Consider the following 55,279-nt stretch of genomic DNA (forward strand, 5'->3'; position numbering starts at 1 on the left):
CGGAACCAGTGATTGGTTCCGGATTGTCCTACAGCAGAAGGATCGGTCAATGGATCCTTAACTGATCAGCATTGCGGCGCCGGGCCGGGGTTTACAAAGGTGTGTGACCTTACTGGGTGCCGCCCACGGTGAGCTGATCCAGCTTGAGGGTGGGCTGGCCGACGCCGACCGGTACGCTCTGCCCCTCCTTGCCGCAGACCCCGACCCCGCGATCCAGCGCGAGATCACGGCCCACCATGGAAACTTGGCTCATCGCCTCGGGGCCGTTGCCGATCAGGGTCGCCCCCTTGATGGGCGCGGTGATCTTGCCATCCTCGATGAGGTAGGCCTCGGAGGCGGAGAAGACGAACTTGCCGGAGGTGATGTCCACCTGGCCGCCACCGAAGTTGGGGGCATAAATGCCCTTCTTCACCGAGGCGATGATCTCCGCTGGATCGTACTGACCCGCCAGCATGTAGGTGTTGGTCATGCGCGGCATCGGCAGGGCGGCGTAGGATTCGCGGCGGCCGTTGCCGGTGAGCGGTACCCCCATCAGGCGAGCATTCTGCTTGTCCTGCAGGTAACCCTTGAGAATGCCGTTCTCGATCAGCACGTTGTAGCCCCCCGGCGTCCCCTCGTCATCGATGGAGACGGAGCCGCGCCGACCCGGCAGGGTGCCGTCATCGACGATGGTGCAGTGTTTGGAAGCCACCTGCTCGCCGATGCGCCCGGCAAAGGCGGAGGAGCCCTTGCGGTTGAAGTCCCCTTCCAGACCGTGACCCACCGCCTCGTGCAGCAGCACGCCGGGCCAGCCGGCACCGAGCACCACCGGCATGGTGCCGGCCGGGGCGTCGATGGCCTCCAGGTTGACCAGGGCCTGGCGCACCGCTTCACGCACATAGCCAAACGCCCGGCTCTCGAGCCCGTCCAGCTCGAGGAAATGGTCGTAACCGAAGCGACCACCGCCCCCCGCGCTGCCGCGCTCACGGCGATCCCCCTTCTCGGCGATGACGGTCACCGAGAGGCGCACCAGGGGGCGCACGTCGGCGGCCAGGGTGCCATCGGTGGCGGCCACCAGGATCTCTTCATAGACCCCGCTGATGGAGGCCATCACCTGATTGATGGCGGGATCCAGGCTTCTGGCGAACTTGTCCATCTGCTCCAGCAGGGCAATTTTCTGCTGCTTGTCGAGGGTCTGCAGGGGATCCAGCGCCGGGTAGAGCAGGTTTGCTTCGGTGCGAGCCCATGCTTTTACCTTGCCCTGCGCACCGGCGGCGGCGATGCCGCGAGCGGCAGTCACCGACTGTTGCAGCGCCAGCAGGCTCAGCTCGTCCGAATAGGCGAAACCGGTCTTCTCGCCGCTGACGGCGCGCACCCCCACCCCCTGATCGATGTTGTAGCTGCCATCCTTGACGATGCCGTCCTCCAGCATCCAGGACTCGTGCCAGCTGCGCTGGAAATAGAGGTCGCCGAACTCCACCTGATGGCTCATCAGGCTGCCGAGCAGCTGTTGCAGCCGCCCTTCGTCGAGATCGTTCGGGGCCAACAGGGAGGCACTAACCTGGCTCAATAGACTCAAATCTTTCTCTCCACTCTCATGCGAGATGTCGTAACGGTTAAATCCACGGCCGCGGGCTCACAGCAGGCGGGCGTGTTGCAGCACCGGCATGGTGCGTTTCAATTCATCGACCAGGGCCCCATCCAGCGGCGCCAGCACAATGCCCTGCCCCGACGCCCGACAGGCCAGCACCCGGCCCCAGGGGTCGATCACCATGCTGTGGCCCCAGGTCTGACGCCCTGTCTCGTGGGTGCCCCCCTGGTTGGCGGCCACCACGTAGCACTGGTTCTCGATGGCACGGGCCCGCAGCAGAGGCTCCCAGTGCGCCTCGCCGGTGACGGCGGTAAAGGCGGCAGGCACCAGCAGCACCCGGGCACCGGCCCGGGCCAACTGGCGGTACAGCTCGGGAAAGCGCAGATCATAACAGATAGAAAGGCCGAGGGGACCAAAGGGGGAGTCCACCAGCACAGGCTGATCACCCGGGCTGAAGGTCTCCGACTCCCGGTAGCGGCCGTGATTGTCCGCCACGTCCACGTCGAACAGGTGGATCTTGTGGTAGTGCCCCTTGAGCGCGCCGTCGGGATCGAACACCAGGGTACTGGTGTGGATGTGGTCGGCACCGGCGATGGCGGTGGGCATGGCCCCGGCCACCAGCCAGATGCCGTGGGATTTGGCCCAATCAGAGAGTTGCTGCTGGATTGGGCCATTTCCCAATGGCTCTGCCCCGTCCAGATACCCCTGCCGCTCGCCAAAGAGGGCGAAGTTTTCCGGCAGCAGCACCAGCAAGGGGCGCTCCCCGGGCAGACTCGCCAGCTCGGCGGCGATCCGCTCCCGGTTATCCTGCCAGGTACGACCCGATATCAACTGCATGGCCGCTAGCCACATGACGCGCTCCTTCTGTTGGGCGAGCCGGTGACACAAGGCCTTCTCGGCTCGCGGGGCAATATCTGCACTATGAGGGGTTTGGCGGCCGGGGGAAAGTCCCCCAGCCCGGTGCATGCCCTCAGCGCTGACCCGAGCCCTGATGCTTGGGATCGAGCAGGAAGGGGGTGACCTCCTTGGCGGGCAGGCCGGGCGCCACCGCATCCACCGCATCCTTCTGGTGCTGGTTGAGCTTGATGCGGGCGCGATCCCGCCCCGCCTCCACCAGCCTGGGGGCGTCCAGCGGGCCGGAGACCCGAAAATCGATGCGGGTCACCACGTCCACCACGGGCTCCAGCAGCTTGGAGAGGGCCAGCACATAGAGCCCGGTGATGGGGGTCAGCGAGAAGGCCGCCACCACCGGCAGGGTACCCCCCAGGTTCGGGGAGAAGCTCAGATCAAAGTCGAGCCGCCAGCGCACCAGATCCGCGATGCCCTTGCCCCGCAGGTTGCCCGCGGCCCCCTTCATGTAGAAGTCGTTGTTCTCCACCACCCCCTGATTGACCTTGGCGGAGGCGGACATGGACTCGAAATAGAAGCCTTTGTCGAATACATCGCGAAAATCGAGGCGCAGCTTGCGCATCAGGGAGTCGAGGCTCAGCAGGGAGAGCAGCCGGGCCCCCTTGTCGTTGACCTCCCGCAGGGTGCCTCCCTCCAGCTGGTAGTCGGCGCTGCCCGCCAGAGTCGGCAGGCTCAGGCGGTAGGGCACGTCACGCCAGTTCAGATCCAGCGCCAGCTTGCCCGGGGCATCCCCGATGGGCGAGGTGTAGCCGAGCCGCTTGAGCAGCAGCTCGCTGTTGCGGGTCTCGAGGTTCACCCTGGCACGGGTCTGCATCTGGCTGCCACGGGCCAGCCACTCAGCGCTGCCGCGCAGGGTGCTGCCCGCCAGGCGCATCTCCAGTCCCTTGAGATCCAGCCGGTTGGCCCCGGGCAGCAGCTCCCCCTTCACCTCCCCCAGGGGCAGCTCGCCGAAGCGGCAATCCACGCAGCTGAAGGTGAGCCAGGGAATGGCGTCCATGATGGCCCTGTCCTGGTGCTCATCGGGATCCGGGCTGAGATCGGTCCCCTTGCCGGACCAGTAGATGCGGGCAAACTTGGCATCGATGGGACGTCCGTCGGCCACCGGCACCCGCACCACCCCCATCACGTCGGGGCTGTCGATCATCACCTCGGTGGCCTGGTTCACCGGCCCCAGGGTGAAGTGCACCGCCTTGAGGCTGGCACTGCCGATGTCGGCACGGGCCAGCTGGCCATCCACCCACCACTCCTGGGGCAAGAAAGCGGGGCCCACCACCGCATTGCCCTGCATCGCCTGCGCCTTGGCCGGCAGCCACTGCTTGAGACGGGCCAGCCAGCCGGCCACGTCCACCTGCTGCTGATTGATGGCGAGCAGCATGGGCTTGTCCTGCATCACACGCGCCCCGGGCTGGCCGATGTTGACCCGCACCCGGCTGAGGTAGGGCACGCCGTCGCCGTACACCAGGCGGCTCTGCATGTCGATGTCCGCCCCCAGCACAGCGCGGATGTCGGCGCTGCCATCCCGCCCACGGGCCGTCACCTTGAGGGGCAGCCGGGTACCCGCCGCCTTGGTCAGGGGCACGGGCAGATCCAGCCCCATGCCCTGCAGGTTGGAGTCCAGCGCCAGCTGGAAGCTGAACGCCTTGTTCTCGGGCAGGGTCAGCCCCAGGGTACCCGACCAGTTGCTGCGCCCCTGGAGCATCTCGAGGGCCGGTATGTCCCGGCGCTGGCGGCGGCTGTCCCACTGCCCCTGGAACTTGAGGTCGGCCTGGTAGCCGTGGGGCAGTTGCCGCCCCTGATAATCCAGGGTCAGCGGCTGGTTCCACAGGCTCGCCTTGAGGTTGTGAATGCGGGTCTGCTCGTTGTCATACTCGAGCGTCCCTGCGACCCCGTCGAGGGGCAGATCCAGGGAGGCGATCCTCACCTTGTTGTCCTTGAAGCTGGCTTCCCCGCTGGCCTTGACCTCCCCCTCGCCATCCAGCGGTATGTCGAGCTTCACCGTGCCCTTCATGGGGCCGAGGATCTCCACCTCCCGCAGCGCCTGACCGACGGATCCCCCCAGCGGCGAGTCCTGCAAATAGTCGCTGATGGCCTTGCCCTCGCCCTCAACCTTGGCATCCACGTAGAGGTGAGCACCCGGATAGAGATCCGGGATCCAGGCGTGCACCGAGTCGGAGCTGGCCTTGCCGAGCTGGGTGGCGCGGCTGTTCATGTCGAGGCTGGCGTTCTGGAACAGCAGATCGATCTGCAGGTCGGTCAGCGGCTGCCAGCCCGGGAAAAACTCGTAGGTGGCCTGTTGCAGCGGCACCGCCACCTGGAAGACGCCCTTGCCGTTGTCGTAGGGGAAGTCACGGAATTCGCCGTACCAGAGCAAGTCTGCACCCTTGGCCTTGCCCCCCTTGATGGCGCCGCTCAGGTAGCTCACCAGCCCCTCATCCATCACCGCCAGGGGGTAGTAGCGATCCGCATGGGCCGCGTTCTTCACGTCGATGCGCCCGGTCAGGGCGAGGAAGGGGTGCTCGAACAGCTCGAGGCGAAACCGGCTGGCGAGGCGCAGATCCGGGTTGTCCAGGGCAATGTCCTGGCCATAGAGCACCCAGCCTTGGGGCGCCCGCCACCAGTCGAGGGCCGCACTCAGGCTGTCCACCGGGATGGGTTCCTTGAAGTGGCGGGCCGGATCCACCTTGCCCTTGCCCAGGGTCAGGCGGGCACGCCCCCCGTTCGGGGTCAGCCAGAAGTCACCGTCCAGCTTTTGCAGGCCGGGCACATCATGCCAGGCCCGGGTCCCGAAGCCGCGCAGCTGCCCCTGCAAAGAGAGCCCCTGCCAGTCCCCGTCGGCTTGCAGGACCAGCTCCTGCAACTGGCCCCTTGGCCGGGTGCGCTTGAGGGTCTCGGTCAGCTCGGGATAGAGGCCGGAGACCGGCTGGCTCAGGTTGGCAATCTGGTCGAGATCGATGGCGGGCACATAGCCCTGGATGCGTGAGCCGATGCGCTCGAGCTGCAGGCGGCTGTGCAGCCAGGTGGCGCCATCGAGCTTGAAGGTGACGTCGTGGCTGGCGAGCTGCCACGCCTCGCCGTCCCGGCGCAGCTGGATCTTGCCCCCCTGCAGGTCGAGGCGGTGCGGCTCCCCCTTGATCTCGTCTTTCCAGATCAGGTGGTTGTTGCCAAAGGCCAGCAGGGAGTTGCCGAGCCTGCCCTTCTCGAACTCGCTCCAGAGCTGGAAGTCGAGCTGGCCGCTCACCGGCGGCGCGCCGGCGTGGATCCTGGCCAGCATGGGGCTGATGTCCAGCTCCCGGGCCCCCAGATAGAGCTGGCCCTTGAGGCGGTCGAGCCGCACCTCTGGGGCATCCACATCGATGATGAGGTCCAGGGTGCTCTCCCCCACCCCGTTGATGAGATAGGCCTTGCCGACCCCCTGATGCCGCTTGCCGCGGTTCTGCCAGCGCAACTGGGCGATGTCGAGGGCGCGCACCTCCCCCAGTGCCGTGGTGAGGCTCAGGCGAGTGTCGTGAATGTCGAAGATGGATAGCTGGGTCAGCAGGAAGCGCAGCAGGGCCTCCTGCTGGTTCGCGCTCTTCCCGCTGACGGGGGTGGCGGGCTGGGTCATGTCCAGCGCGATGTTGCCGTCGCTCAGGATCAGCTGGCCAAACACCGGCCTGAGTTCGTTGAGGGAGCGCCAGAAGTCGAGGTGGGCCCACACCTTGCCAAGGCGCAGGGAGAAACGCCCCGAATCGGGGGCGATGGCCAGTCCTTCCAGCCCGATGGCCGGGCCGCGGGCAGTCCACTCCAGCCCGACGTGATCCACGCTCACCTCGAGCTGGCTCTCCCCGAGCAGGGTCCCTATCACGGCCGCCCGGTGCTGGTTGAGCAAGGGGCCGCCCAGTCGTACCACGCTGACCAGAACAGCCAGCAGCACGAAGAAGACTCCGAGGGCCAACCAGCCCCGACTCAGCCAGCGATAGACCAATTACATCATCACCACATCGAACTGTTCCTGCCCACAGAGCGGCTCGGAGACCACCCTGACCTGCTTGCCGATGAAGACTTCCAGCTCCGCCAGACTGTGGGACTCCTCCCCCCGCAGGTAATCGGCCACCGAGGGGGCCGCATAGACAGTGAACTGATCCGCGTCGTAGGCGCGGTTGACCCGGATGATCTCCCGCAGGATCTCGAAGCAGACCGACTCCACCGTCTTGACCCGGCCGCGCCCCTTGCACTCGGGGCACTCGGCGCAGAGCACGTGCTCAAGGCTCTCCCGGGTGCGCTTGCGGGTCATCTCCACCAGCCCGAGCTGGGAGAAACCGTTGACGTTGGTCTTGGCCCTGTCCTTGGCCAGCGCCAGCTCCAGGCTGTGCAGCACCCGGCGACGGTGATCCTCGGACTGCATGTCGATGAAGTCGATGATGATGATGCCGCCGAGGTTGCGCAGGCGCAGGTGACGGGCGATGGCGGCGGTGGCCTCGACGTTGGTGTTGAAGATGGTCTCTTCCAGATTGCGATGGCCGACGAAGGCCCCGGTGTTGATGTCCACCGTGGTCATGGCTTCGGTCTGGTCGATGATGAGGTAGCCGCCGGATTTCAGCTCCACCTTGCGCTCCAGGGCCCGCTGGATCTCGTTCTCCACGTCGTAGAGATCGAAGATCGGCGACTCGCCGGTGTAGTACTCCAGCTTGTTGGCAAGCTCGGGCACGTACTCCTCGGTGAAGCGCTTGAGCTGATCGAAGCTCTGGCGCGAGTCGACCCGGATCTTGTCGAGCTCGGCACCGACGAAGTCACGCACCACCCTAAACGCCAGGCTGGGATCCTCATAGAGGATCTTGCAGGGGGGGTACTTCTGCTTGCGCTCGAGGATCTTGCGCCACAGGCGCTTCAAGAAGGCGGCGTCCTGCTCCAGCTCCAGCTCCTGCTCCCCCACCCCTTCGGCGGCGGTGCGGATGATGTAGCCGCCCAGTTCGTCCACATAGCCGGCCACGGTGCGCTTGAGGCGCTCGCGCTCCGCCTCGGATTCGATGCGCTGGGAGACCCCCACGTGGGCACTGCCCGGCATGAAGACCAGATAACGGGATGGCAGGGTGATGTCAGTGGTGAGGCGGGCTCCCTTGGTACCGAGCGGGTCTTTGACCACCTGTACCATGATGTCCTGCCCCTGGCGCACCAGTTCGGCGATGTTGCCGGCCTGGAACTGCTCCTTCTCCTTGATCGCCACGCACTCGGTATGGGGGACGATGTCGGAGGCGTGCAGAAAGGCGGCCTTGTCCATGCCGATGTCGACGAAGGCGGCCTGCATGCCGGGCAGCACGCGGCTGATCTTGCCCTTGTAGATGTTGCCCACGATGCCGCGCTTGGCCTGACGCTCCACATGCACTTCCTGCAGCAGACCGTTCTCGACCAGGGCGACCCGGGTTTCGGAGGGGGTGACGTTTACCAGCAGTTCTACCGACATAAGTTACCTTGCCTTTCTAGTTTTGAATTCTGGCACGACGAACAACGGGTAACTCAGCAGCGCACTGCTGACGAGAGGATTACCGGGTCTGCTCGAGGTGCTGCTTGATCAACAGGTCCGTCTCCAGCAGGGGCAGGCCGACCACGGCACTGTAGCTCCCCTCGAGGCGACTGACGAATTTGCCGGCAATGCCCTGGATAGCATAGGCGCCCGCCTTGTCGCACGGCTCGCCGGTGCGCCAGTAGGCTTCGATCTCGGCCTCGTCCAGCTTGCGAAACGCCACGTTGGTGGTGACCAGCCGCACATCGCACCGCTCCGGGGTGGCCAGGGCCACCGCCGTCATCACCTGGTGTACCCGCCCGGAGAGGGCTTCCAGCATGTCCTTGGCGTCCAGCAGGTCGGAGGGTTTCTCCAGCACCCGCTCCCCCAGCACCACTATGGTGTCGGCCCCCAGCACAGGCAGCGCCGTCGGCGCCGCGGCCACACCTGCCATCGCCTTGTCGCGGGCCAGCCGGCAGACGTAATCCTGGGGCTTCTCACCGTCGTTGCGCAGCTCCGGCACATCCAGCTTGAGGACCTCGAAACGGTAGCCCAGGCGGGTCAGAAGCTCGTGCCGGCGGGGGGAGCCCGAGGCGAGATAGAGTTGCAGTTCGTTGTGCTTGTTCATACTTCACTCAATGAGACGATGCGCAGTTACAATGCGTTGTTTTTATTCACATTCACTTGATATTGAAGCGACGCCGCACCTTGCGCAAGACCATAAAAATCCAGGGCCATATTAACATCGTCGTCAACGTCGACCAAAAGTAGGCGAAGTTGAGGCTGGCCCGGCTGAACAGATGCTCCGCCCAGAACACGGTGATCTTCCCCACCAGGGAGAGCAGACCGATGATCAGCGCCTGCTGCCAGAGGGAGAAGTTGCGGATCTTCTGGAACTGGAAGGCCGCCAGGTAGGTGGTGATGGCCATGGCCATGGCCCGCACGCCGAGGGTGCTGCCGAGCAGCGCGTCCAGCAGCAGGCCCGCCACCCAGGCGGTGCCGACGTTGGTCCGGTGCGGCAGCGCCAGCGCCCAGTAGATGAGCACCATGGCGAGCCAGTCCGGACGGAAGGGTTCGAATTGAAAGGGAAGCGGCAGGATGGAGAGGCACAGGGCCAGCAGGATCGAACACCAGATCCAGATCCTGCCGCTGGCGGGTTGCAGCATCAGCGCGTCGCCCCCGCCGCCGAGGTTGCCGTGGCCACCGAGGCGCTCGCCGCAGGCTCAAGGGCATCCTTGTCGTGTACTTCCGGTTTCTTGTCGGTCCACAGCAGCAGCAGGTAGCGCAGACGGTCCAGCGCCACCAGCGGCTTGGCCTCGATCTGGGCGAAGGGCTTGCCCTCCACATAGTCGGAGCGGGTCACGGTCGCCACCGGATAACCTTCCGGGAAGCGGCCGCCCAGGCCCGAGGTGACCAGCAGATCGCCGACCTGGACGTCGGTGTTGCGGGGCAGGTTGCGCAGCTCCAGCTTGTCCAGCTCGCCGCTGCCGGAGGCGATGGCGCGCAAGTCGTTGCGCAGCACCCGTACCGGGATACCGTGGCTGGAGTCGGTGATGAGCAGGACGCGACTGGTGGTGGAGCCCACGTGGAGCACCTGGCCGACCACCCCCTGATCGTTGATCACCGGCTGGCCGTTGTAGACGCCATCCAGCGCCCCCTTGTTGATCAGCACCTGATGGCTGAAGGGGTCGGAATCCACCGACAGCAGCTCGGCCACCATCTTGCGGGACTCCTTGTGTACCGGCGACCCCAGCAGCTCGCGCAGACGCTGGTTCTCATGCTCCAGCTGATCCATCTTGAGCAGGCGCGAGCGCAGGGTGAACAGTTGCTGCTCCTGCTGCTTGGTCTGCTCGATGAGATCGGCGCGGGTCTGCACCTGGGTCGACATGGTGTCGAGCAGGGTGCCGGGGGCGTTGGCGATGTATTGCAGCGGGCTCACCAGGGAGCTCAGATAAACGCGGACATGGCTGAACACACCGAAGCGGGAATCCGCGACGATGGCAGCAACAGAGATGATGACGGCGAGAAACAACCGTAACTGAAGCGAAGGGCCTCTACCAAAGATGGGTTTCATGAGTCGTCAAAAAAGAGCCGGCGCTCGGCCGGCTTTGGGTCTTATTCGTAGTGGAACAGATCGCCACCGTGCATATCGATCAGCTCCAGCGCCTTGCCACCGCCACGGGCGACACAGGTGAGGGGATCTTCAGCCACGACGACCGGGATGCCGGTCTCTTCCATCAGCAGACGGTCGATGTCTTTGAGCAGGGCACCACCACCGGTCAGCACCATGCCGCGCTCGGAGATGTCGGACGCCAGCTCGGGCGGGGACTGTTCCAGCGCCACCATGACGGCGGAGACGATGCCGGACAGCGGCTCTTGCAGCGCTTCCAGGATCTCGTTGGAGTTCAGGGTGAAGCTGCGCGGCACACCTTCGGCCAGGTTGCGACCACGAACCTCGATCTCGCGCACCTCTTCGCCCGGGTAGGCGGAGCCGATCTCGTGCTTGATGCGCTCGGCGGTGGCTTCCCCGATCAGGCTGCCGTAGTTGCGACGGACGTAGCTGATGATGGCTTCGTCAAACTTGTCGCCACCGATGCGCACGGACTGGGAGTAGACCACACCGTTCAGGGAGATGATGGCCACTTCGGTGGTACCACCACCGATGTCCACCACCATGGAACCGGTCGCTTCGGAGACCGGCAGGCCGGCACCGATGGCGGCGGCCATGGGTTCATCGATCAGGTAGACCTCGCGGGCACCGGCGCCCAGCGCGGATTCCTTGATGGCACGGCGCTCGACCTGGGTGGAGCCGCACGGCACGCACACCAGCACGCGGGGGCTGGGGCGGAAATAGTTGTTGTCGTGAACCTGCTTGATGAAGTGCTGCAGCATCTTCTCGGTCACGTAGAAGTCGGCGATCACGCCGTCCTTCATCGGACGAATGGCGGAAATGTTACCAGGGGTACGACCCAGCATCTGCTTGGCGGCATGACCGACAGCAGCGACCGATTTGGCGTTCCCGCGCTCTTGGCGAATGGCGACAACTGAGGGTTCGTTAAGGACGATCCCTTGATCTTTTACATAGATCAGGGTGTTGGCAGTTCCCAAGTCGATCGACAGATCGTTGGAAAAGACGCCTCTGAGCTTTTTGAACATGGCTACGGGAAATCCTAAGAATTTGGAGGTGCAGAAAACCGGCTAACTTTACCAATGCCCACCCCAATGGGCAAGCGCTCAAACTGTCGCCAATCAATCAGGCGCGACAAAAATGCGAGTCATCACTCACCCGCTCAGGCCGACAAACACTACGAAACAAGGAGATAAGACGCCACTGTACAGCAATGCGTCTATCTCCCCGTGTCAGCCCGGGTGTCAGGGCATCACTTCGCGGCGATAAATAATTCTGTCATTACCCCGATCCCGGCCAAAAATGGCCATGCCCTCCAGACTGTCTGGGTCAGACAACCAGAGCGGACGCCGTCCAGGTTGCTGCTCTGACTCCGGTTGCTTGCTCAGATCGATCTTGAACGGAATGCGCACCGCCCTGTCCGGGGCAGCGAACTGTATGGAGATGACACCATCCTTCGCGCTCGCCACCATGGCGCCAGGGGCAACCGGGCCAAGACCGAGCCGGATCCGGGTGTTGTCATCCAATATCAGATCGCCACTTCCCTGATCGAAACGCTGGCTGCCATCGGTGAACTCGATGCCCCCATCTTGCAGGGAAAGGCGGGTACATTGATCAGCTCCCATGGCATGCCAGGCGCCCGCCTCGTGATATTGCAGTTGCAGCGGCACCGCCAGCCCGGCCGTTGCCACCCCTTGGCGGGTACCTGCCTGCACCCGGCCGAAGTACGCCTCCATGGGCACGTCATCGATCAGCCTGGCATTGCAGCCAGCGCCACTGCATGACCCCGGCTGCCCGTCGTTGAAGTCGGGATTGGCGATCAGGGTCTGCTCACCATCGTTGTCCTTCATATAAAGGCCAAACGACAGGGCCCGGTAGGGGCCATCTGGCTTGCCATCGGAGCGGCGAGCAAACTCGGTCGGCCCGTTGAAGTCGGCCTCCCCTGCCACCCAGGGCAGCGGTCCCAGGCTGCGTAACCGGGCGGAGAGCGACACCCCGTCCTTGTTGTTGGCCGCGCTCAGGTAGGCATCCCCCTTGGCAAACGCCTCCCTGTAGTTCAGGGTGGTCTCGCCAAACTGATTGCGGGCCTGGATCTGCAACTCCGCCAGGAAGGGTTGCCCCATATAGGAAAACGCCTCGCAGGCGGGGACTATGTTGCCACTCACCAGATTGAAGTCCACCGGGATGAAACGCCCCACAGGCACGCTGCTGGCGGCGGGTATGGTGTAGCCAAAGTAACCCAAGGTCGGTGGCGTCGCCGTCATCCGGAACACCCCGACTTCGTTGACCGACTGGCCGACGGAGTTGAGGTTGCTGTCCTTCTGGTTGGAGTGGTCGTAGCTGGACGTGCCGACCACCGCCCCTTCCCCTGGTTTGGGCGCCACCAGCTCGCTGCCGAGCGCAATATTGGCCAGTGCGAAGTTGGGGGTCGCCAGGTTGCCGCTGCACAGGTCCTTGTCATCATCCGCTTGCCAAGCCACCCCTTTGATATTCAGCTGGAACGCCTCACCGGTCTTCTTGAACACCGGACAACTGGCATCCCCTGCCGCGCAGGTCCCCTCGGTAGGCGTGATGCAGAGCCCGGCCGGGCGGCTGACGAACAGATCCGACCCCGTCATCACCAGCCCTGCGGTATCCCCGCTGCCATCGTGGCGGGCATTAAGCCGCATCTGGCCTGCATCCGGATAGCGAACACTCTTCAACGTCGCCTTGCCTTGACCATCGAAGGTCAAATTGAGGGTTGTCGCCGCTGGCGAGACTACATTGGCGGCATAAGTCGAAATCGTCTTGCCATCTATCGCCATCTGACTCCCGACAGAATTGTCATTCGGGGTGACATACGTTCCCCAGAAGCCGACCGAACGCTCACCGGTAAAACCGGGGACACACTGCTGGGTCGCATTGTCCTTTTTGACGGCACTGATCACTACATCTTGGGGCCTGTTGGCCAGGGTATCCGGCACATTGAACAGGAAGCCGCTGTCGGCAAAGCTCAAGGTACAGGCGGCGGCGCTCAGGGCGCCGCTGCCCGCCCGGCAAAGCGTCTCGCTAAGCGGCTTGGTGGAGGGAATAGAACCACTCACCCCCACCTTCATGACACTCGCCAGATTGTTGCGCAGCTGCAATTTGGCGGTGCCGTTGCTGAAGGTCACGGTAGCGGTGTTGCCGTTGTAGCTCACCTGGCTGTCGGCTATCCAGCCGTTGCTGCCATTCTTCAGGGGGGTCAGGATGGCGCTCACCGGGTCCGTGAACAGCTGGCTGCAACTGGCGTTGGCGCAGGCCCGGATGGTGAGGGTCTCGGGGTTGCAGGTCAGGGCCTGACCGGAGTGATCGAACTCGAAGTGATCGATCTGGGTCCCCACCGGATTGGATTTGAGGGCGCAGATCCGGACGTTGTCGAGCTCATGGTAGTTCGTCACAGAACCGGTGGAGCCGGTGAGCGACAGCAGGAAGTTGGCGGGCACCGCCGCCTGCCCCGTCTGGTTCACCATATTGATGGGCCCCACCAGCATGGTGTAACCCGAGCCCGTGTTCCGCTCAACCGACGCAAGTGAACTGCCGGCAGTGCGCGAGTCAATGGTGATGCGGTAACGATGGGGGCGGTTGCCATTGGTTCCGCTGTCCACTGCCGGGCTCAGGTTGCTCGCCGTTCCCGCCAGATACCGATAGCCCGAGGTCCCCGAGCTGGCACCGGAGCCACGAATGGAAACGGCCTGAGGACGAGACCCGGGATTATAGGAGCCCCCCTCGTTGGCATAGTTGCCGTATTCGTCGATACCGACCCCCATCCAGCCGCCGGCAAAACCGCTGATCCCGGTCTTGAAGCCATAACCCAGCGGGCCACCGAAGGCGCCGGGCTGGGGCGTGATCGTCGCATCGGAGAGCACCACCGCCATGCCGTCCGCCCCGCTCGAGCCGGAGGTCTTGTAGGCATACTGATCAAACTCGATAGTCACCAGATTGCTGGCCCCCGGGAAGAGGCGCTGGAAGGTCGCAGAGGTGGCCTGGTTGGTCGTATTCTGGGTCAGCCGCAGGCGACCGTTTTGCAAAGAGGGCAAGGTACTGCCATTGCGTTGAGCCACCACCCAGTCGCTGCCAAGGGTACTGGCGGAGAAGTCATCGCTGAAACAGGTCAGTGGGTCTTCACACATGCCCGGCCAGTCGCCGGTGAAGGGCTCGTGGATCACCTGGCTGTTGTTGGTCATGGAGACGTTCACCGCCGACACGGCGCCGGTCAGCACGGCCTGGCCACTCATGGCCAGATCCCCGGTGTTCACATAGAGAATGGCGTTGAGTTTGGTGTTGCCGCTCATGGTGACCTTGCCGAAGTGATACATCATCAGGTCGTTGGCCTTGCCCCCGGCATTGACCTCCATCTGGTCGCTCAGGGCCAGATCGCTCTTGATGTACAACCTCGCGGCACTGCCGCTGTCAAAGATCAGCTTGTCGTTCTGACCGAGCTCCATCTTGTCTATCCAGTGGTTGCCGCCACGAAAGTAGAAATTGATGTTGGAGGTGCTCTGGTGTTTGAACGTCTTGAGGTAGCGGGCCTGCAGATATCCGTTGAGGGTGCCGTTGCCACTCACCTCCAGGGTCTGGTGAAGCTGGAGCGTCAGGTCGCTGCGACTCCCTGCGGCGGAGATCCGGCTCTCGTTTTCCATCTTGAGCCCATAGACGGCGAGGGAGCTCTGCCCCTGGAAGGTCATGGCACTGTTGCTCTTCATCCCCAGGCTTTTGATGAACCAGTCCCCTGCCCCCATGAGCACGCTCTGGCCACTGGCAGAGACCTCCATGGTGACCTTGTCCAGGTAGTGCGGCTGGAAGACGGCAGTCCCGGTATTGCCATTGCCCGAGACCTCAAGGGTGCTGTAGACGGTGACCCTGGCGTCATTGAGCTTGCCCTGACCCGTCACCGTCAGATCGTTCACATGAAGATCTCCCGACCCGGTGACGCCACTGTTGTAACCATTCTTGATGGTCATCTTCTGGGCATAGACGGTCGCACCGTTGAGGTTGAGCATCGCCCCTTCGCTGATAGACAAGGTATCGAAGCGATAGGTCTGGCCCGATTTCAGGGTCGCCACGCAGCTGTTGCCCCCCCACGAGGCGCTCTTGTAGTCACCGGCAGCAGGAGAGATGGCCCCGTCGCAAGCGAGATCATTTTTCCCGCTGTAGGAGGGGAAGCCCCCCGGGTTGGCCGGAAACGCGTCGGGATCGCTGATGAAGGTCACATCCTTGAGCACACTGGCAAGGGTGCCGCTGACGTTGCAATTGGAGACCCAGGTGCCGTTGTTCCAGAAACCACCGTTGTTGCAGTTGGCGTTGGGCTGGATGTTTTTGGTCAGGAAGGGGTAACTGGCCCCCACAGTGGTGCTGATGATCTTGCTTTCATTGTTCATGCTCAGCACGCCGGGGGAGGCGTGGCTCTGCACCGGGAAAAGGAAGGCTTCGGTACACTGGCTGGCGGCCTGCACCGAGGTGGATCCCAGCAAGATCCACAACAGGGCGCCGCGAAGAGGCTGGCTGGACTTCATGGGGTCTGGCTCCTTGGCAGGGGGCTCATGGCGTCACTCCATCAAAAGCTTCCGCCACCAGGGTGCGGCTGACGGCAAAATCGGGGTTCGGGCCGCTGCCGGCATCGGGTTGGCCACAGCGCCCTTCACTGCTGAATCGGTATCCGGTTTGGGTCCCGCCGGCCGCACTCACCGGCACCTTGTTGCAGGTGACGATGGCCTGACAGCCCGTCAGTCCCGCATCGGTGAAACTGAGACTGGTGCTGGCGGCGCATTGCTGCCCTTGCCACTGGCCATTGGGATAGAGTCGATAGAGGGCAATTTCCAGCCCGCTCTGGGCCGCCATCAGGGCACGCACACCGCGCACCTCCACCGTGTGCTTCTCACTGCTGTCCACCAGGAAACGCCCCATGGCCGCCGCCAGCAGGGCCATGATGACGATGACGAAGAGGGCGATCAGGATGGCGCTGCCCCGCTGAGACCTCACCATGGAGGGAGTGTCAGGGCGCATTGAGGGTCTCCAGCTTGTGGTGGAAGACGACGCGCTCGTCGCGCTGCTCGAACTCCAGCCGCAGCCCCACCTCGCTCTGGTTGAAGGCGGCGGGTTCCCGATAGAAGTAATAGGCGGCGGGACGAATATGCTCCGCCATCAACCGGGTGGTCTCGCTGCTGCTCAGGGTGTCGTCGAGGGACTTGGCCATGCGCCAGAGGTTGCCCCCTCTCACGCAATAGAGCACCTGCTGGTTCGCAAAATAGATGCGCTGCCCCGGCGAGTCCTTGACGAAACCGTTACTGAGAGTCAAGGGCAGTGCGCCCGATACGTCGCTGCCCACATCGGTGACGCGGGCGGTACAGCTTCCCTGCAGGCAACCCTGATTCAGGAGGCCCATGCTCGCGAGGGGATACACGATGGCAAGATCCTCATTTTTCTTGGGGAGCACGGATGGCGTGACTATGCTGAGCCCGGTGCTGACCACAGAGCCCAGATAGCGACTGGCGGTGGCGATGGGCCAGAACCGCAGACAAGCCCCCTGCTCCTGGGCACCGCCCCCTTCGTCCTCGACCCGCACCGAACCGGGGACGGCGTCACGCACCTCGCGATTGAGCCGCTCCAGGGCGAAACGGGCATCGCTCATCAGTTGCTCGCGGCGGCTGGCATCTCCGTAGATCTGGGTACCGATGCCGATAAACTGGCTGGAGAAGGTCGCCATCACCCCGAGCAGCAGGATCACCATCACCAGCTCCACCAGGGTGAAGCCCCCCTCACGCCCGGGTCGGACGCGGTAACAGGCGAGTCTGGCACATGGGTGTTCCCACGCGGCATCACGGGAATGTGGCTCGCCCATCAGTAGTTCCCCCGATAGAGGCCGAAGACCAGCTCGCTCCCGTCCGGCAGGCGCACGGTCAGGGTGATGCGCTTGCCGATGGACTCGGCCCCCTCCCCCATGCTGCCAAAGAGGGTGTCCGGCACCACCGCGATCTTCACCTGATAGCGCCGATACTCCTCCTCGCTGCTCGCGGCCGAGGCCTGGGTAAAGTAGCTGGCGTCCACCCAGCGGCCTGCCGTGTCGAAATCGTCCACGTCGTTGAACTGGTAGGGGCGGGTCTCGCCACCATCGGGGCCATAATCGGCGCTCGCCGTGCAGGGGGGATAGGTAAAGGCGGGCACACCGGCCGTCTCGCCACAGCGAAAACGGCCGCCGTTGTGATCGGAATGCTCGTCGAAAGACTTCTCCAGCATCTCGCCGAGGATGCGCTGGGCGAGCTGGGCGGCGCGTACCTGCTGCACCGGATCCACCGCCTGGGGAGCCTGATTGACAAGCAGCCCCAGGATGCCGGTGAGCGCCACGGCCAGCAGCACGATGCCGACCACGAACTCGACCAGGGTGAAGCCGCGGCGCGCCTTAGGGGATCGCATGGATATAGCCTTCCGACTCGATGCGCAGCCGGGCACTCTCCTGGCCGCTGCTGACCGCCAGTTCGCAGCCGTTGATGCAGCCTGGCCACAGGGGCCTGCCGCTGCGCTTGTCGAAATGGAATGCCCCCAGGGGGGAGAATTGCAGGTTGCCGGACGCCTGCACCAGGCGCCCGCGACTCTGCTCATCCCCACGCCAGCCCGAAATGGGGGCAGGCGCACAGCTCGCCCCGGTCAGATGGCCAAAACGCCCCGCCTCCAGCACCAGCTGGGTGCAGCGCGCGTCCCCTTCCTGCATGTTCATGGTCTGCACCAGCCGCAGCCGGGCCACCAGCTCGTCACGCAGGGTATGGGTTTCAAAGCCGCCTTTGCCCAGCCACTTGGGCACGGCAAAGGCGGCCAGAATCCCGAGCAACAGGATCACGATCACCAGTTCAATCAGGGTGAAACCCTTGGCTGTCGACATTCATGCCCTCATCGGGAATAACGAAAAAGCGAGGCCGAAGCCTCGCCTTGTCACATTACTATTCAGTACATACCTTGCTGGCATTGATTTTGCCAAGAACGGCAGTTGCTGGATCGCTATCAGTGGCTTCTTTATACAACACACAATCAGCCTTTTCCTTGGCATCAACCGGAGCAAAGCTATAAGAATCCCTGGCACTGGATGCAGAGCTCCAAGAACCGTCGATTGTTACTGCCTTGGCAATGCCATCTTTAGAGGCTCTGGGATAACCATATACAACCGCAATAGTGGTGTTATCAGCGCTGGACACTGAAGCACTGGGTGAAGCTTCTACCCCTTCCAAGGCTGCTTTGCTATATACCAGTTGGGAAGAGCTCTGCACGGCAGCCAGTACACCGCTTGCCGCAGCAGTTTTGGCATCCTCCTGCAGATTCAGGAACTTGGGTGCGGCGGTGACCGCCAGAATGCCCAGAATGATGATCACGATGACCAGTTCGATCAGGGTAAAGCCCGATTGCTTTTTCATTACGTCTTTCCTCGGTTTATCAATTGATATGGGTGGTCACCTGGCCGGAGGCCGGGCGATAACTGAAACTCATGAACGCATCCGTGCTCCCTTGCGGGTCCTGATAACGTCCATCACTTCCCTTGCTCAGGCTGTTGACCAGATAGTAACGGCAGACCGAATCCAGTCCATTGTTGCTCACCGTGGCATAGAACTTCAGGTCATTGCCGCTACCGCGCACCTCGTCAAAGCGGGCAGTAGCCTTGGGAGGATTCTGCAACAACCCCTCCCAAATATTGAGGCAGCGGGCCGCCGTCAGGCTGGCCGGATCCACATCGGGCGTGCCACTTGCTGCCGTGTCCATGGGATACCCGGGAGAGAGCTCGCCATTGCTGACCTGGCTGTCGGTCGGCGTGGTCAGATAGAAACGCGAGCCGTCATAGAGCACGGTGTTGAGCCCATCCTGCCTGGCACGCCCTTCGGCCTCCCACTGGGCACGCACCAGGGACACTCCGGTGGCGAAACCGCCGGACACCCCTTCCACGCTCGCCTTCTTCGCCTCGTCGGTCACATCGAGAAAACGGGGCAAGGCGGTGACGGCCAGGATCCCCAGGATCACGATGACGATCACCAGCTCAATCAGGGAAAAACCGGCCATCCGGCCAAGCGCCCTAACGGGTCTCACTCTCTTTGCTGCCATGCTGCCTCCGTAAGGGCCCGCATTATTTCATGCGGATAGAAAAAAATCATGTCAATGAAATACTTGAAGCACCCAATCAGGGGCGAGCCACCACCCGGCCATCGGTGAAGCTGTAGTGCAGCCAGTGCCCTTCCTGGCCGAATTCACACCCGCCGCCCCCTTCGCTGGCAAGGGCCTGCCAGGATGAGAGCCCCTCATCGTGCCCCAGCAGGGCGAGCCAGAGCTGACGGCAATCGACCGATGGCGACTGGCGCGGCAACACCGCCAGAGGCCAGCCCCGCTCATCGAACTGCCAGGCTGTGCCCTCGGCATGGAGCACCGACGGACGCCGCTCGTCGAGCCAGCGTCCGTGCAGGCGCTGGGCCCGCTGTGCGAACTGCTCACCGAGCAGGCTGGCGCTGATGGCCAGCGCCTCTTCCCTGTGATTGCGATAGCTCATGACCAGGGTCGTGACGATGACTGCCAGCAGGATAAAGACGACGACCCGCCGATATCCCCCCAGCCAGTGCTCATCCTGCTCGGACTCTCTGCTCATGCTCTTTTATACCTTGTTCTCTGTGCCCGGCACGGGCGGCATCGAAGATACTGCCTACTGACCGCGAACAGCTCTCATCATGTCCCACATGGGAGTGAAGATACCCAGCGCCAGCACCAGTACCATGACCGCCACTATGCCGATGAGGATGGGTTCGATGCGGGCGGTGAGGCTCTTGAGGTCATAATCCACCTCACGCTCGTAATACTCGGCCGCTTCGTGCAGCAGCTCGTCCACCTGGCCGGTCTCCTCCCCCACCGCGATCATCTGCATCACCAGAGGGGTGAAGAGGCCGCTGGCCCCGGCGGTGCGCAGCAGGCTCTCCCCCCGCTCGATGCCGCCCCGCATGTCGCGGATCTGCCCCGCCATCCAGGCGTTGTCCACCGCATCGGCCACCAGGGTCAGCGCCGTGTTGAGCGGCACGCCGGCCTTGAGCATCATGGAGAAGCTGCGGGCAAAACGGGCAAGCAGGGAGCGCTCTATGATGGAGCCGACGATGGGCAGCCGCAGCTGCCATCTGTGCCAGGTCAGCCTGCCTTTGGTGGTGGCAACCCAGCGTCGCCAGCCGACGACTGCGCCCACCAGGATGGCGAGCAGCAGCCACCAGTAGTGAACGAAGAAGTGGGAGGTGGCCAGCAGGATACGGGTCGCCAGCGGCAGCTCCACCCCGAACTTGGCAAACATCCCGGCAAAGACGGGGATCACCATGATGTTGAGGATCACCATGGCGACGGCGATGGCAATCAGCACGAAGGTGGGGTAGCGCATGGCGGTCTTGATCCGCTTGCGGGTCTCCAGCTCCAGATCGAAATAGTTGGCGAGCTGCAGGAAGGCCTCCTCCAGCTGACCCGTGTTCTCCCCCACGTGGATGATGGCCACGAAGAGGCTGCTGAACACCTTCGGGTGCGACTGCATCGCGCTCGACAGCGGCCGGCCGTTGGCCAGATCCTCCCCCAGGGCGTGAAGCGCCCGCTTGAGGGGCTTGCTGTGGGCGCTCTCCTCCAGCCCCGCGATGGCGCGCAGGATAGGGATGCCTGCACGGGTCAGGGCATACATCTGGCGGCTGAAGACCACCAGCTCCTCCAGCTTGACGCTCCCTTCCAGCAGCAGCGACCAGTCGATGCTGGCAGACCTGGCCTTGCCGGCCTTCAGCTCGGTGGGCATCACCCCGCGGCGCATCAGCTGCTCGGCGGCGGCCAGTTCGCTCACCGCTTCCACCACACCGCTGACGGCCTGGCCCTGGCTGTCACGCCCCTTGTAGGCAAAACGGTTCATGGGCGACCCCGGCAGAGTGATTCAGTACGATCCAGATGCCTCATGCGTTACCCCAGGTCCTCGGCCAGCCGAAGCACCTCGTCCACCGAGGTGATCCCCTCGCGGGCATAGTCGAGCGCCGTCAGGGCCAGGGGGCGGTAGTGCTCGTGCGCCCGTGCCGCCCGGGCAAACCCCTCGGCATCGTTGCGGCGCAGGGCATCCATCATGGATTGATCCAGCTCCAGCAGCTCGTAGACCCCGATCCGGCCCGCATAGCCGGTGAAGTTGCAGCTCTGGCAGCCCCGCCCCTTGCGATAGCGATGCTGGCCCGGCGCTTCACCGGAGAGCACGGATAGCCAGGTGGCCTGCCCCTCGTCAGGCGCCGTCTCGCAGGCGCAGTGTTCACACACCCGCCGCACCAGGCGCTGGGCCACCACGGCCCGCAGGGCGCTCGCCACCAGATAGCCGGGCGCCCCCATGTCGATGAGACGCAGAGCACTGGTCACGGCGTCGTTGGTGTGCAAGGTGGTCAGCACCAGGTGACCCGTGATGGCGCCGCGCAGGCCGATCTCCACCGTCTCGTTGTCCCGCATCTCCCCCACCAGCAGGATGTCCGGATCCTGGCGTAGGGTGGAGCGCAGCACCTGGGAGAAGGTGAGCCCTATCTTGGGATTGACCTGCACCTGGCTGATGCGGGGCAGACGGTACTCCACCGGGTCTTCCACCGTGATGATCTTGTGGCTGGCCTGGTTGAGCTCGGAGAGGGCGCCGTAGAGCGTCGTGGTCTTGCCGCTGCCGGTCGGGCCCGTCACCAGGATCATGCCGTGAGGGCGTTTGAGCTGACGGCGGAAGCGGGTCAGGATGGCGGGTGGCATCCCGGTCTCGGCGAGCGACAAGATGCCGGAGGATTGATCCAGCAGCCGCATCACCACGGACTCGCCATACTGCACCGGCATGGTGGACATCCGCACATCCACATCGCGGCCGCGCACCTTCATGTTGAAGCGGCCATCCTGGGGCAGACGCTTCTCGGAGATGTCGAGCCCGGCCACCAGCTTGAGGCGCAGCACCAGCGCCTGGGCGATGCGCACCTCGTTGAGGATGTTCTCGTGCAGCACGCCGTCGATACGCTGGCGAATGCGCAGCACCTTCTCGTCCGGTTCGATATGGATGTCGGAGGCCCCCACCTGTACCGCGTCCTCGAACAGGGAGCGCAGCAGCTTGGCCACCGTCGCCTCCCCCTCGTCGGCTGCGGCATTGAGGCTGCCGGCCCCCAGCTCGAAGCCGGTCTCCTGGTGCTCTTCGTGCAGTTGCACCGCGAAGTTCTCTATCTCCCGGGTGCGGCGATAGAGGCGGTCGAAATACTCCAGCAGCTGGCCTTCACGGGCCACGGCCAGCACCAGCTCCCGCGGGCTGAGCAGGGCAGCGATGGCGTCGAGGGCGCTCAGATCCGCCGGATCCGACATCACCACGGTGACCTTGTCGTCGCTCAGGTTGACGGCCAGCGCCCGGTAGCGGCGCGCCTGTACCTCGGGCAACAGCGCCACGGCCGAGACGTCGATGGTGAGGTTGTTGAGATCGAAGAAGGGCACATCCAGCTGACGGGCGAGGAAGGTCAGCAGTTGCACCTCGCTGATGAAGCCGAGATCGATGAGGGTGGTCCCCAGCTTGCGGCCGGTCTGGCGCTGCTGCTGCAGGGCGAGCTGCAGCTGATCATCCGAGATGATCTGTTCCTGTACCAGCAGGTCGCCTAGGCGCATTTTCAGTCTGGGTTGTGCCATTGTTGCTCCGATCTCTGTTGCTTCACGCCCGCTGCCTGGTCCGATGGCATGGGCTCATCGAACTGCCGCTTTAATCAATGGGTCAGTTGGCCAATTCGTTGTTCGAGCCATTGGGTGGAGGCCTCCCCCAGATTGCCGTGCAACTGGGCATTGCGATAGGCATCCAGTGCCCGCTGACGGTGTCCCTGACCATCCTCCGCCACCCCCAGTCCCAGCCACCAGCGCCCCTGATCTGGCTGCTGGCGCAACAGCCTGACGTACATCTCGGACGCCTGGACAGGCTGCCCCAGCTCCTGGGCAAGGCCGGCCCAGGTGGCGTAATAATCCAGATTGCTGGCAATATCGGGCTGATAGCCGGTGAGCCAATCCAGCGCCTTCTGCCGATCCCCTACGCTGATGGCCACACGGGCCAGCAGCAGACGCAGGTCCGCCTGCGCGGGATCCAGCCTCAGCCCCTCTTCCAGCACCTGGGCGGCCTCGGTCAGCCGTCCGGCGCCATAGAGCAGGCCCGCCAGCTGTTCCCGCGCCCCCTGGTTGTGGGGATCGTGGGCCAGCACCTCGTAGTAGCCATCCTGCGCCTCCTGCATCCGTCCCTTGGCCATGGCCGTGGTCGCCTTGCGCTCGGCCAGGGTGGCCAGCTCGGCGTCGGAGAGTTCCACCGTCTCGATCTTCAGGATCCCGGGTTTGCGCGGCGCGGCGGGTGCAGGCGCCTCTTCGGCGCTCTGCTCCGCGGCCAGCTCGGCATAGAGGTCCGGCTGCAGCTCCTCGTCGCTCGGGATCGTCTCGTCCCCCAGCGCTTCCTCCGGATTGCCCTCATCGGCGAGCACGGCCTCATCGGCCGGAGCCTGCTCGGCTGCGGAGGGGGCCACTCTCGCGGCGGTCGACTCGGCACTGGCGGCGGGCACCTTTGCCACTGGCGCAGCAGAGGAGACCGCCTGCGTGGTGGCCACCACCGCCAGGGGCGCGGATGGCGCCACCGCAGGGGCGGTGCGGGGGGCCTCGACCTGCGCCGCTGGCAGGGAGGCTCGCAGGCTCTGCTGCCAGAAGATCCAGGTGCGCCAGCCGAGGATCCCCAGGGCCAGGGTACACAGCAGGGTCAGCACCAGCATCCACCAGCCTTGCTGGCGCACCGGCGCCACATAGACGGCGGCTCCCTCGGCCTCTTGCTGACGCCTATCCAGATCTTTCAGCATCTGATTGATCACGCTCATGACCAGACTCCATACGCCAGGGCGGTGCCCAACAACAACAACAGGGGCCACCAGAGGGTGAGACGGCCACGGCGGACATCATCGGTATCCCGGATGGCGAGCCGGACCAGGGCGCTGTCGATCCGCCACACACCGCGACCATAGGCCAGCATCAGGCACTTCTGCGCCAGTATGTTGATGAGGCGGGGAATGCCGCGGGATGCGCGCCACAGCCTGCGCAGGGCGCGGCCATCGAACAGGGCGGCCCCGCGATAGCCGGACACCTGCAGCCGGTACTCCAGATAGGCCCGGGTCTCGTCGAGCCGCAGCGGCCGCAAACGGTAGGAGAAGCCGATGCGCTGGCGCAGCTGGCGCAGACGGGGTTTGCCGAGTCGGTTATCCAGCTCCGGCTGGCCGAACAGCACGATCTGCAGCAGCTTGCTGGATTCGGTCTCCAGGTTGCCAAACAGCCGGATCGCCTCCAGAGTCTCGTCGGGCAGGGCCTGCGCCTCGTCGATCAGCACCACCACCCGGCTCCCCTGCCTGTGCAGGGCGATGAGATGGCGATGGATGCGATCCGTGAGATCCAGCTCGCTCTCCCCCGCCAGCGTCAGCCCCAGCTCCAGGGCCAGGGCCGTGCGCAGCTCCCCCGGAGTGAGATGGGGGTTGGGCAGCCAGGCCAGACGCACCGGGCAGGCCTCGGAGCCGAGCTCGCTCAGCAGCTTGCGACAGAGCAGGGTCTTGCCGGTGCCGACCTCGCCAGTCACCTTGATGAACCCCTCCCCCTGGGAGAGCGCCCAGTTGAGCACCTGCATGGCCTCCTCGTGGGGGGGCAGGCCGTAATAGAAACCGGTGTTCGGGGTCAGGCCAAAGGGGGCTTCCCGCAGTCCGAAGTGGCTCAGATACATGCACCCTCCCGGCCAGAGTCCCGGGTGCGCAGCCGCAGACAGCCCCGGATCAGCGACATGGCGCCTCCGCCGTCGGGCAGGGCAGACTGGCTGCAGCTGGGAGGCGCCGCCACATGGGAGAAGGAGTGCTCAACAGGCGCGTCATCCCGGATCAGCCCTTGGGGGGATACCATTTATCGAGCAGCTCGGAGGAGCGTTGCAGCTCTTTCTGCCAGGTGTCTTTTTCCACCACGGTGGGCTTGAGCAGGATCACCAGCTCCACCTTGCGGTTGCTCTCCCGGCGGTTGGTGAAGGCCTCGCCGACCCAGGGGATGTCACCCAGCAGGGGCACCTTGCTGACAATCTCCTGCCTGTCGGTCTTCATCAGACCACCGATGACGATGATGTCCCCATTGTTGGCCTGCACCACGGTATCGGACTCGCGGATGGAGCTCTTGGCAAGCGGCAACACCAAGGGATCGGCGGTGCCGACGCTGATGGTCTTGCTCTGCTCCTCGGTGTCGATGACGGAGGGGTGGATATGCAGCAATACCTTGCCCTGCTCGTCGATCTGGGGCGTCACGTCCAGGGCTATCCCCGAGAAGAAGGGGGTCAGCTCCACGTTCGGGGTGACGATGGGGGCCGAAGTCCCCGAGGTGGTGGTGGTGGTCGAGGCGTTGGTGACGAAGTATTCGTCCGTCCCCACCTTGATCACCGCTTTCTGGTTGTTGGTGGCCGTCACGCGCGGGCTGGAGAGGGTGTTCACGTCCCCCTGGGTCTTGAGCAGGCTGACCGCGACGTTGAAGTTGCCATCGGAGATGGTGAAACCGGCGCCGCCCCCCAGAGCCCGGAAGATCTGGTTGGGGGTAGAAGCGATGGGGCTGTCCATGAGGGAGCCGCCCCCCGTGATGCCCTTGCCGCCGTCCCAGCTTGCGGAGAGACCGCTCCAGTCCACCCCCTGCTCGTAACCCTCGTTGAGGGACACTTCCAGGATCCGCGCCTCCAGCACCACCTGGCGCTTGAGGTGTTCGCCGGACTGGTCCAGGAACTCGCGCACTGCCTTGAGCTCCTTGGGATAGGCACGCACCGTGACCAGGCCCGCCTGGGGACTGGTGATGACGGCCCGCCCTTCCCCTGTGCCGATCAGGGTCTGCAGGGCATCCCGCAGATCGGTCCAGTAGTCGTTGTTGCTGTCCGTCTCGATGCGGGTGCCGTTGCTGTTGGTGTTGTTGTCACCGCCGGCGGTGTTGCCCTGGCTGTTGTTGTTGCCGCTGTTGTTCAGGCCGTTGTCGAAGTTGTTGTTATTGCCATTGTTGTTGTCATTGGCCGTCACCCCGCCTGTGCTCACCGAGGTACGGGAGAGACCGCGCCGGGCCATCATCAGGTAGTTGACCGGAATGGTCTCGGTACGCAGACCGGCGGGATAGACGTGGAACACGTTGCCCTTACGCTGTACATCGAAGCCGTACATGTCGCCGACGGTCGCCAGCGCCTCCTGCAGGGTCACGTCCTTGAGTTCTACCGAAATGACGCCCGCCACACCGGGATGGACCGCCACGCTGTAGCGGGAGCCCTTGAACAGGGAGCCGAAGAACTCCACCGCGTCCACGTCATGGGCCGCGATGCGCATCCGCTTCTCGGAAATGGTCATCGGCTGCTGGGGACGATTGAGCTGCAACAGCTCGCTCTGCACCGAGGGCGGCAGGGAAGTCAGGGGGGCGGTCGGGCTCTGCTCGCTCATCGCCTGCTTGAGTGCATCTTTGGCCTGTACCGGCTCGGGGTGACGATAGGTAGTGCAACCCGCCACCGCCAGCGCGAGGGGAAGCAGACAAAAAGGGGGGTTTTTCATGTTATTCGTGCACCTGACTCGCTATGAAACTCGACAAACCTGGCCCGCACCATCCCGTGCGACACCCACTTCACATCCGGATCTTGCTGCCAAACAGGGTCAGTGTCTGGCGTTTGCCCGCTTTTTCCAGCACCACGCTGTCGGCGCTGATCCCCACCAGCCGGAATCCGTTGACCTGCTGGCCGACCCGGTAGCTTTGACCGTCGAGCACCGCCAGGGCGGGCCCGCTCCCCAGGATGACGCTCTGCAACCTGGGCAGACCGGCCTCCTTGGCGACACTCGCCGCCGAGCCGGATCCCGCCAGGGGCAAGGTGGGATCCTGCAGCACCTCGGCCTGGGCCTGCAGCGCGAGCAGGCTCCCCCACAGGGCCAGCCAGCGCCAGGATGGGAAGGCAAAAATGCGGGATCCCGTCCCGCCGACATGCCGCTTAACCACGGATGAACTCCTTGCTGGTGCTGAGGGTGTAGATCTCCATCGCTACCGCCGCCTTGGGATGCTCGACCACCCGGTAGTCAAAGCCCTTCCAGTAGAAGTGGCGAGGCAGGGCTTCGAGCGCTTTCAGGTACTGGTAGACATCGAAATAGCCGCCCTCCAGCTGAAGCCGGATGCCGTGCCTGAACAGGTTCACCTTCTGCTCCCCGGCCATCAGCGGCTCGGGCTTGAGGGAGGTGAGCGCCAGCATATGCAGGTTGGCGGAGCGGGACAACAGGGCTTCCAGCACCGCGGGCATTTCGTGGGCGGGGATCAGATCCACCGTCTGAGCCAGCAGCTCGGCATCCATCTGGCGCAGAGTGGTCTCGACACCGGCGAGCTGATCGCGCACCTGGGCATCGGGATCCCGCCCCAGTCTGGCCTGCTTGCCCTGGTTTTCCAGGGTCAGGATCTCCAGATCCCGCTGCGCCGCAGCCAGGGCCTGCCGATCCTGGCCCAGCCGGGTGTCGGCGTCATCCAGCCAGCCATAGATGCCCATGGCCCCGAGCAGCACGACCCCGGTCAACAGAATGAGGATCCGCTCGCGCAGGCTGAGGGCTGCGATCTGCTGCGCCCATCCCTGCCATTGTGCCTTCATGTCCATCAGGGAGTCTCCCGCGCTATGCCACTGAGCTGGAAGGCAAGCTGGCCCTCCTTGTCCCGACTCAGGGTGAGCTCGCCAAACTGCTTGCCCGCCAGGGAGGGGGTCTGCTTGAAGCGGTTCACCCAGGCGGGCACGTCCTGACTGCGTTCGGCCACACCCGCGAGGTTGATGCGCCCGTCGCTTATCTCGATCCGTTGCAGGGAGAGGCGGGGATCCCGCAGGCGGGCAAGGTCCGCCATCACCCCCGCATAGCCCTGGGATTTTTGCAGGGAGAGGTGGCCAAGCTGCTGCATCAGCGCCTGTTTGGCCCCCAGCTCTTCCCGCTTGTCGGCCAGTTGCCGCTGCAAGTCTGCATTCGCCAGATGGCGCGCCAGCTCCGCATCGAGACGCCTGGCCTCGCCGCGCTGCACGTCGAGCTGTGCCCGCACGCCAGCCAATTCACGATCGAGGCCCTGCTGTTGCCAGCCATAGAAGAGGGTGGCCCCCAGCAACAGCACCAGGACGCCGCCCCAGACCAACGCCATCTGGGGCAGGCTGGCCCACAGACGTCTTGGCCGGAATTCGGCGCCATAGAGGTTGATATGGTGTTTCATCAGTCGCTCCTGCCCAGGGCCGCGCCATAGGCACTGAGGTATTCGACTCCTGCCAGTACCGCCTTGTTTGCCATGGCCGACACCGGGAAACCGAATGTCTGTTCCAGATGACGCACCAGTACCCCCATGGCGGAGGAGGCGATGGCCAGTTGCAACTGGCCGGGCTCGGGCAGCTTGAGATGGCCGGCCAGATAATCGATGGATCGCTGGATCTCCAGCGCCAGCGCGTCGAGCTGGTCGGCATCTGGCTCATGGCTGCCGGTGAGGCTCGCAAATCCGCGCAACTGGCGGGAGAAACAGAGTCCACCCCGATGGAAGACCAGCAGTTGCAGCTCCTGCCCCCGGGGTTGCCAGAGCAGCATGCGCACCATCTGGTCCGCCTCGTAGAGGGCCGTCATGGCCAGCTCGTCACTGACGATGGCCTCCAGGGTCGCCGCGCCGTTGACCGCATCCGCCACCTGCTGCACCCGGCTCTTGGGCATGCAGACAACGTTGATGCGCGGACGCCCGGCAGGGGGCGTCGGCAGGTCCACATAATCCATGGCGAGCTGCAACACCGGCTCGTTGACGAAATCCTTGATGGCCCAGGGCAGGGCCCCCGCCATCTCGGCATCGGGGACGGCGGGCTTGTCGATCTGGATCTGCTGATAAAGGCTGGCCGCGAGGGCCACCCGCACCTTAGACTTGGCCAGACCGTGCCGGGAAAACAGCTCGGCCAGGGCCTTGGACCAGTCGTGGGGGCCGTTGACAGGCTGGCTGGCAAACACGGGAACGGGGTCCACGCAGGCCAGCAGAATGCGATCGCTGGCCAGCAGGATCCCGACCTGATGGCTGGAGGGAGAACGCCTGAACAGTGACTTCATCTGGATCTTCACCTGGCCGCGTAAAACGGACTAAACCTTAACATAAACAGGCTATTAGCCTCCAACTTTATGACAAACGACGCATCGACGGCCACGCTGGCACCCACGGGAGACGATCCCATGGCTCCCCTTCAGCTCCCCTCCCCCCTGCACCGGATCCGGCATCCTCTGCTGGCCGCCCATGACGTCACGCTCTGGTGCAAGCGGGACGATCTGATCCACCCGACCCTCTCCGGCAACAAGTGGCGAAAGCTCAAATACCATCTGCAACAGGCACAGATGCTGGGCAAGGGCCACATCCTCTCCTTTGGCGGCGCCTACTCCAATCACATCCACGCCCTGGCCGCAGCAGGACTCAGACTGGGACTGCGCACCACGGGCATCATACGCGGTGAAGGGGATACCGTCAGCAATCCCACCCTGAAAGCGGCCAAAGGCTGGGGCATGGATCTCGTTTTTGTCGACCGGCAGGACTATCGCCGGCGCCAGGATCCCGAATGGCTTGCCCGGTTCGAGGATGACGACACCCTGCTGGTACCGGAAGGAGGCAGCAGCCCGCTGGCCATCTCCGGGGTGGCCGAGCTGGTCGACGAGGTGCCCTTCTCGCCGGATCTCTGGGTGCTGCCCTGCGCCAGCGGCGGCACCCTGGCGGGGCTCATCGCGGGCAAGCGGGCGCAGGAGCAGATCCTGGCCATCGCCGTGCTCAAGGGGGCCGATTTCATCACCGGCGAGGTATGCCGGTTGCATCCGGCGGCGGCCACCACCCCAGGCTGGCGCATTGCGCTGGATCACCACGACGGCGGCTATGCCAGGTTCAGTCCGGCACTCTGGCAATGGGTGCAGGCATTCAGTGCCGAAACCGGCTTGCCGCTGGAACCCATCTACAGTGGCAAGGCGATGTGGGGGCTGTTTCGCGAACTGGCGGCAGGCCGGATTGCGCGCGGCAGCAAGATCATCTTCATCCACACCGGTGGCTTGCAGGGGCTGGCGGGCCTGCAGGAGCAGGGCCGCCTGTCACCCCGGCCGGGGCGCTAGTCAGGCAGGTTGAGGGGCTCGGGGTCGGCAAACCAGGGACCTTGACCGGCATGCACGCCCAGGTGTCGCAACATCTTCCACTCGTCGCCACTCTCCACCCCCACCGCGATGACCCGGGTCTGGGTATTGGCACAGCCCCCCACCAGACTGCGTACCGCCATCTGGTTGACCTGGCGCAGGTGGATCTCCCGCACCAGGCTGGGGTGCAGCTTGAGGAAGTGGATCTCGAACTCCTTGATGTACTGGGTGCTCACCACATCCTGGCCCGCATGATCGATGGCCAGCCTGCACCCCAGCATGCGCATCGCCCGAAGCGGCCGCTTGAGGGCCTCGTAGTGGCGGGTCACCTGGGACTCCGACAACTGCAGGATCAACCCCTCGTTGGTACTGCGCGGCAACTGGAACAGCTCGAAGAAGAGCTCGCGCTGGAACTCGCGGGTGAGCAGGTTCTGGGCGCACAGAGAGAGGCTGATGGGGCAGCTCGATGCCGGTCGCTGGCGCAGCAGTCGCAAGGCTCGGGCCACCACCAGCCTGTCCAGCGGCAGCAGCAGACCGGCCTTCTCCGCCATGGGCATGAAGACCCCCGCCTGCAGCTCCCGGCCCTGCTCGTCGTGAAGGCGGATGAGCAGCTCCTGCTGCAACACCACCTGATCCCGCTCCTGCTGCACAGGCTGGACGTAGAAGTCGATGCCCTGCTCCTCGATGCGACGGCTGATCAGGGTGCGCCAGCGCACCGTTCCCTTGCTGCTCGCCTCCTCGTTGAGGGATTTCTCGAACAGGAACCAGCCGCTGTGTCCTTGCAGGCGTGCGCTCTTGAGCGCCAGCTCCGCCTCTTCCTGCACCTTGAGCAGGGAATCCTGTGCCTGATAGCAGACCGCACCGAGATAGACGGCGGTGTCGGCATTGACCGCTTCGGGCCAGTGCAGCCGCTGCAGACTCTTGAGCAACTGGCTGGCGCCGTCCACCATCTCGCTCTCTGACATGTTCGGCAGCAGCACGGCAAAGACCTGACCGGCATAGCGCGCCTGCAGGGCTCCGCTGTGCTTTCGCACGAAGGCGGCGATGGTGGCGCTCGCCTCCATCAGGAGTTCCTGGCTCGGGCGCCCGCTCAGCTCGGGATCCAGCTCTTCCAGACCGGCCAGCTCGATCAGCAGCACACCGCCGCTGATCACGCTTGCCTCCATGATGGCGCTCTCCAGCCGGTTGTCGAAGAAGAGGCGGTTGCCGATGCCCGTTGTCTTGTCAACGAAGGCGTTGCTGCGGATGAAGTTGTCGAAGCGGCTGCGCTCCTTGCGGGCGTCGGCCAGCTCGGTCAGCAGATGGGTGAGGGCCTGACTGGCCGAAACAGGCCACTCCTCGGCAGGGTCATGGGCCAGCTTGGTCAGCTTGCCATCCAGGATCAGCTGGGCACGCTCCGCCAGCAGCTCGGCACCGCGCAACTGCAGACGCAGCCAGCGGATGGAGTACCAGAGCCCGAACACCACGATGAAGATACCCAGAGAGATGCCGAACATCGCCTTCATGGAGTACTCGAACTCCTTGAACGGCCTGTCCAGCTTGAAGTCGGCCCGCATCCCGGCCTGATTGGGGATCGCCTCGCTGTAGGCGATCAGCAGGCTCTCGTCCGTCTGCTGCTGCACATCGCGAAACCAGTAGACCCGCTGCTTGTCCTGACGGATCTCCAGCTCCACCACATGGGAGGCCCGCAACAGGGAGGGCAGCCACCGGGCAAGGGCTTGCTGGTCATCGGTCACCCCCAGTTGCTTGTCGATGATCTCCACCAGGGAGTCGACCCGGTTCTGCTGCAGCTCCATTCCCATCTGGCGGAAACTGAAGACCCCGCCGAGCATCACCATGGCCATGGCCGAGATCACGCACAGCGTAATAAAAGAGACGAGTTGAGTGGTCAGTTTCATGTGCCTTTCCGTAGCCGACAACATCCATAGGACATCATGGTATCAGCCCAGACCAAACGCCGCCTATGGATGAAGATCCCGCTTCTGCAAATAAGCGGGCGGATGCGTCATGCGGCGCCGTTGCGCGGGCCGCACAAGAGGCATCAAGGGAGAGAACGAGGGGACACAGGCTGAGGAGCGGACAGAAAAATGGTCCCACAACGGGGACCAAAAGAAACACTCATATCAAAACTAACACTCTGTGCTACTGACAAAAATAGATACAGGAGTATTGAACACACGGTGAGTCAAACCGCACCGCTACTTTAGCCACTTCAGATAAGCTGGACAATTGTCATTTATGACAGGTCAGCGATTGAATCTTGTTCAGGTGTGTAGCCATATCCTTTATTTATCAATTAATTATCGTTTTTGTTCCAAGTGTGACCAACTTGGCTCAAATCGATGCAGCTAATGCTATGATGCTTGAGTCTCAATCGGGTTGTTTCATTTCAGGGAAGAAGGATGCTCACCATGTCAGCACGATCTCCGTTATGGATTCCTCTGGGCCTCTTCTGTGTGCCCCCGCTGTTGATGCTGTTGCTCACCCCCCTGTTGAGCGACAAGCTGGCTCACCACCTGTTGCAGACAAAGGAAAGGGATCTGCTCGACTACCAGTAGGAGCGCAACCTGCTCCTGGATCACGATGTCCCCGCCCAACTCGCCCACTTTGCCTTCGATTGCGGCCCCAAAGACATGGCGCTGTTGCGCTCACCCCAGTATTACAACCGCCATATTCGCCTGGCCGGCCTGCAGCTTGCCAACGGGAGCGGCTGCTCCACCCTGGGCCCCGCGCTGCCCCAGCTTGCCGACGCCGGTATGCCGGTCTCCCCTGATTTTCACCTCTCCAGCACGGCCCCCATGTTCGATACCGAACGCGAAACCCTGGTCTATGCGAGACGCAACGGCAATCTGGCCTATTGGGTGCTCGACAGCAGCTGGAGCCATGAGCTGCTGCGCCCCCCCCCTGCAACGACTGTTTCTATCTGGAGTTCAACCACAAGCACCCGGCCCAGTTCGGGCTCTTTTTCCCCCGTGGCAACAAGCACATTCGAGAAGAAGCACAACCGATGCGGCTGCTCAGTTTCGACCCCCAGCATCAGGTGGAGCAGACCCTCTGGGCTGGCGAGGCACTGAAACGCTACGCCCGCTCACAGATACACCGCGATGGCCTCTGGTCGGCCGGGGCGCTGGGGGCGCTGCTGGCTGCCCTCTACTGGGGCCTTAGAAACTACCGGAGCTCCCTCAAAGGATTGCTGCAAAGAGGGCTGGCTCGGCGGGAGTTCATCCCCTTCTATCAGCCCATAGTGGACAGCAGAAACCGAAGGGTGGTGGGATTCGAGGCATTGCTGCGCTGGCAGCGAGGACGGGATCTGGTGTCGCCAGGCACCTTCATCGCCTATGCGGAGGAGCAGGGGCTGATCCTGCCGATGACGGATCAACTGCTGGAGCGCATCCTGGCGGATCTCCCCGTCCTGGCCCCGCACCAGTGGGTCAGCGTCAATCTGGTGGCGGGCCATATCGAGCAGCCTCGTCTGCGCACCCAGTTGCAGCGCCATGGCTGGCCCTCGCCGGCCCGCCTCATCTTCGAACTCACCGAGCGGGATCCCATCAAGCACATCCAGGGAGCCATGGCGGAGATCGCAGCCCTGCAGGAGAGGGGCTATCACTTCAAGCTGGATGACTTCGGTACCGGCTATGGCGGCTTTGCCTACCTGCAACGGCTCGGCATTCGCCAGATCAAGATCGACAAGATGTTCGTGGATACCATAGGCACGGACGACCTCAAGCGCAGCGTGCTGGATGCCACCATCGCCTTCGGCCTCAAATCGGGCATGGAGATGATCGCCGAAGGGGTCGAAACCCGGGAGCAGGTGGAATACCTGCATCGCCACGGAGTCCATCTGATCCAGGGCTACGTCTATGCCAAGCCCATGCCACTGAGCAAACTGAAGATCTGGCTGATGGCGTGGCAAGAGGGCGAGACAACCAGCCCCTCCGACCCGCACTGAGGCGGTATCTGCCCCGCCTCTAACCCTTTGCAACAAAATGATGCTCCGCATGAGGAGCATCTCCCCTTATCATGGGTCTGTGCACCCTGGGTGCACCAAGTCGCTCCATACCCCGTCGGCCGAGGCCGCCCCGAGATGAGAACCACTGCCTATGAAGTCTTTTATCCGACAAGAGATTGCTCTGCCTGCCGGTCTGCTGACCCTGCTCTTCTTCAAAACCCTGGGGAGCGACCTGCTGGCAGAGACAACCCCCCTTGCGGTCTACCTGCCGGTGTCGCTGGCCCTGCTTGCCATCGTGACCTGGGCCATCTTCTCCGTCGTGCGTCACTCTGACGCCCTCGCCATCAAGCTCGGGGAACCCTTCGGTACCCTGATCCTGACCCTCTCGGTCATCTCCCTGGAAGTGGTGATGATCTCCTCCGTCATGCTGACCGGCGATCCCAATCCCACCATGGCCCGCGACACCATGTTCGCGGTGGTGATGCTGGTCACCAACGGTCTGGTGGGCTTCACCTTGCTGTTTGGCGGCTGGCGCTATCACACCCAGAACTTCAATCTGGACGGGGTCAAATCCTATCTGGTGGCCATCATTCCCCTGGCTCTGCTCTGTCTGGTCCTGCCGAACTTCACCCAGGGCGGCACCCTGGGCAGCCTCTCCAAGGCCATGTCATGGATGCTGATCATCATCTCCATCCTGCTCTATGGTGTCTTCCTGCTGATCCAGACCCGCAGCCACAGCCACTTCTTCGTCGACAGCGATCACGAGGATCTCGAGGATCACCACGGCCCGCTGCAGAGCAACGTCTATCACACCCTCTTGCTGCTCGCCTACCTGGTGGTGGTGATCCTGCTGGCCAAGACCCTGGCCATCCCCATCAACTACGGGGTGCACGTGATGGAAGCCCCGATCGCGCTGGGTGGTTTCATCGTCGCCTGTATCGTACTGGCCCCCGAAGCGGTCGGCGCCATCAAGGCGGCCTTCAACAACCAGTTGCGGCGGGCCATGAATCTCTACTTCGGCTCCGTGCTGGCCACCATCGCCCTCACTGTACCCTCCGTGCTCTTCATCGGCTCCCTGATGGGGCAGGAAGTGCGCCTGGGCCTCTCCCCTGCCGACATGGTGCTGCTCATCACCACCCTCATGGTCTGTAAAGTGACCTTCAGCAGCGGCCGCACCCACGCCCTGCACGGCGCCACCCATCTTGTGCTGTTTGTCGTTTACCTGTTCCTGATGTTTGAACACGGATAAGGCTGCCAGCACTCACCCCGTGCTGTTCGTGGTTTATCTGTTCCGGATGTTTGAACACGGATAAGGCCGCCACCACCTGCCTGCTGCCACTCTGCGCAGCGCGCTTCCGATGGCCAAGCACAGGAGCGGCGCCCAAAGCCCAGAAATGAAAAGACCGCCCCATGGGCGGTCTTATTTATGGTTTGCTCAGACTCGGGGTCAGAGGCTGGGCAGAGTCCCGGCCGGGATCAGGTCGTTGTAGCTGGCACGGCCCAGCAGGGCGGCGGCCGCCTCGATGTCCGGTGCAAAGTACCTGTCCTTGTCATAGAAGCTGACCTCTTCCCGCAGACGGCCCTTGGCCAGCTCGATGAGCTCGGTGGAGCGCAGGGGAGCGCGGAAGTCGAGCCCCTGGGCCGCTGCCAGCAGTTCCACCGCCAGGATGCCACGGGTGTTCTCGGCCATGTCCGCCAGCCGGCGACCGGCGAAGGTGGCCATGGAGACGTGGTCCTCCTGGTTGGCCGAGGTGGGCAGGCTGTCCACCGAGGCCGGGTGGGCCAGGGTCTTGTTCTCGGAGGCCAGGGCCGCCGAAGTGACCTGGGCGATCATGAAACCGGAGTTCACCCCGCCGTTGTTCACCAGGAAGGCCGGCAGGCCGGACATGCGCGAGTCGATGAGTAGCGCCATGCGCCGCTCGGACAGCGACCCGATCTCGGCGATGGCCAGGGCCAGGTTGTCGGCGGCAAAGGCCACGGGTTCTGCGTGGAAGTTACCGCCGGAGATGATCTCCTCATCCTCGGCAAACACCAGGGGGTTGTCGGAGACCGCGTTGGCCTCGCACACCAGCACCTCGGCGGCCTGACGGATCTGGGTCAGGCAGGCACCCATCACTTGAGGCTGACAGCGCAGGGAGTAAGGATCCTGCACCTTCTCGCAGTTGTGGTGGGACATGCCGATCTCGCTGCCATCCACCAGCAGGTGGCGGTAGCAGGCGGCCGCGTCGATCTGGCCACGCTGACCGCGCACCGCGTGGATGCGGGCGTCGAAGGGTCGGCGGCTGCCCAGCGCCGCCTCCACGCTCATGGCGCCTATGGTGATGGCGCCGGCGTAGAGATCCTCGGCGTGGAACAGCCCTTCCAGCGCAAACGCCGTGCTCGCCTGGGTGCCGTTGAGCAGCGCCAGCCCCTCTTTCGGCGCCAGGGCGATGGGCTCCAGGCCTGCAATCTTGAGGGCAGTGGCGGCGTCGATCAGCTCGCCCTTGTGACGGGCCTTGCCTTCACCTATCAGCAGGCAGCTCATGTGGGCCAGGGGCGCCAGATCGCCGGAGGCACCGACGGAGCCCTTCTTCGGCACCACGGGGTAGACTTCGGCATTGATGAGGGTCATCAGGGCCTCGAGCACCGTCAGCCGGATGCCGGAGAAGCCACGGGCGAGCGAGTTGACCTTGAGCACCATCATCAACCGCACGGTGGCGTCATCCATGTACTCGCCAATTCCTGCCGCATGAGAGAGCACGATGGAGCGTTGCAGCTCGTCCAGCTGCTCCACCGGGATCCGGGTATTGGCCAGCAGGCCAAAGCCGGTGTTGATGCCGTAGACCACCCGGTTTTGCTCGATCACCTTGGTGACCACGGCGGCGGAGGCGTGGATCCCCGCCAGGGCAGCCGGATCCAGGCTGACGTGTACCGGCTCACGGCTGACACGGCGCAGGGTGGCGAGGCAGAGTTTGCCCGGTTGCAGATTGAGTTCGAACATCTTATTTCACCCCTTTGCCGGTGGCGTCGATCATCGGCAGATCCAGTTTCGCCTCAACGGCACAGTTGATGGCAATCTCGTAGCCGGCGTCGGCGTGACGCATCACCCCGGTGGCCGGGTCGTTGCGCAGCACGCGGCCGACCCGCTTGGCGGCATCGTCGGTGCCGTCACAGACGATCACCACGCCGGAGTGCTGGGAGAAGCCCATGCCCACACCGCCACCGTGGTGCAGGGAAACCCAGGTCGCGCCGCCGGCGGTGTTGAGCAGGGCGTTGAGCAGCGGCCAGTCGGAAACGGCGTCGGAACCATCCATCATGGATTCGGTCTCGCGGTTCGGGCTCGCCACCGAGCCGGAGTCAAGGTGGTCACGGCCGATGACGACCGGAGCCTTCAGCTCGCCATTCTTCACCATCTCATTGAAGGCCAGGCCCAGGCGCACCCGATCCTTGACGCCAACCCAGCAGATCCGCGCCGGCAGGCCCTGGAAGGCGATGCGCTCGCGGGCCATGTCGAGCCAGTTGTGCAGGTGGGGATCGTCCGGGATCAGCTCCTTCACCTTCTGGTCGGTCTTGTAGATGTCTTCCGGATCACCGGAGAGGGCCACCCAGCGGAACGGGCCAATGCCCTCGCAGAACAGCGGGCGGATGTAGGCCGGCACGAAGCCTGGGAAGTCGAAGGCATTCTTGACCCCCTCTTCCAGCGCCATCTGGCGGATGTTGTTGCCATAATCGAGCGTGGCGGCGCCGCGGGATTGCAGGGTCAGCATGGCTTCGACCTGACGGGCCATGGAGCGGCGAGCCGCCACGTTGACCTCGTCCGGTGCGCTCTTTTGCAGATCGCGCCATTGGGCCACGCTCCAGCCCTGGGGCAGGTAGCCGTGTACCGGGTCATGGGCGGAGGTCTGGTCGGTCACCACGTCCGGCGTGATGCCGCGAGCCACCAGCTCGGCGAAGACGTCGGCGGCGTTGCCGAGCAGGCCGACGGAGACGGCGGTACCGCTGCGTTTGGCCTCCTCGACCATGGCCAGCGCCTCATCCAGGCTGTGGGCCTTCTTGTCGACGTAGCGGGTACGCAGACGGAAATCGATACGGGTCTCGTCGCACTCCACGGCGATCATGGAGAAACCGGCCATGGTGGCGGCAAGGGGCTGGGCACCGCCCATGCCACCCAGGCCCCCGGTCAGGATCCAGCGGCCTTTTGGTTCACCGTTGAAGTGCTGGTTGGCCACCGCGAAGAAGGTCTCGTAGGTGCCCTGCACTATCCCCTGGGTGCCGATGTAGATCCAGGAGCCGGCGGTCATCTGGCCGTACATCATCAGACCCTTTTTATCGAGCTCGTTGAAGTGCTCCCAGTTGGCCCAGTGGGGCACCAGGTTGGAGTTGGCGATGAGCACCCGCGGCGCATCCTTGTGGGTCTGGAACACCCCGACCGGCTTGCCGGATTGCACCAGCAGGGTCTGATCGTCCTCGAGCCGGGTCAGTACCTCGACGATCTTGTCATAGCAGGCCCAGTTTCGGGCGGCGCGGCCGATGCCGCCGTACACCACCAGGGACTGGGGATGCTCGGCAACATCCGGATCCAGGTTGTTCATCAGCATCCGCAGTGGCGCTTCGGTGAGCCAGCTCTTGGCGGTCAGCTGGGTGCCGTGGGGAGCACGGATCACGCGGCTCGGATCGTGGCGGGGATCCTGGTGTTGTACAGACATAGACACTCCTTGTTTAGCGATGCAGTCAGGCGGCGCGGTGCGCCACTACTTGGTCAACTGGTGAACCAGGCGCGCAGCCACGCGGGCACTGCGGTTGTCCTGATCCAGGTTCGGGTTGTACTCGGCCAGATCGGCGAGCCTGAGCTTGCCGCTGGCCCGGATATGGGCGATGAGCGGTTCGATGACCGCCAGCTCCACGCCGCGAGCAGCGGGAGCGCTCACTCCCGGCATCACTGCCGCCGGCAGCACGTCTAAATCGATGGTGAGATAGAGGTGGTCGCAACGGGCGATGAAGGCATCCATCCCGCCTAGCAAGGCTGGCAGCTCGGTCTGCGTCATCGCCTCGTCCAGCACGTGCCAGACTCCCAGCGCCTCGGCGCGGGCAAAGAGCGCCGCGGTATTGGCGGTTTCGGCCACCCCGAGACAGGCATAGTGAAAGGGGGTGCCCTGGGCAGCGCACTGCTCGGCAATCTGGAAGAAGGGGGTGCCCGAGCTCGCCTGCTCCTGTTTCATGCGCAGATCGAAGTGGGCGTCGAAATTGATGATCCCGACCCGCCCTTCGCCGCCAAGATGACGGTTCAGGCCGCTCCAGCTACCGAACGCCACCTCGTGGCCGCCTCCCAGCACCAGGGGGAAGTGCCCCTGATCCAGCGCACTCGCGACCCGTTCGGCCAAGCGTCCGTGGGCGGCATCGAGATCGCCGTCCTCACAGGCCAGATCCCCGCCGTCATAGACGGGGGCACCCAGATGCCAGGCCGTGTTGGCCAGCAGCTTGCGCACCGCCAGCGGTGCACCGGCCGCACCGACCCGCCCCTTGTTGCGGCGCACCCCTTCGTCACAGGCAAAGCCGAGCAGCACCACGCCGGGTTCGCGATTCCCCTGCCAGGGTTGCACCCTATCGTGCCAGCGCAGGGCCAGCTCGCCGTCTTCGGGATCCTGACGCCCCTGCCAGACCGACATGTCGATCCCGTTGAACTTATCCATGAAGGGTTTCCTCCCCGTTGACCACACGGCTCACCAGCTGATCGACACCGATGAGGTAGCTGAGCTCGGCCGGATGGCCGCAGTTCCAGACAAGGAAATCCGCCAGCATGCCGACCTTGAGCTGCCCCAGCCGTTCCTGCTCGCCAAGCGCCCTGGCGGCGTGGCGGGTCACCCCGGCCATGGCCTCCACCGGGGTCAGGCCAAACAGGGTGCAGGCCATGTTCATGGCCATGCGCAGGGAAACGATGGGAGCCGTGCCCGGGTTGATGTCGGAGGAGACAGCCATGGGTACCCCCGCCTTGCGCAAGGCGGCGATCGGGGGCAGCTTGGTCTCCTTGAGGAAATAGAAAGCGGTCGGCAGCAGGGTGGCGACCACGCCACGGTGGGCCAGCGCCTGGATCCCGTCCTGATCTAGATATTCCAGATGATCCACCGAGAGGGCGCCGAAGTGGGCGGCGAGCGTGCTGCCCCCCAGGTTGGAGAGCTGATCCATGTGCCCTTTCACAGCGAGGTTGTACTGATCCGCCGCCAGATAGACTTGCTCGGTCTGGGCAAGGGAGAAGCCGATGTGTTCGCAGAAGACATCCACCGCATCCGCGAGACCTGCCTCGGCCGCCGCCGGGATGATCTCCTGGCAGATGGTCTCGACCCAGGAGTCTGGATCGTCGCGATACTCCGGCGGCACCGCATGGGCCGCCAGCAGCGTGGTCTTGACCCGGATGGGCTGCGTCTCTCCCAGACGACGGGCCACCCGCAACATCTTGAGCTCGTCTTCCAGGGTGAGGCCGTAGCCGGACTTGATTTCGACTGTGGTGACCCCTTCCCGGATCAGGGACTTGATCCGCGGCAACGCCAGCTCATAGAGCCGCTCCTCGCTGGCTGCCCGGGTGGCGCGCACCGTGCTGATGATACCGCCCCCCTTGCGGGCGATCTCCGCATAGGGGACCCCCTTCTGGCGAAGCTCGAACTCTTCGGCGCGGCTGCCAGCGAAGATGAGGTGGGTGTGGCAATCGATGAGACCGGGGGTGACCAGCTTCCCCTTCATGTCCTGCCAGGAGGCGGCATAGGGGCCCTTGAGATCCTGCATGGGGACCAGAGCGTGGATCTTGCCATCCCGCACGCCAAGGGCATGGGGCTCCAGCAGGCCGTAGTCCGCCAGATCGGGGCGCAGGGTGGCGGGTGTCACGTTGAGCCAGACCCGCTCGCAGTTCAACAGTTCCTTGTTCATACCGACCTCTAAATGTATATACAATAATTTATAGCCCATCTCTGAAAAGAAAGAAAGGATCAAGTTCACATCTTGATAACAACGACTTTATTAGAGTGTAAGCACAAAAAAGCCCACCGAGAGGTGGGCTTTTAAATGCTTAATATGTATATACAATTATGCGAGGCGCGTCTTGGAGCTCAGCTTGTAGCGGGAACCCGGCGACAACAATCTGGCATAGGAGACCAGACAGCCGTCTGACCAGGTGCGCCGGTGCAGCAGCAGGCAGGGGGTGTCGACCCTCACTTGCAGCAGTCCAGCTTCACCAGCACTCGGCAACACGGCTTCTACCACGTGCTCCATCTCGGAGAGGGGGCAGATCTCCATCAGATAGCTGTTTGGCGTCTGCTGGGTGAAATCCTGCTCGCCATAGCCGGGCAGTCGCTCGGCATCGACGAAGCGCTCCTCCAGTTGCAGCGGCTCCCCATCGGCCTGATGGACGATGAGGCTGTGAAAGGTGGGCGCCCCGACCCGCAGGCCCAGACGCACCGCCACTTTCTCGTCGGCGGCCTGACGTTGCAGCCGGATCACCCGCGCGCTGTACTCGCTGCCCCGCTCGGCGATCTCGTCTGCAATATTGCGAATCGCCAGGAGCGGCGACTCGGTGCGCCTGTCGGCCACGAAACTGCCGGATCCGGCGGTGCGCACCAGCCAGCCTTCGGCCACCAGTTCACGCAGCGCCTTGTTTACCGTCATGCGGCTCACGGCAAACTGCTCGCACAGGGCGGCCTCGGTCGGGATCCGGTCGCCCGCCTGATAGTGGCGTTCGCGGATCCCGTCCAGGATGTGCTGCTTTATCTGAAGGTAGAGCGCAGGAGCCACCGGCTGGTCCTCAGCGGCGACGATGGGGCGGACGCATGTCCGGCCAGGCGCGATAGACATCCGGGATCTGGTCAGGGCCGCTGATGCAGAGATCGAGATCGTGCAGCAGGCCATCCTTGATGCCGTAGATCCAGCCGTGCACCGCCAGCTCCTGCCCCTTGCGCCAGGCATTCTGGATGATGGTGGTGTGACAGACGTTGGCGACCTGCTCGGCCACGTTCAGCTCGCACAGGTAGTCGAAGCGCTCGTGCTCATCCTCGATGGCTTCGAGCTGTTCGCCGTATTTGAAGTAGACGTCCTTGATGTTGCGCAGCCAGTTGTCGATGAGACCCAGCTCCTGGTTCTGCATCGCAGCCTTGACCCCACCGCAGCCATAGTGGCCGCAGACGATGATGTGCTTCACCTTGAGCACCTCCACCGCGTATTGCAGCACCGAGAGGCAGTTGAAGTCGGTGTGCACCACCAGGTTGGCGACGTTGCGGTGGACAAAGACGTCCCCCGGCAAGAGCCCCATCAGCTGGTTGGCGGGAACCCGGCTGTCGGAACAGCCGATCCAGAGGTACTCGGGTGCCTGCTGGGCGGACAGGGTAGCGAAGAAATTGGGATCCTCGGCCTTGATCCGTTCCGCCCACTCGCGGTTGTTGGTAAACAAGTCGTTCAACAGTTTCACTTCTGCTCTCCCTACTGTGGCAGTGGCGGCAACATACCATACACAAGGGTAACCAAGGCAAGGCCGACCAGATCCCCGCAAAACAAAAACAGGGCCATCAGGCCCTGCTTCTTACCGGAGGAGGCCGTCAGGCATCCATGGCATCTTTCAGCTTCTTGAGCGCGTTTTTCTCAAGCTGGCGCACCCGCTCGGCGGAGACGCCGTAAGTATCGGCCAGCTCCTGCAGGGTGGTCTTGCTCTCGTCATCGAGCCAGCGGGCACGGATGATGTGCTGGCTGCGCTCGTCCAGGGTCGCCATGGCCGCACTCAGGCGACGGGTGGCATGGCTGTCCCAGTTGTCGTTCTCGATGTTCGCGGCGAGATCGGAAGATTTGTCTTCCAGATAGTGCACCGGCGCGAAGCCACCCTCGTCTTCATCGTCACCGACCAGATCGAAAGCCTGATCGTAATTGCTCATGCGCGCTTCCATCTCGGTGACGTCGGCAGCGGATACCCCGAGGTCGGCAGCCACGGCCTGCACCTCTTCGTGGTTCAGCCAGCCCAGACGCTTCTTGGACTTGCGCAGGTTGAAGAACAGCTTGCGCTGGGCCTTGGTGGTCGCCACCTTGACCATGCGCCAGTTGCGCAACACATATTCGTGGATTTCGGCCTTGATCCAGTGCACGGCGAAGGAGACCAGACGCACGCCCACGCTCGGGTCGAAGCGTTTGACGGCTTTCATCAGGCCGATGTTGCCTTCCTGCACCAGATCGGCCTGAGGCAGGCCATAGCCGGAGTAGCTCTTGGCCACGTGAACGACAAAACGCAGGTGCGACATAACGAGCTGGCGTGCAGCTTCGAGATCACCATCCTGCTGCAGACGCATCGCCAGTTCGCGCTCTTCCTCTGCGCTCAGCACAGGGATCGAGTTGACGGCCTGGATATAGCCTTCCAGACTACCTTGCGGAATCAGAGCCATAGTGCGTTGCAATGAAGTTCCCATGTTCTACCTCTTACTTTTCAATCGAATCAGTCTAACACCCTGAGAAGACGTGTCTACCGACCAGGTATCATTCTGCGTGCTGCATCATACATCACCCCAGCATGAACCCGGCCTATCTTAGGCTGACGGCATGAATCATAAATGAACAGTCAAAAAAAGGGGTCACAGTAAAGGACCCCTGAAAAGTAGCATGCTAAGTCCATTGTTGCGGAGCTCGCAACCTTCACATGCTTGCCAAGTCAGACGAGCAAGGCATAGGGGCCATACCCGTATTCATTCTGCTGCAGTCAATAGACCATTGATAAATCAAAAGGTTCAGAGGATCCACATATGATCCTCGGCGCAGACACCATTCAGATTACTCTGAGAAAGTGGCCCGTGCCAGAAACGGGCAACTCTTTTACTTGATCCAGTTCGCAAAATCCAGCGCTTTAAAATGCTGACAAATTAATCAGGACGGTTCTATGTCGCGAATGTGTCTGTGCACCGAGAACCAGGAGGCGATCAACCCCAGCAGGGCGCCCAGCAGTATGAGATTGAAGCCGTCGAACGCCCCCATCCCCACCAGACGGAAGTTGCTGTTGTAGAGCCCCGCCAGCTCCTTCACCACCCCCTCGCTCCAGATCACCATCACCTCGGTCAGCCACCAGGCCAGCATGCCGCCGATGACCCCGAACCAGATGCCCGTATAGAGGAAGGGACGGTGGATGAAGGCATCGGTCGCTCCCACCAGCTTGAGCACTTCAATCTCGGAACGCTGGTTGAGGATATTCAGGCGCAGGGTGTTGCCCACGATCAGCAACACGGCGGAGAGCAGCAACACCGCGATACCTGTGATGGTGTGGCGCAGCAGGTTCATGATCCCCTGCAACCGGGTCAGCCACTGCAGATCCAGCTTGCCCTGCTCGATACCGGGCTCGTTCTCCAGCTTGGCGAGCAGCTCGGCGGCCCCTTCGGGATTCTGCCAGCGCGGATCCGGGATCACGCTCAGCACCGGCGGCAGCGGGTTGCTGTCCAGATAATCCAGGGCATCACCGAAACCGGAGATCTCCCGAAATTCCCTGAGCGCCTCGTCACGGTTCATATAAGTGACGGACTCCACCTCCGGATAGAGCAGGATCCGCTGCTTCATGTCGAGGATGCTCTGCTCCGGCAGATCCTTGCGCAGATAGAGAGAGATCTGGGAGCTGGTCTGCCAGCTCCCCTCTACCACTTCGGCATTCTTCAGCAATACGTGGAAACAGGAAGGCAGCGCCAGACTCACGCCAAGCACCGCCAGGGTCATCAGGGAGGCGAGCGGGTTGCGCCACAGCTCACCCAGGCTGGCAAAGGCCTGACGCACATGATCCACCCCATACATCATCAAACGACGCAACGGCGGCTGTTTATGACGAACAATAGCCATCAGCGAGCCTCCCCTGACGAATACATGCGACCCGCCTTGAGGGTCAGGGTGCGGTAGCGCATCCGGGCGATCAGCCCCAGATCGTGAGTGGCAATCAGCACGGAGACGCCGAAGCGGTTGAACTCCTCGAACAGACGCATGATGTCCATGGAAAGCTGGGGATCCAGGTTGCCGGTCGGCTCGTCCGCCAGCAGCAGGGGCGGCTTGTTGACGATGGCGCGGGCGATACCGACCCGTTGCTGCTCACCACCGGAGAGCATGCGAGGCTGGTAACGCTCCTTGCCGAGCAGCCCGACCTTGTCCAGCGCCGCCGCCACCCGCTTGTTGATGTCCCCATGGCTGTAGCCATCGATCACCAGGGGCAGGGCGACGTTGTCGAACACGGTACGATCCATCAACAGGCGGTGATCCTGGAAGATCATGCCGATCTGGCGGCGCACGTAGGGGATCTGACTGCGCTGGATGTGGCTGACGTCATCGCCGTGGAAGAAGACGCGGCCGTCGGTCGGCCGTTCCATCACGCTGATGAGCTTGAGGAGGGTACTCTTGCCCGCCCCCGAATGGCCGGTCAGGAAGGCCATCTCCCCCTTGCGCAGGTGAAAACTGACCTTTTGCAGCGCTTGATGACCGCCACTGTAGACCTTGCTGACCTTGTCAAAACGAATCATAACGGTTCCCTGAGATTGACAAACCCCGACCGGGATAAAGCATGGGGCGCTCACTCCCCCGTACCGGCACAACACCTGGATGACAACACCGGTCGCAACCATGCCGCATGTCATCCTTGCCCGGATGAGCCATGCCTGCGCTCTCATAGTGACATACCCCGACCGGAGTCGGGGTATGGAACACGTGCTCGTCACGGCTGGGCCGACTCATGTCGGCCGGATTTATTCTTCGCGGCTGAAGAGCGCCTCGATGAAGTCGTTGGCGACGAACGGGCGCAGATCGTCGATCCCCTCACCCACCCCGATGTAGCGGATCGGGATCTGGAACTTGTCGGCCACCGCGAAGATGACACCACCCTTGGCAGTGCCGTCCAGCTTGGTGAGGGTGATGCCGGTCAGGCCCACCGCCTCGCTGAACAGCTTGGCCTGGCTCAATGCGTTCTGGCCGGTGCCTGCGTCCAGAGTCAGCATGATCTCGTGGGGTGCCGCATCGTCCAGCTTCTTCATCACCCGCACCACCTTCTTGAGCTCCTCCATCAGATTGCTCTTGTTCTGCAGGCGGCCGGCGGTATCAGCGATCAGCACGTCAGCCCCGCGGGAGCGGGCAGCCTCGATGGCGTCATAAATGACGGAAGCGGAGTCGGCACCGGTGTGCTGGGCAATCACCGGAATGTTGTTGCGCTGACCCCACACCTGCAGCTGCTCGACGGCGGCAGCACGGAAGGTATCGCCAGCGGCCAGCATCACGCTCTTGCCCTCGGCCTGGAACTGCTTGGCCAGCTTGCCGATGGTGGTGGTCTTGCCGACGCCGTTCACGCCGACCATCAGGATGACGTAAGGCTTCTTGCTGGTGTCGATCACCAGGGGCTGCTCGACCTTGGCCAGCATCTCGCCCATGTCCTGTTTGAGCAGACCGTAGAGCGCCTCGGCATCCTTGAGCTGCTTGCGGTCCGCGTGCTGTACCAGCCCCTCGATGATGCGGGTGGTGGTGTCGACGCCAAGATCGGCGGTCAGCAGCTGGGTCTCCAGCTCTTCGAACAGATCGTCATCGATCTTCTTGCCGCTGAACAGGCCGAAGAAACCGGAACCGATATTCTCCCTGGTACGCACCAGGCTGCGCTTGAGGCGGACAAAGAAGCCCTCCCGCTGCGGCTTCTCCTGAGTGTCGTCGTCCACCTTGGCGGCCAGTGGCAGAGCGGCCAGAGCGGCGGCCTCAGCCTCCATCGCGGCGACCAGACGCAAATCTTCCGCTCGCTGGGCCTCTTTGGCGACACGAGCTTCCTCGGCAGCCTGAGCTTCGGCGGCAACACGGGCCTCTTCTGCGGCGCGGACCTCGGCAGCAATACGGGCCTCTTCTGCGGCGCGGGCTTCGGCGGCGATGCGAGCCTCTTCCGCAGCGCGGGCCTCGGCGGCAATACGGGTCTCTTCTGCGGCGCAGGCTTCGGCGGCAATACGGGCTTCTTCTGCGGCGCGAGCCTCGGCGGCAATACGAGCCTCTTCCTCAGCGCGGGCTTCGGCGGCGACAATGGCTTCTTCTGCGACCTGAGCTTCGGTTGAGATCAAGGCCTCATTGACGATGACGGGCTCAAGCTCGCCCTCCGGCTCTTCCACAACCAGGGGGCCTTCGTCAGGGCCGCTCAGCGGCGCTTCGGGCTTGGCGGTAGGGGCATCAGCCGGGGCAACATCGGCGACAGGCGCGGGAACAGCGGCGGCCTCCGACTCGACGACCGCCGGGGTAGCGTCGGGCGCCTGCGATGGAACGGCCTCAGCCTCTTCTTTCTTGCGGCCGAAACCCAGCCAGGAAAACAAACCTTTTGCCATCTAAAAATACTCACATCAAAGGCTGACTGCTAAGATAGCCGTCCCTCGGCGGGTCGGCATAAAAATGAACCGCCTTATACTATCACTTTATTTTCTGACGACGAAACGCGATGCCCAGAGTGAAATCCAGCCGTAACAGCCCGAGCAAGAGCCCGGCCCCCCAGGGGCGAGCGGGCGTGGTACGAATCATCAGCGGCCAATGGAAGGGGCGCAAACTCCCCGTCAGGGATGTGGAAGGGCTCAGGCCCACCACGGATCGCGTCAAGGAGACCATCTTCAACTGGCTGGCTCCCCACGTGCGCGGTACCCGCTGCCTGGATCTGTTCGCCGGCAGCGGCGGGCTGGGGCTGGAAGCCTTGTCCCGCTATGCCGAACAGGTCACCCTGATCGAGATGGACAGAGGCGCCGCCGACCAGCTCAAGAAGAACCTGACGACCCTGGGCTGCAGCCAGGGGCAGGTGATCCAGGCCGATGCCGTGAGCTGGCTGCAAGGCCCGGCCACCCCCTTCGATCTGGTCTTTCTGGACCCACCGTTTCGTCGCGAGCTGCTGCCCCAGGTGTGCGAGCTGCTGGAGCAACGCGGCTGGCTGGCATCCGATGCCCTCATCTATCTGGAGCGGGAAAAAGAGATGGCCGATCTGACGCTGCCCGCCAGCTGGACACTACTCAAGGACAAGCAGGCTGGTCAGGTCTGCTATCAGCTCTATCTGCGGGACACCAAGCATGACGCTGCTGTTTAAAGGGGAGATGGGCACAGTCCCCTTCTCCGTCAATTTGGACAACGGCTCAAGGACAAGCAGGTCGATCACATCAGGCCTGCTATCAACTCTATGTACGGGAGGTAAACGATGAAGCGGGTGTTTAATCTGTTGGCGATGGGGGTGCTACTGTTCTTCTGGTTCGGTGTGGCACTCGCCCTGCTGGGCACCCTGCCGGGCAAACTGAACGGCTTTCTGCCGGTGTGCGGCGTCATCGTGATATTGATGCACTGGGTACAGGCCAGCATGATCAAGGCGGCCTGCAAACCCTACTTCGCGGTCACTCGTCTCGAATTCACCCAGGTGCTGATCTTCGGGGTGTTCGGCATGATGGATATCCGCACCAAGCTGCAGGCCATCATAGACGCCAGGAAGAAGGGAGAGACTCCCCCCAGGGCCGACTAGGCCACCCCCGGCCCGACCAGAAGGAGTGATTCGTCACTCCTTTTGCGTTTTTCCGAGGCTGATTCCCAGCTTGATGGAGAGAGCGGCGAGCAGCAGCAGCATGGCAATGAGGGAGAAGAAGTTGCTGCCAAGCTCGGGGTACTGCACCTTGACCAGGGCAGAATGGCCGAACACGCCGATAAAGAAGCAGAGCAGAATGCAGCTGGGTGTGTTGCCCACCATGGGCTCATGGCGATAGTGCTGATAGAGCTGGCTGGCCGCCAGCAACAGGGCGATGAGGGGGTAGAAGGAGAAGGGGACGACCGACTCCGTCAAGGCCGACAGGAAGGCATCGCCACAGATACCGATCAGCAGGGCCAGCACCAGGGGCTTCTTCGGAATCGCGTTCGGTTCATGCATGAGGCTGTCCATCCTTGCGTTATGTGAGAGATTCGTGGCGCTTGCGGTTCTGCACCTCGGCGCCCATGGCGATCATCCGCAACTGGCTGATGGTGCGCTCCGACAGTGCCTTGCACTCTTCCGGAGTCATGTCGAGGGCGTCTGCACCGGCGCTGAAGACGATGGTCACCATGGCCTCGGCCTGGATATAGGCCTCTTCCCGTGGCGCCTGCGTGGTGGCTTCCAGATAATCGGTCAGCTCGGCGATGAAGTGCTGGATCTCCCGGGCCACCGCCTGACGGAATGCAGCCGAGGTGCCGGAGCGCTCGCGCAGCAGCAGCCGGAAGATGTTCGGGTTGTTTTCGACGAATTCCATGAAGGTCTGCACCGAGGTGCTGATGACGCTGCCACCACCGGCAATGCGCTGGCGCGCCTGGCGCATCAGTTGGCGCAGGGTCAGCCCTCCCTCGTCCACCAGCGTCAGCCCCAGCTCTTCCATGTCCCGAAAGTGGCGATAGAAGGAGGTCGGCGCTATGCCCGCCTCTCTGGCCACTTCCCGCAGGCTGAGGTTGGAGAAACTGCGGTTGGCGCAGAGTTGACTGAACGCCGCCTCGATCAGCGTACGCCGGGTTTTTTCTTTTTGTTGCGCGCGAATACCCACGAAAACAGTCACCTTGAGATTAGCGAGGCCAGATGATAACCCGAAGGCGGGGCCGGGATCAGGTTTGTCTCCGACTTTTTTACCATTGACCCGCATTCCGGCTCAATGGAGAATAGTGAACAGCTGTTCGCTGAAAGGAGCCGAGTGAAATGGACCGCCCCCCGATCATCATGACCAACACCCTGCTGTTCGCCCTCTCCGGGCTGACGGCACTGATAGCGGTCCCCTGGTATGGACTGAGCCAGGGCTACGACCTCTGGCAGTGGCTCTGCTTCCTGCTGCTGTTCTGCTATTGCGGCATCTCCATCACCGCCGGCTACCACAGGCTCTGGTCCCACAAGGCCTACAAGGCGCACCCGGCCCTGCAATGGATCTTCGCCATCGGAGGCGCGCTCGCCCTGCAGAACTCGGCGCTGCACTGGTCCTCGGATCATCGCCGCCACCACCGCCACGTGGATGACAACCAGAAGGATCCCTACAGTGCGGGTCGCGGCTTCTGGTACTCCCACATCGGCTGGATGCTGCGGGAATACCAGCGCGATACCTACCACGACTACAGCAATGTGCGCGACCTGCAAAACAACCCCGTGGTCGCCTTCCAGCACAGGCACTATCTGGCTCTGGCCCTGGTCACCAACATCGGCATTCCGCTGCTGCTCGGCCTCTTGCACGGGGATCTGCTCGGCATGATGTTGCTGGCCGGGGTGCTGCGCATGGTGATGACCCATCACACCACCTTCTTCATCAACTCCCTGGCCCACATCTGGGGCAGCCAGCCGTTCACGGATCGCAACAGCGCCCGGGACAACGGCATCCTGGCCTTCTTCACCTTTGGCGAGGGCTATCACAACTTCCATCACCTGTTCGAGAACGACTACCGCAACGGCATTCAATGGTGGCAGTTCGACCCCACCAAGTGGCTGATCCGCACCGCCGCCTGGTGCGGGCTCGCCAAAGACCTGAGATCCTGCCCGGAGGAACGCATCGAACAGGCCAGGCTGGAGATGCAACTCAAGCGCGCCCAGGCCAGAGTGCACAAGCAGGACGACAGGGAACGCTGGCAGGCACTGCTGCAGGAGGAGTACGACAAGCTGAGCCTGCAGATCCAGCACTACTATGCCAGCCGCAAGTCACTGCTGGAGCAGCGCAAGCGCACAGCCCTCGCACGCTACGACAGGCTCAGGCTGCAACTGGAGTACCGCACGTTGCGAGACGGTTTCCTCGTTGCCAAGCGCAACTGGAGTCGTCTGCTGGCGGGCCTCGCCTGATCGCCGAGACATCACGCAAAAGACCGCCAGCAGGCGGTCTTTTTGATTGGGCAAGTGGACGGCGGGCATAAAAAAAATGGGGCAACATTCGCATGTCACCCCCTCGCAAATAGCATGTTCCATATTGGGCTCCCGCAACCACGGGGGTCTGTCTGGCATCACGGGTTTCCGCTCCCGATCCGCCTCGCCTGCCGGAGCAATCCGGTTGACCCATTTCCCCTGTTGCCGTCACCCACACGACAGACCAGCCGCCGTGTTTGTCCTTGCACTCGAGATACTACGCAGTTAAATAAAATAAAAAACCGTTCTACACGCACCTCTATGCAGTCGAGGAACCTGGATTGTTACTCCGCTCTTAATATAAATCGATTAAAAACAATACTATACAATCCAGTCCCGTATTTGGATGGCAAACGTTATCCTCGAAGGCGCACAAGGCTTTGCGAGATCTCGCACAAGGCGGATCCCACTCACAACCAACGATGCAAAGGTAACCAATCGCTCAATTGCGCCAGCAGGCGCCGCCATGCAGAGGGGGACGCCACCACCGGGTGCACGGCCTGCTGCAACCAGCCATCGATGAGTTGCTGCAACTCGTCGCACAGCGTCGGGCTATGGAGGTGCAGCATCAACTCGGTGTTGAGCATCAGGGAGCGGGGATCCAGGTTGAAACTGCCGAGCAGCGCCTCCTCCTTCCCCATCAGGATCAGCTTGGCATGCAGACTGAACGCCTCCGTCGTCAGCTCGAACAGGGTGATCCCCTGATGCTCGAGCCAGGGACGGTGACGTCGATAGGCGCCATAGACCAGGGGCACGTCCGTGCTGGCCAGGGAGTTGGTCAGGATCTCGATGTCGACCCCCTGCCGTCGCTGCCCCTTGAGCCGGCGACGCAGCCCCCGAGTCAGGATCAGGTAAGGGCTCACCAACCTCAGGGCCCCCTGATTGCTCGCCAGCATGCGTCCCAGCAGGGGCGCCGTGGTCGGCCGGGCGACCAGCCCCTTGCCGGGGCGATCGAACCAGCACTGCCCTCGCCCGGGATGCCAGCAAAGGGGAACGGGGCACTCATCAAACAGAGTGGCCGGCAGATCATAGGCGGCCGCCATGGCGGGGTCGGTCAGGGTCAGCAGGAAGTCGTTCAGGGCCCGGGTTTCGGCTGGCAGCAAGGGGCGTCTCAACAGGCGACGGACCGGGTGGCTCCAGCGACTGTGCCAGAACAGCGCGAACCCCTGCTCGGCCTGCTGACAGAGGGGGCCGCGGCAGAGCAGATCCAGGTCGATGAAGTGAGGCGACATTCCCAGCCCGAAGTAACGATCACCGATGTTGCGCCCGCCGATCACCGCCTGGCTGCCATCCACCAGCAGCAGCTTGTTGTGCATCCGGTGGTTGATGCGGCGAAAGCTCAGCACCCCTTCCAGCAGCAAGGTAAGGGGACGCCAGCCCCGCAGCCAGAAGGGGTTGAACAGGCGCACCTCGATGCCCGGTTCCGCCGCCACCGCCTCCAGAAAGCGGTTCTCCCCGCCGTAGAGATCGTCGATGAGCAGTTGCACTACCACTCCGCGCCTGGCCGCCCGCACCAGCTCCGCCAGCAGCAGCTTGCCGCTGCCGTCCTCTTCCCAGCTGTAATACTGGGCGAGGATCCGGTGGCGAGCCTGGCGGATCAACTGGCATCGGGCTTTCAGGGCGGCGCCGGGATCGGCGAGCAAGGCAAACTCGGCGGGGATCAAGGGTCATCTCCCTGTCATCTGGTGGTGGCATAACCCAGACAACCGTCCCGATAGCCCAGTGTCAAGGAGCCGATGATGGAACTGCGCGACCACCCCTCCCTCAGTCAGAGACCTCATGCCAGCCAACCGGATCCCACTCTGGCCAGGCTGTTGATGCCCTGGTACCAGCAGCACCGGGATCTGGGCTGGGAGCCCCTTGCGCAGCATCACGAGGATCCCCTCCCCTGCCAGCATTGACAGGCTCAGGGCTGCACCGCCTCGATGGCCTCTGACTTGCCCTCCAGCTGGGGCAGGCTGAAACGGTAGGCCACGTAGTATTTGTAGATGGTGCCAACGTAGTTGATGGGCCCCTGGCCCACATCGTTGGCCACCAGCTGCTCCACATTGCCGAACCAGACGTTCGGATCCAGCCCCTTGTCGGCCGCCTTGGCCTGCAATGCCTGGACACGGTTCGGACCCGCATTGTAGGCGGCCAGGGCGAACAGATGGCGATTGAGCCTGTCCATCCCGGGATCATTGAAGTAGGTGTCCAGGATGAGCCGCATGTAGCGACAGGCCGCCTCCACATTGCCCTCCAGACTGGTGAGTCTGGCGCCTCGGATCCCCACCTCCTTGCCGGTGCTCGGCAGCAATTGCATGATGCCGACGGCCCCCCGGTGAGAGCCGACATTGGGATTGAGCCCCGACTCCTTGTAAGCCAGCGCGGCCAGCATCAGCCAGTCCAGCTGATACTTGTCCGCCTGGGCCTCCAGTACCTTGCGAATGGTCGACAGTCGCCCCAGCGGGTCCGGCGCCAGTATGTTGCTCATGCGGTCGCTCTGCGCCAGCAGGCGGCGCAATGTCATGTCACTGTAGAGGGTCCGCTTGCTCGACTCCGAGATGTAGGCGTTCACCGCCTTGAGCAGCTCCGGGCTGTTGTTGCGCAGGGCCCAGGCGCTTCGCCCCTTGTCCCGCAGCGGAATCAGCCTGTGGGCCTTGAGGCCGCCAATCATGTCGAGCCAGATCCGCCCCTTGAAGCTGTCGGTGACCGTCAGCGGAATGATCCCGGCTGACACCATCTCCAGCAGGTCCCCGTCCTGCAGGTATTCGGGAACCGTCTCGATGTAGACCGGGGGCAACCCCAGCTCCCGAAACAGCCAGTTGAGCTGGTGCAGGCTCTCGAAATAACTGGAGCTGGCTCGCACCCAGATCCGCCGGCCGGACAGCTGGGTGATGCGATTGAAGGCAGGGAGCTCCCGCTGGCTCACCACCCACTCCTCGATGGGGGCGATCAGCGGCTGGGAGAAGGTCACCTGCTCGCGCCGGGTGGGGGTGACCGTCAGGTTGGCGGCCACCAGATCCCCGCGCCCCTCGGCCAGATAGTCCAGCAGCTTGTCCTGGCGCACCGGGATATAAATGATCTTGAGCTTGAGCTTCTCCTTGGCCAGGTAGGTCTGGTTCAACCAGCGCTCGAATCCCTGAAGCTGATTGACCAGGATGCCGTACTGGGCTCCCTTGTCGAAAAAGAAAAACCCCCGCTCATAGACCACCAGGGCCCTGAGCTCTTTTTTTTGCAGGATGTGTTCGAGATCACCGGCCTGGGGCAGCAACTGCGGCTTGAGATCCGCCGCCAGCAGAGGGAGAGAACAGAGAGCCAGCAGGGCCCAGATCCATCGCCGCATCATGATTTAACCACCTCGCTGTGGGCCGGTGCGCACCGTCGGGTCTGTCAGAGAAGGCGCCTGCGCCAAGTCATGGGGCGTCGCGGGATCTTCTGCCGATCGGCGCATGCCGGACGGAAAACGGATCGTCCGTGGGATAACTCACTATACAACGCAAAGGGAGGGAAAAAGCGAGGGGCAGAGCAAGACGGCAGGCAAGCCTGCCGTGTCATCACGATCTCAGAGGGAGCGGGCGCGCATCTCGAAGATCAGCTTCTCGGCGGTGCAGGTGAATTGCAGGCGGGCCTTCAGGATCACGCCATCCGGGCCCCGGCTCAGCTCGCTGCTGCTTTTGGCTTCGGCAGTGACCTGCTTGGCCAGCGCCTCGTAAGCTGCAAATTTCTCGCGGGCGTCGGCTTCTGCAGCGGCCTCGATCACCAGCTCCATGACGTCGTCACCTTCGCCGATGATGGTGCCAATTTCGGCGAAACAGCCGCAACTGTCACAGGTCTCGTTCAGTTCCACTTTCTCGTCTACAGACATACGTTCACTCCTACTTATTCCGGATATTGTCATCGTCGCGCAAGGCGTTGCGAAAATCCCTGATGGCAGTGCCCAGATCCTCACCGGCGCCAGCCAGGCGTTTGCTGCCAAACACCACGACGACGACCACGAGCAGGATCAGCAGATGCCAGATATGAATGCCACCCAGTCCCATAGGGAGACTCCTGACTGTTAGATACCTGGAGGTTGTATCAAAAGAAAGCGTATCGATTGTTGGGCAAAATCAAGGCAGGTGCAAGTTGGCGAAAAAATCGCGCAAAAACGGCGACGAGGCGCAAAAAATACGGTTCTTCGCGGGATCTTGGGGAAGTGGAAGTTGACAGACAGGGTGCTGGTAAACTGGCTGTCTCCAAACACACCAC

At 63.2% G+C, this 55,279-nt stretch carries 49 protein-coding genes and 1 pseudogene; 7 read left to right on the forward strand and 43 right to left on the reverse strand.

Annotated features, from left to right (window positions below; genetic code table 11):
- Positions 1–109: 109 nt before the first annotated feature.
- The 25 genes from tldD to PG887_RS11420 all read right to left on the reverse strand — a co-directional run bounded on the left by tldD (position 110) and on the right by PG887_RS11420 (position 29,213).
- The gene (gene tldD, locus PG887_RS11300) at positions 110–1,558 is read right to left on the reverse strand and encodes a metalloprotease TldD (RefSeq protein ID WP_069652309.1); all 1,449 of its coding nucleotides are present in this window, start codon (positions 1,556–1,558) and stop codon (positions 110–112) included.
- 57 nt (positions 1,559–1,615) lie between these two features.
- Positions 1,616–2,422 (reverse strand): carbon-nitrogen hydrolase family protein, encoded by an 807-nt coding sequence (locus PG887_RS11305; RefSeq protein ID WP_270821722.1) that lies wholly within the window; start codon positions 2,420–2,422, stop codon positions 1,616–1,618.
- A 118-nt stretch (positions 2,423–2,540) separates the two neighbouring features.
- Positions 2,541–6,443, reverse strand: a complete 3,903-nt coding sequence (locus PG887_RS11310; protein WP_270821724.1) for a YhdP family protein — start codon at positions 6,441–6,443, stop codon at positions 2,541–2,543.
- Positions 6,444–7,919 carry a ribonuclease G gene (gene rng, locus PG887_RS11315; protein ID WP_270821726.1) on the reverse strand — a complete coding sequence of 492 codons (1,476 nt, stop codon included), beginning with the start codon at positions 7,917–7,919 and terminating at the stop codon, positions 6,444–6,446.
- Positions 7,920–7,998: 79 nt separating this feature from the next.
- On the reverse strand, positions 7,999–8,586 hold the full coding sequence (locus tag PG887_RS11320) for a Maf family protein (RefSeq protein ID WP_010672636.1): 588 nt from the start codon (positions 8,584–8,586) through the stop codon (positions 7,999–8,001).
- Between the two features lie 52 nt (positions 8,587–8,638).
- Positions 8,639–9,124 (reverse strand): rod shape-determining protein MreD, encoded by a 486-nt coding sequence (gene mreD / locus PG887_RS11325; protein WP_270821727.1) that lies wholly within the window; start codon positions 9,122–9,124, stop codon positions 8,639–8,641.
- Entirely contained in the window at positions 9,124–10,032 is a 909-nt protein-coding gene (gene mreC, locus PG887_RS11330) for a rod shape-determining protein MreC (RefSeq protein ID WP_042864559.1), read from the reverse strand. Before mreC ends, mreD begins: the two co-directional genes overlap by 1 nt.
- Positions 10,033–10,073: 41 nt before the next feature.
- Positions 10,074–11,114 carry a rod shape-determining protein gene (locus tag PG887_RS11335; RefSeq protein ID WP_005308111.1) on the reverse strand — a complete coding sequence of 347 codons (1,041 nt, stop codon included), beginning with the start codon at positions 11,112–11,114 and terminating at the stop codon, positions 10,074–10,076.
- Positions 11,115–11,330: 216 nt separating this feature from the next.
- Entirely contained in the window at positions 11,331–15,620 is a 4,290-nt protein-coding gene (locus PG887_RS11340; protein WP_270821728.1) for a DUF6701 domain-containing protein, read from the reverse strand.
- A gap of 25 nt (positions 15,621–15,645) precedes the next feature.
- A complete protein-coding gene (locus PG887_RS11345) occupies positions 15,646–16,110 on the reverse strand; it encodes an MSHA biogenesis protein MshP (RefSeq protein ID WP_069652312.1) in 465 nt (154 codons plus the stop codon).
- A complete protein-coding gene (locus PG887_RS11350; RefSeq protein ID WP_270821729.1) occupies positions 16,100–16,945 on the reverse strand; it encodes a PilW family protein in 846 nt (281 codons plus the stop codon). Before PG887_RS11350 ends, PG887_RS11345 begins: the two co-directional genes overlap by 11 nt.
- Complete coding sequence (locus PG887_RS11355) at positions 16,945–17,517, reverse strand: prepilin-type N-terminal cleavage/methylation domain-containing protein (RefSeq protein ID WP_270821730.1); 573 nt, start codon at positions 17,515–17,517, stop codon at positions 16,945–16,947. The genes PG887_RS11350 and PG887_RS11355 overlap by 1 nt, the downstream gene beginning before the upstream one ends.
- The gene (locus tag PG887_RS11360; protein WP_270821731.1) at positions 17,504–17,980 is read right to left on the reverse strand and encodes a pilus assembly FimT family protein; all 477 of its coding nucleotides are present in this window, start codon (positions 17,978–17,980) and stop codon (positions 17,504–17,506) included. The genes PG887_RS11355 and PG887_RS11360 overlap by 14 nt, the downstream gene beginning before the upstream one ends.
- A gap of 58 nt (positions 17,981–18,038) precedes the next feature.
- Entirely contained in the window at positions 18,039–18,506 is a 468-nt protein-coding gene (locus tag PG887_RS11365) for a prepilin-type N-terminal cleavage/methylation domain-containing protein (RefSeq protein WP_270821732.1), read from the reverse strand.
- A 19-nt stretch (positions 18,507–18,525) separates the two neighbouring features.
- Positions 18,526–19,185, reverse strand: a complete 660-nt coding sequence (locus tag PG887_RS11370; RefSeq protein ID WP_041212210.1) for a type II secretion system protein — start codon at positions 19,183–19,185, stop codon at positions 18,526–18,528.
- 76 nt (positions 19,186–19,261) lie between these two features.
- The gene (locus tag PG887_RS11375) at positions 19,262–19,720 is read right to left on the reverse strand and encodes a hypothetical protein (protein WP_270821733.1); all 459 of its coding nucleotides are present in this window, start codon (positions 19,718–19,720) and stop codon (positions 19,262–19,264) included.
- A gap of 54 nt (positions 19,721–19,774) precedes the next feature.
- Entirely contained in the window at positions 19,775–20,995 is a 1,221-nt protein-coding gene (locus tag PG887_RS11380; RefSeq protein ID WP_043154386.1) for a type II secretion system F family protein, read from the reverse strand.
- 47 nt (positions 20,996–21,042) lie between these two features.
- Positions 21,043–22,755: an MSHA fimbrial ATPase MshE gene (gene mshE / locus PG887_RS11385; RefSeq protein WP_029313535.1), complete on the reverse strand. Its 1,713-nt coding sequence runs from the start codon at positions 22,753–22,755 to the stop codon at positions 21,043–21,045.
- Between the two features lie 74 nt (positions 22,756–22,829).
- The gene (locus PG887_RS11390) at positions 22,830–23,966 is read right to left on the reverse strand and encodes a tetratricopeptide repeat protein (RefSeq protein WP_103858945.1); all 1,137 of its coding nucleotides are present in this window, start codon (positions 23,964–23,966) and stop codon (positions 22,830–22,832) included.
- On the reverse strand, positions 23,963–24,853 hold the full coding sequence (locus PG887_RS11395) for an ExeA family protein (RefSeq protein ID WP_270821735.1): 891 nt from the start codon (positions 24,851–24,853) through the stop codon (positions 23,963–23,965). Before PG887_RS11395 ends, PG887_RS11390 begins: the two co-directional genes overlap by 4 nt.
- A 151-nt stretch (positions 24,854–25,004) precedes the next feature.
- Positions 25,005–26,681, reverse strand: coding sequence for a pilus (MSHA type) biogenesis protein MshL (gene mshL, locus PG887_RS11400; protein WP_270821736.1), 1,677 nt, complete (start codon positions 26,679–26,681; stop codon positions 25,005–25,007).
- 70 nt (positions 26,682–26,751) lie between these two features.
- Positions 26,752–27,081: a SctD/MshK family protein gene (locus PG887_RS11405; RefSeq protein ID WP_042015443.1), complete on the reverse strand. Its 330-nt coding sequence runs from the start codon at positions 27,079–27,081 to the stop codon at positions 26,752–26,754.
- Positions 27,082–27,109: 28 nt separating this feature from the next.
- Positions 27,110–27,757, reverse strand: coding sequence for a type II secretion system protein M (locus PG887_RS11410; protein WP_151027553.1), 648 nt, complete (start codon positions 27,755–27,757; stop codon positions 27,110–27,112).
- Complete coding sequence (locus PG887_RS11415; protein ID WP_010672617.1) at positions 27,757–28,350, reverse strand: PilN domain-containing protein; 594 nt, start codon at positions 28,348–28,350, stop codon at positions 27,757–27,759. Before PG887_RS11415 ends, PG887_RS11410 begins: the two co-directional genes overlap by 1 nt.
- Positions 28,350–29,213 carry a hypothetical protein gene (locus PG887_RS11420; RefSeq protein WP_041214302.1) on the reverse strand — a complete coding sequence of 288 codons (864 nt, stop codon included), beginning with the start codon at positions 29,211–29,213 and terminating at the stop codon, positions 28,350–28,352. The genes PG887_RS11415 and PG887_RS11420 overlap by 1 nt, the downstream gene beginning before the upstream one ends.
- Positions 29,214–29,333: 120 nt before the next feature.
- Here PG887_RS11420 and PG887_RS11425 point away from each other — a divergent pair, with 120 nt between their 5' ends.
- Positions 29,334–30,248, forward strand: a complete 915-nt coding sequence (locus tag PG887_RS11425; protein WP_270821737.1) for a 1-aminocyclopropane-1-carboxylate deaminase/D-cysteine desulfhydrase — start codon at positions 29,334–29,336, stop codon at positions 30,246–30,248.
- On the opposite strand, the gene PG887_RS11430 is transcribed toward PG887_RS11425, so the two are convergent.
- A complete protein-coding gene (locus PG887_RS11430; RefSeq protein ID WP_041212201.1) occupies positions 30,245–32,164 on the reverse strand; it encodes an EAL domain-containing protein in 1,920 nt (639 codons plus the stop codon). The genes PG887_RS11425 and PG887_RS11430 overlap by 4 nt on opposite strands.
- A gap of 513 nt (positions 32,165–32,677) precedes the next feature.
- On the opposite strand from PG887_RS11430, the pseudogene PG887_RS11435 reads away from it, so the two are divergent.
- Positions 32,678–34,215 (forward strand): annotated as a pseudogene (locus tag PG887_RS11435) (EAL domain-containing protein).
- Between the two features lie 151 nt (positions 34,216–34,366).
- Positions 34,367–35,464, forward strand: a complete 1,098-nt coding sequence (locus PG887_RS11440; RefSeq protein ID WP_270821738.1) for a calcium:proton antiporter — start codon at positions 34,367–34,369, stop codon at positions 35,462–35,464.
- A 198-nt stretch (positions 35,465–35,662) separates the two neighbouring features.
- Here the strand turns inward: PG887_RS11440 and hutH are convergent, their stop codons facing one another.
- The 10 genes from hutH to ftsY all read right to left on the reverse strand — a co-directional run bounded on the left by hutH (position 35,663) and on the right by ftsY (position 47,519).
- The gene (gene hutH, locus PG887_RS11445; protein ID WP_128342084.1) at positions 35,663–37,195 is read right to left on the reverse strand and encodes a histidine ammonia-lyase; all 1,533 of its coding nucleotides are present in this window, start codon (positions 37,193–37,195) and stop codon (positions 35,663–35,665) included.
- A 1-nt stretch (position 37,196) separates the two neighbouring features.
- Complete coding sequence (gene hutU / locus PG887_RS11450; RefSeq protein ID WP_113978380.1) at positions 37,197–38,900, reverse strand: urocanate hydratase; 1,704 nt, start codon at positions 38,898–38,900, stop codon at positions 37,197–37,199.
- Between the two features lie 45 nt (positions 38,901–38,945).
- Positions 38,946–39,884 (reverse strand): formimidoylglutamase, encoded by a 939-nt coding sequence (hutG, locus tag PG887_RS11455; protein ID WP_266139906.1) that lies wholly within the window; start codon positions 39,882–39,884, stop codon positions 38,946–38,948.
- Complete coding sequence (hutI, locus tag PG887_RS11460; protein ID WP_010672608.1) at positions 39,877–41,112, reverse strand: imidazolonepropionase; 1,236 nt, start codon at positions 41,110–41,112, stop codon at positions 39,877–39,879. The genes hutG and hutI overlap by 8 nt, the downstream gene beginning before the upstream one ends.
- Before the next feature lie 156 nt (positions 41,113–41,268).
- The gene (gene hutC, locus PG887_RS11465) at positions 41,269–41,973 is read right to left on the reverse strand and encodes a histidine utilization repressor (RefSeq protein WP_041212197.1); all 705 of its coding nucleotides are present in this window, start codon (positions 41,971–41,973) and stop codon (positions 41,269–41,271) included.
- A gap of 10 nt (positions 41,974–41,983) precedes the next feature.
- Positions 41,984–42,643, reverse strand: coding sequence for a carbonate dehydratase (gene can, locus PG887_RS11470; RefSeq protein ID WP_010672606.1), 660 nt, complete (start codon positions 42,641–42,643; stop codon positions 41,984–41,986).
- 127 nt (positions 42,644–42,770) lie between these two features.
- On the reverse strand, positions 42,771–43,625 hold the full coding sequence (gene rpoH, locus PG887_RS11475) for an RNA polymerase sigma factor RpoH (RefSeq protein WP_029313526.1): 855 nt from the start codon (positions 43,623–43,625) through the stop codon (positions 42,771–42,773).
- Between the two features lie 451 nt (positions 43,626–44,076).
- The gene (ftsX, locus tag PG887_RS11480) at positions 44,077–45,030 is read right to left on the reverse strand and encodes a permease-like cell division protein FtsX (RefSeq protein WP_029313524.1); all 954 of its coding nucleotides are present in this window, start codon (positions 45,028–45,030) and stop codon (positions 44,077–44,079) included.
- Positions 45,030–45,698: a cell division ATP-binding protein FtsE gene (ftsE, locus tag PG887_RS11485; protein WP_104455118.1), complete on the reverse strand. Its 669-nt coding sequence runs from the start codon at positions 45,696–45,698 to the stop codon at positions 45,030–45,032. The genes ftsX and ftsE overlap by 1 nt, the downstream gene beginning before the upstream one ends.
- Before the next feature lie 222 nt (positions 45,699–45,920).
- Positions 45,921–47,519 (reverse strand): signal recognition particle-docking protein FtsY, encoded by a 1,599-nt coding sequence (ftsY, locus tag PG887_RS11490; RefSeq protein WP_104455117.1) that lies wholly within the window; start codon positions 47,517–47,519, stop codon positions 45,921–45,923.
- A 110-nt stretch (positions 47,520–47,629) separates the two neighbouring features.
- Here ftsY and rsmD point away from each other — a divergent pair, with 110 nt between their 5' ends.
- Together rsmD and PG887_RS11500 are read left to right on the forward strand one after the other, a co-directional pair.
- Positions 47,630–48,259, forward strand: a complete 630-nt coding sequence (gene rsmD, locus PG887_RS11495) for a 16S rRNA (guanine(966)-N(2))-methyltransferase RsmD (protein ID WP_270821739.1) — start codon at positions 47,630–47,632, stop codon at positions 48,257–48,259.
- A 108-nt stretch (positions 48,260–48,367) separates the two neighbouring features.
- On the forward strand, positions 48,368–48,682 hold the full coding sequence (locus tag PG887_RS11500) for a DUF1145 domain-containing protein (protein WP_010672600.1): 315 nt from the start codon (positions 48,368–48,370) through the stop codon (positions 48,680–48,682).
- A gap of 33 nt (positions 48,683–48,715) precedes the next feature.
- On the opposite strand, the gene PG887_RS11505 is transcribed toward PG887_RS11500, so the two are convergent.
- Together PG887_RS11505 and fabR are read right to left on the reverse strand one after the other, a co-directional pair.
- Positions 48,716–49,081: a YijD family membrane protein gene (locus tag PG887_RS11505; RefSeq protein WP_010672599.1), complete on the reverse strand. Its 366-nt coding sequence runs from the start codon at positions 49,079–49,081 to the stop codon at positions 48,716–48,718.
- Positions 49,082–49,100: 19 nt separating this feature from the next.
- Positions 49,101–49,721, reverse strand: coding sequence for an HTH-type transcriptional repressor FabR (fabR, locus tag PG887_RS11510; RefSeq protein ID WP_010672598.1), 621 nt, complete (start codon positions 49,719–49,721; stop codon positions 49,101–49,103).
- A gap of 149 nt (positions 49,722–49,870) precedes the next feature.
- Between fabR and PG887_RS11515 the strand changes: the two genes are divergently transcribed.
- Positions 49,871–50,989: a fatty acid desaturase gene (locus tag PG887_RS11515; RefSeq protein ID WP_039040410.1), complete on the forward strand. Its 1,119-nt coding sequence runs from the start codon at positions 49,871–49,873 to the stop codon at positions 50,987–50,989.
- 470 nt (positions 50,990–51,459) lie between these two features.
- On the opposite strand, the gene PG887_RS11520 is transcribed toward PG887_RS11515, so the two are convergent.
- Entirely contained in the window at positions 51,460–52,713 is a 1,254-nt protein-coding gene (locus PG887_RS11520; RefSeq protein ID WP_104455116.1) for a phospholipase D-like domain-containing protein, read from the reverse strand.
- 75 nt (positions 52,714–52,788) lie between these two features.
- Between PG887_RS11520 and PG887_RS11525 the strand changes: the two genes are divergently transcribed.
- Positions 52,789–52,950, forward strand: a complete 162-nt coding sequence (locus PG887_RS11525) for a hypothetical protein (protein WP_201933880.1) — start codon at positions 52,789–52,791, stop codon at positions 52,948–52,950.
- Positions 52,951–52,955: 5 nt separating this feature from the next.
- On the opposite strand, the gene PG887_RS11530 is transcribed toward PG887_RS11525, so the two are convergent.
- The 4 genes from PG887_RS11530 to PG887_RS11545 form a co-directional block, all read right to left on the reverse strand.
- Positions 52,956–54,377, reverse strand: a complete 1,422-nt coding sequence (locus PG887_RS11530) for a lytic transglycosylase F (RefSeq protein WP_010672594.1) — start codon at positions 54,375–54,377, stop codon at positions 52,956–52,958.
- Positions 54,378–54,593: 216 nt separating this feature from the next.
- On the reverse strand, positions 54,594–54,896 hold the full coding sequence (locus tag PG887_RS11535) for a YfcZ/YiiS family protein (protein ID WP_010672593.1): 303 nt from the start codon (positions 54,894–54,896) through the stop codon (positions 54,594–54,596).
- Between the two features lie 10 nt (positions 54,897–54,906).
- A complete protein-coding gene (gene tatA, locus PG887_RS11540; RefSeq protein WP_010672592.1) occupies positions 54,907–55,071 on the reverse strand; it encodes a twin-arginine translocase TatA/TatE family subunit in 165 nt (54 codons plus the stop codon).
- Between the two features lie 17 nt (positions 55,072–55,088).
- On the reverse strand, positions 55,089–55,279 hold a 191-nt coding region (locus PG887_RS11545; protein ID WP_270821741.1), incomplete at its 5' end, for a hypothetical protein.

Origin of the sequence: Aeromonas sp. QDB14 (genome assembly GCF_027707845.1) — a bacterium.
GTDB classification, from domain to species: Bacteria; Pseudomonadota; Gammaproteobacteria; order Enterobacterales; family Aeromonadaceae; genus Aeromonas; species Aeromonas caviae.

Coding starts and splice junctions, on each gene's coding strand:
- PG887_RS11305 (WP_270821722.1), bottom strand. CDS start 2,422: ATGTGGCTAGCGGCCATGCAGTTGATATCGGGTCGTACCTGGCAGGAT.
- rng (WP_270821726.1), bottom strand. CDS start 7,919: ATGTCGGTAGAACTGCTGGTAAACGTCACCCCCTCCGAAACCCGGGTC.
- PG887_RS11320 (WP_010672636.1), bottom strand. CDS start 8,586: ATGAACAAGCACAACGAACTGCAACTCTATCTCGCCTCGGGCTCCCCC.
- mreD (WP_270821727.1), bottom strand. CDS start 9,124: ATGCTGCAACCCGCCAGCGGCAGGATCTGGATCTGGTGTTCGATCCTG.
- mreC (WP_042864559.1), bottom strand. CDS start 10,032: ATGAAACCCATCTTTGGTAGAGGCCCTTCGCTTCAGTTACGGTTGTTT.
- PG887_RS11335 (WP_005308111.1), bottom strand. CDS start 11,114: ATGTTCAAAAAGCTCAGAGGCGTCTTTTCCAACGATCTGTCGATCGAC.
- PG887_RS11340 (WP_270821728.1), bottom strand. CDS start 15,620: ATGAAGTCCAGCCAGCCTCTTCGCGGCGCCCTGTTGTGGATCTTGCTG.
- PG887_RS11345 (WP_069652312.1), bottom strand. CDS start 16,110: ATGCGCCCTGACACTCCCTCCATGGTGAGGTCTCAGCGGGGCAGCGCC.
- PG887_RS11350 (WP_270821729.1), bottom strand. CDS start 16,945: ATGGGCGAGCCACATTCCCGTGATGCCGCGTGGGAACACCCATGTGCC.
- PG887_RS11355 (WP_270821730.1), bottom strand. CDS start 17,517: ATGCGATCCCCTAAGGCGCGCCGCGGCTTCACCCTGGTCGAGTTCGTG.
- PG887_RS11360 (WP_270821731.1), bottom strand. CDS start 17,980: ATGTCGACAGCCAAGGGTTTCACCCTGATTGAACTGGTGATCGTGATC.
- PG887_RS11365 (WP_270821732.1), bottom strand. CDS start 18,506: ATGAAAAAGCAATCGGGCTTTACCCTGATCGAACTGGTCATCGTGATC.
- PG887_RS11370 (WP_041212210.1), bottom strand. CDS start 19,185: ATGGCAGCAAAGAGAGTGAGACCCGTTAGGGCGCTTGGCCGGATGGCC.
- PG887_RS11375 (WP_270821733.1), bottom strand. CDS start 19,720: ATGAGCAGAGAGTCCGAGCAGGATGAGCACTGGCTGGGGGGATATCGG.
- PG887_RS11380 (WP_043154386.1), bottom strand. CDS start 20,995: ATGAACCGTTTTGCCTACAAGGGGCGTGACAGCCAGGGCCAGGCCGTC.
- mshE (WP_029313535.1), bottom strand. CDS start 22,755: ATGGCACAACCCAGACTGAAAATGCGCCTAGGCGACCTGCTGGTACAG.
- PG887_RS11390 (WP_103858945.1), bottom strand. CDS start 23,966: ATGAGCGTGATCAATCAGATGCTGAAAGATCTGGATAGGCGTCAGCAA.
- PG887_RS11395 (WP_270821735.1), bottom strand. CDS start 24,853: ATGTATCTGAGCCACTTCGGACTGCGGGAAGCCCCCTTTGGCCTGACC.
- mshL (WP_270821736.1), bottom strand. CDS start 26,681: ATGAAAAACCCCCCTTTTTGTCTGCTTCCCCTCGCGCTGGCGGTGGCG.
- PG887_RS11410 (WP_151027553.1), bottom strand. CDS start 27,757: ATGGACATGAAGGCACAATGGCAGGGATGGGCGCAGCAGATCGCAGCC.
- PG887_RS11415 (WP_010672617.1), bottom strand. CDS start 28,350: ATGAAACACCATATCAACCTCTATGGCGCCGAATTCCGGCCAAGACGT.
- PG887_RS11420 (WP_041214302.1), bottom strand. CDS start 29,213: ATGAAGTCACTGTTCAGGCGTTCTCCCTCCAGCCATCAGGTCGGGATC.
- PG887_RS11425 (WP_270821737.1), top strand. CDS start 29,334: ATGGCTCCCCTTCAGCTCCCCTCCCCCCTGCACCGGATCCGGCATCCT.
- PG887_RS11430 (WP_041212201.1), bottom strand. CDS start 32,164: ATGAAACTGACCACTCAACTCGTCTCTTTTATTACGCTGTGCGTGATC.
- PG887_RS11440 (WP_270821738.1), top strand. CDS start 34,367: ATGAAGTCTTTTATCCGACAAGAGATTGCTCTGCCTGCCGGTCTGCTG.
- hutH (WP_128342084.1), bottom strand. CDS start 37,195: ATGTTCGAACTCAATCTGCAACCGGGCAAACTCTGCCTCGCCACCCTG.
- hutU (WP_113978380.1), bottom strand. CDS start 38,900: ATGTCTGTACAACACCAGGATCCCCGCCACGATCCGAGCCGCGTGATC.
- hutG (WP_266139906.1), bottom strand. CDS start 39,884: ATGGATAAGTTCAACGGGATCGACATGTCGGTCTGGCAGGGGCGTCAG.
- hutI (WP_010672608.1), bottom strand. CDS start 41,112: ATGAACAAGGAACTGTTGAACTGCGAGCGGGTCTGGCTCAACGTGACA.
- rpoH (WP_029313526.1), bottom strand. CDS start 43,625: ATGGGAACTTCATTGCAACGCACTATGGCTCTGATTCCGCAAGGTAGT.
- ftsX (WP_029313524.1), bottom strand. CDS start 45,030: ATGGCTATTGTTCGTCATAAACAGCCGCCGTTGCGTCGTTTGATGATG.
- ftsE (WP_104455118.1), bottom strand. CDS start 45,698: ATGATTCGTTTTGACAAGGTCAGCAAGGTCTACAGTGGCGGTCATCAA.
- ftsY (WP_104455117.1), bottom strand. CDS start 47,519: ATGGCAAAAGGTTTGTTTTCCTGGCTGGGTTTCGGCCGCAAGAAAGAA.
- rsmD (WP_270821739.1), top strand. CDS start 47,630: ATGCCCAGAGTGAAATCCAGCCGTAACAGCCCGAGCAAGAGCCCGGCC.
- PG887_RS11500 (WP_010672600.1), top strand. CDS start 48,368: ATGAAGCGGGTGTTTAATCTGTTGGCGATGGGGGTGCTACTGTTCTTC.
- PG887_RS11505 (WP_010672599.1), bottom strand. CDS start 49,081: ATGCATGAACCGAACGCGATTCCGAAGAAGCCCCTGGTGCTGGCCCTG.
- PG887_RS11515 (WP_039040410.1), top strand. CDS start 49,871: ATGGACCGCCCCCCGATCATCATGACCAACACCCTGCTGTTCGCCCTC.
- PG887_RS11525 (WP_201933880.1), top strand. CDS start 52,789: ATGGAACTGCGCGACCACCCCTCCCTCAGTCAGAGACCTCATGCCAGC.
- PG887_RS11530 (WP_010672594.1), bottom strand. CDS start 54,377: ATGATGCGGCGATGGATCTGGGCCCTGCTGGCTCTCTGTTCTCTCCCT.
- PG887_RS11535 (WP_010672593.1), bottom strand. CDS start 54,896: ATGTCTGTAGACGAGAAAGTGGAACTGAACGAGACCTGTGACAGTTGC.
- tatA (WP_010672592.1), bottom strand. CDS start 55,071: ATGGGACTGGGTGGCATTCATATCTGGCATCTGCTGATCCTGCTCGTG.